General features: G+C 72.4%; 52 protein-coding genes and 2 tRNA genes (1 of these 54 running past the window's edge). 40 read left to right on the top strand and 14 right to left on the bottom strand.

Annotation, left to right across the window (positions count from 1 at the left end; genetic code table 11):
* From IEZ10_RS07365 to IEZ10_RS07320, 10 genes are all read left to right on the top strand, one after another.
* Positions 1-1,273, top strand: partial view of a TIGR03960 family B12-binding radical SAM protein gene (locus IEZ10_RS07365; RefSeq protein WP_189245662.1) — the 3' portion only. It extends 638 nt beyond the left edge of the window; the window shows 1,273 of its 1,911 coding nt (coding positions 639-1,911); its start codon lies beyond the left edge, outside the window; the stop codon is at positions 1,271-1,273.
* A 99-nt stretch (positions 1,274-1,372) separates the two neighbouring features.
* Positions 1,373-2,152 (top strand): TIGR03936 family radical SAM-associated protein, encoded by a 780-nt coding sequence (locus IEZ10_RS07360; protein WP_189245749.1) that lies wholly within the window; start codon positions 1,373-1,375, stop codon positions 2,150-2,152.
* Positions 2,153-2,249: 97 nt separating this feature from the next.
* Positions 2,250-5,213, top strand: coding sequence for a ribonuclease E/G (locus IEZ10_RS07355; RefSeq protein WP_189245661.1), 2,964 nt, complete (start codon positions 2,250-2,252; stop codon positions 5,211-5,213).
* Between the two features lie 269 nt (positions 5,214-5,482).
* Positions 5,483-5,785 (top strand): 50S ribosomal protein L21, encoded by a 303-nt coding sequence (rplU, locus tag IEZ10_RS07350; protein ID WP_189245660.1) that lies wholly within the window; start codon positions 5,483-5,485, stop codon positions 5,783-5,785.
* Between the two features lie 19 nt (positions 5,786-5,804).
* Positions 5,805-6,062 carry a 50S ribosomal protein L27 gene (gene rpmA, locus IEZ10_RS07345; RefSeq protein WP_189245659.1) on the top strand — a complete coding sequence of 86 codons (258 nt, stop codon included), beginning with the start codon at positions 5,805-5,807 and terminating at the stop codon, positions 6,060-6,062.
* A 102-nt stretch (positions 6,063-6,164) separates the two neighbouring features.
* Positions 6,165-7,517 (top strand): GTPase ObgE, encoded by a 1,353-nt coding sequence (obgE, locus tag IEZ10_RS07340; RefSeq protein WP_189245658.1) that lies wholly within the window; start codon positions 6,165-6,167, stop codon positions 7,515-7,517.
* Positions 7,518-7,605: 88 nt separating this feature from the next.
* Entirely contained in the window at positions 7,606-8,730 is a 1,125-nt protein-coding gene (gene proB / locus IEZ10_RS07335; RefSeq protein ID WP_189245657.1) for a glutamate 5-kinase, read from the top strand.
* A gap of 24 nt (positions 8,731-8,754) precedes the next feature.
* Complete coding sequence (locus IEZ10_RS07330) at positions 8,755-10,044, top strand: glutamate-5-semialdehyde dehydrogenase (RefSeq protein ID WP_189245656.1); 1,290 nt, start codon at positions 8,755-8,757, stop codon at positions 10,042-10,044.
* Positions 10,045-10,203: 159 nt separating this feature from the next.
* Positions 10,204-10,785: a DoxX family protein gene (locus IEZ10_RS07325; RefSeq protein WP_189245655.1), complete on the top strand. Its 582-nt coding sequence runs from the start codon at positions 10,204-10,206 to the stop codon at positions 10,783-10,785.
* Between the two features lie 154 nt (positions 10,786-10,939).
* Entirely contained in the window at positions 10,940-12,643 is a 1,704-nt protein-coding gene (locus tag IEZ10_RS07320) for a serine/threonine-protein kinase (RefSeq protein WP_189245654.1), read from the top strand.
* A gap of 26 nt (positions 12,644-12,669) precedes the next feature.
* Here IEZ10_RS07320 and IEZ10_RS07315 read toward each other — a convergent pair whose 3' ends face one another.
* Positions 12,670-14,286 carry a multicopper oxidase family protein gene (locus tag IEZ10_RS07315; RefSeq protein ID WP_189245653.1) on the bottom strand — a complete coding sequence of 539 codons (1,617 nt, stop codon included), beginning with the start codon at positions 14,284-14,286 and terminating at the stop codon, positions 12,670-12,672.
* The gene (locus IEZ10_RS07310; protein WP_189245652.1) at positions 14,279-14,686 is read right to left on the bottom strand and encodes a hypothetical protein; all 408 of its coding nucleotides are present in this window, start codon (positions 14,684-14,686) and stop codon (positions 14,279-14,281) included. The genes IEZ10_RS07315 and IEZ10_RS07310 overlap by 8 nt, the downstream gene beginning before the upstream one ends.
* 108 nt (positions 14,687-14,794) lie before the next feature.
* Between IEZ10_RS07310 and IEZ10_RS07305 the strand changes: the two genes are divergently transcribed.
* Together IEZ10_RS07305 and IEZ10_RS07300 are read left to right on the top strand one after the other, a co-directional pair.
* Entirely contained in the window at positions 14,795-15,697 is a 903-nt protein-coding gene (locus IEZ10_RS07305) for a LysR family transcriptional regulator (protein WP_229811030.1), read from the top strand.
* Positions 15,698-15,851: 154 nt separating this feature from the next.
* A complete protein-coding gene (locus tag IEZ10_RS07300; protein WP_189245651.1) occupies positions 15,852-16,292 on the top strand; it encodes a YybH family protein in 441 nt (146 codons plus the stop codon).
* Between the two features lie 189 nt (positions 16,293-16,481).
* Here the strand turns inward: IEZ10_RS07300 and IEZ10_RS07295 are convergent, their stop codons facing one another.
* Entirely contained in the window at positions 16,482-17,507 is a 1,026-nt protein-coding gene (locus IEZ10_RS07295; protein WP_373287377.1) for a M48 family metallopeptidase, read from the bottom strand.
* Positions 17,508-17,580: 73 nt separating this feature from the next.
* Here IEZ10_RS07295 and nadD point away from each other — a divergent pair, with 73 nt between their 5' ends.
* From nadD to IEZ10_RS07275, 4 genes are all read left to right on the top strand, one after another.
* Entirely contained in the window at positions 17,581-18,201 is a 621-nt protein-coding gene (gene nadD / locus IEZ10_RS07290; protein ID WP_189245649.1) for a nicotinate-nucleotide adenylyltransferase, read from the top strand.
* 191 nt (positions 18,202-18,392) lie between these two features.
* On the top strand, positions 18,393-18,800 hold the full coding sequence (gene rsfS, locus IEZ10_RS07285) for a ribosome silencing factor (protein WP_189245648.1): 408 nt from the start codon (positions 18,393-18,395) through the stop codon (positions 18,798-18,800).
* Positions 18,797-19,429: a histidine phosphatase family protein gene (locus IEZ10_RS07280; RefSeq protein ID WP_189245647.1), complete on the top strand. Its 633-nt coding sequence runs from the start codon at positions 18,797-18,799 to the stop codon at positions 19,427-19,429. Before rsfS ends, IEZ10_RS07280 begins: the two co-directional genes overlap by 4 nt.
* A gap of 226 nt (positions 19,430-19,655) precedes the next feature.
* Positions 19,656-19,728, top strand: a tRNA-Ala gene (locus IEZ10_RS07275).
* A gap of 132 nt (positions 19,729-19,860) precedes the next feature.
* Here the strand turns inward: IEZ10_RS07275 and IEZ10_RS07270 are convergent.
* Entirely contained in the window at positions 19,861-20,655 is a 795-nt protein-coding gene (locus IEZ10_RS07270; protein ID WP_189245646.1) for a TVP38/TMEM64 family protein, read from the bottom strand.
* A gap of 168 nt (positions 20,656-20,823) precedes the next feature.
* Positions 20,824-21,351, bottom strand: a complete 528-nt coding sequence (locus IEZ10_RS07265; RefSeq protein WP_189245645.1) for a 2-thiouracil desulfurase family protein — start codon at positions 21,349-21,351, stop codon at positions 20,824-20,826.
* Positions 21,352-21,612: 261 nt separating this feature from the next.
* Between IEZ10_RS07265 and IEZ10_RS07260 the strand changes: the two genes are divergently transcribed.
* The 8 genes from IEZ10_RS07260 to IEZ10_RS07225 all read left to right on the top strand — a co-directional run bounded on the left by IEZ10_RS07260 (position 21,613) and on the right by IEZ10_RS07225 (position 28,765).
* The gene (locus IEZ10_RS07260) at positions 21,613-21,975 is read left to right on the top strand and encodes a hypothetical protein (protein WP_189245644.1); all 363 of its coding nucleotides are present in this window, start codon (positions 21,613-21,615) and stop codon (positions 21,973-21,975) included.
* Between the two features lie 101 nt (positions 21,976-22,076).
* On the top strand, positions 22,077-22,442 hold the full coding sequence (locus tag IEZ10_RS07255) for a hypothetical protein (RefSeq protein WP_189245747.1): 366 nt from the start codon (positions 22,077-22,079) through the stop codon (positions 22,440-22,442).
* A 60-nt stretch (positions 22,443-22,502) separates the two neighbouring features.
* The gene (locus tag IEZ10_RS07250) at positions 22,503-23,180 is read left to right on the top strand and encodes an SRPBCC family protein (protein WP_189245643.1); all 678 of its coding nucleotides are present in this window, start codon (positions 22,503-22,505) and stop codon (positions 23,178-23,180) included.
* Between the two features lie 232 nt (positions 23,181-23,412).
* On the top strand, positions 23,413-24,642 hold the full coding sequence (locus IEZ10_RS07245) for a CynX/NimT family MFS transporter (protein ID WP_189245642.1): 1,230 nt from the start codon (positions 23,413-23,415) through the stop codon (positions 24,640-24,642).
* A gap of 61 nt (positions 24,643-24,703) precedes the next feature.
* Positions 24,704-25,564, top strand: coding sequence for an alanyl-tRNA editing protein (locus tag IEZ10_RS07240; protein ID WP_229811029.1), 861 nt, complete (start codon positions 24,704-24,706; stop codon positions 25,562-25,564).
* Positions 25,565-25,802: 238 nt separating this feature from the next.
* Positions 25,803-27,233, top strand: coding sequence for an MFS transporter (locus IEZ10_RS07235; RefSeq protein ID WP_229811028.1), 1,431 nt, complete (start codon positions 25,803-25,805; stop codon positions 27,231-27,233).
* A gap of 19 nt (positions 27,234-27,252) precedes the next feature.
* Positions 27,253-27,325, top strand: a tRNA-Ala gene (locus IEZ10_RS07230).
* A gap of 213 nt (positions 27,326-27,538) precedes the next feature.
* Positions 27,539-28,765 (top strand): MFS transporter, encoded by a 1,227-nt coding sequence (locus IEZ10_RS07225; RefSeq protein WP_189245641.1) that lies wholly within the window; start codon positions 27,539-27,541, stop codon positions 28,763-28,765.
* On the opposite strand, the gene IEZ10_RS07220 is transcribed toward IEZ10_RS07225, so the two are convergent.
* Entirely contained in the window at positions 28,746-29,162 is a 417-nt protein-coding gene (locus tag IEZ10_RS07220; protein WP_229811027.1) for a putative quinol monooxygenase, read from the bottom strand. The genes IEZ10_RS07225 and IEZ10_RS07220 overlap by 20 nt on opposite strands.
* Positions 29,163-29,359: 197 nt before the next feature.
* Between IEZ10_RS07220 and IEZ10_RS07215 the strand changes: the two genes are divergently transcribed.
* From IEZ10_RS07215 to IEZ10_RS07185, 7 genes are all read left to right on the top strand, one after another.
* Positions 29,360-30,796, top strand: a complete 1,437-nt coding sequence (locus IEZ10_RS07215; protein WP_189245640.1) for an MFS transporter — start codon at positions 29,360-29,362, stop codon at positions 30,794-30,796.
* A 39-nt stretch (positions 30,797-30,835) separates the two neighbouring features.
* Positions 30,836-32,389, top strand: coding sequence for an FGGY family carbohydrate kinase (locus tag IEZ10_RS07210; RefSeq protein ID WP_189245639.1), 1,554 nt, complete (start codon positions 30,836-30,838; stop codon positions 32,387-32,389).
* Positions 32,386-34,059 carry a glycerol-3-phosphate dehydrogenase/oxidase gene (locus tag IEZ10_RS07205; RefSeq protein WP_189245638.1) on the top strand — a complete coding sequence of 558 codons (1,674 nt, stop codon included), beginning with the start codon at positions 32,386-32,388 and terminating at the stop codon, positions 34,057-34,059. Before IEZ10_RS07210 ends, IEZ10_RS07205 begins: the two co-directional genes overlap by 4 nt.
* Entirely contained in the window at positions 34,056-35,618 is a 1,563-nt protein-coding gene (locus tag IEZ10_RS07200) for an FAD-binding oxidoreductase (protein WP_189245637.1), read from the top strand. Before IEZ10_RS07205 ends, IEZ10_RS07200 begins: the two co-directional genes overlap by 4 nt.
* A gap of 16 nt (positions 35,619-35,634) precedes the next feature.
* Complete coding sequence (locus tag IEZ10_RS07195) at positions 35,635-36,246, top strand: glycerol-3-phosphate responsive antiterminator (RefSeq protein WP_189245636.1); 612 nt, start codon at positions 35,635-35,637, stop codon at positions 36,244-36,246.
* A 280-nt stretch (positions 36,247-36,526) separates the two neighbouring features.
* On the top strand, positions 36,527-37,483 hold the full coding sequence (locus IEZ10_RS07190; RefSeq protein ID WP_189245635.1) for a DMT family transporter: 957 nt from the start codon (positions 36,527-36,529) through the stop codon (positions 37,481-37,483).
* Positions 37,483-38,616 carry a zinc-binding dehydrogenase gene (locus tag IEZ10_RS07185; RefSeq protein ID WP_189245634.1) on the top strand — a complete coding sequence of 378 codons (1,134 nt, stop codon included), beginning with the start codon at positions 37,483-37,485 and terminating at the stop codon, positions 38,614-38,616. The genes IEZ10_RS07190 and IEZ10_RS07185 overlap by 1 nt, the downstream gene beginning before the upstream one ends.
* Before the next feature lie 7 nt (positions 38,617-38,623).
* Here the strand turns inward: IEZ10_RS07185 and IEZ10_RS07180 are convergent, their stop codons facing one another.
* Positions 38,624-39,217 carry a TetR/AcrR family transcriptional regulator gene (locus IEZ10_RS07180; RefSeq protein WP_189245633.1) on the bottom strand — a complete coding sequence of 198 codons (594 nt, stop codon included), beginning with the start codon at positions 39,215-39,217 and terminating at the stop codon, positions 38,624-38,626.
* Positions 39,218-39,287: 70 nt separating this feature from the next.
* On the opposite strand from IEZ10_RS07180, the gene IEZ10_RS07175 reads away from it, so the two are divergent.
* Positions 39,288-40,181, top strand: coding sequence for an NADP-dependent oxidoreductase (locus IEZ10_RS07175; RefSeq protein WP_189245632.1), 894 nt, complete (start codon positions 39,288-39,290; stop codon positions 40,179-40,181).
* A gap of 61 nt (positions 40,182-40,242) precedes the next feature.
* Here the strand turns inward: IEZ10_RS07175 and IEZ10_RS07170 are convergent, their stop codons facing one another.
* A complete protein-coding gene (locus IEZ10_RS07170) occupies positions 40,243-42,627 on the bottom strand; it encodes a family 20 glycosylhydrolase (RefSeq protein WP_189245631.1) in 2,385 nt (794 codons plus the stop codon).
* A 171-nt stretch (positions 42,628-42,798) separates the two neighbouring features.
* Here IEZ10_RS07170 and IEZ10_RS07165 point away from each other — a divergent pair, with 171 nt between their 5' ends.
* The 6 genes from IEZ10_RS07165 (at position 42,799) to IEZ10_RS07140 (ending at position 49,051) form a co-directional block, all read left to right on the top strand.
* Positions 42,799-43,986 (top strand): ROK family transcriptional regulator, encoded by a 1,188-nt coding sequence (locus IEZ10_RS07165; protein ID WP_189245630.1) that lies wholly within the window; start codon positions 42,799-42,801, stop codon positions 43,984-43,986.
* A gap of 86 nt (positions 43,987-44,072) precedes the next feature.
* Positions 44,073-45,563 (top strand): sulfatase family protein, encoded by a 1,491-nt coding sequence (locus IEZ10_RS07160; protein ID WP_189245629.1) that lies wholly within the window; start codon positions 44,073-44,075, stop codon positions 45,561-45,563.
* Positions 45,560-46,330, top strand: a complete 771-nt coding sequence (locus IEZ10_RS07155) for an ABC transporter permease (protein WP_229811026.1) — start codon at positions 45,560-45,562, stop codon at positions 46,328-46,330. Before IEZ10_RS07160 ends, IEZ10_RS07155 begins: the two co-directional genes overlap by 4 nt.
* Before the next feature lie 5 nt (positions 46,331-46,335).
* The gene (locus IEZ10_RS07150; protein ID WP_189245743.1) at positions 46,336-47,118 is read left to right on the top strand and encodes an ABC transporter ATP-binding protein; all 783 of its coding nucleotides are present in this window, start codon (positions 46,336-46,338) and stop codon (positions 47,116-47,118) included.
* Positions 47,118-48,107: an aliphatic sulfonate ABC transporter substrate-binding protein gene (locus tag IEZ10_RS07145; RefSeq protein ID WP_189245628.1), complete on the top strand. Its 990-nt coding sequence runs from the start codon at positions 47,118-47,120 to the stop codon at positions 48,105-48,107. Before IEZ10_RS07150 ends, IEZ10_RS07145 begins: the two co-directional genes overlap by 1 nt.
* A complete protein-coding gene (locus tag IEZ10_RS07140; protein WP_189245627.1) occupies positions 48,107-49,051 on the top strand; it encodes a formylglycine-generating enzyme family protein in 945 nt (314 codons plus the stop codon). Before IEZ10_RS07145 ends, IEZ10_RS07140 begins: the two co-directional genes overlap by 1 nt.
* Positions 49,052-49,234: 183 nt before the next feature.
* On the opposite strand, the gene IEZ10_RS07135 is transcribed toward IEZ10_RS07140, so the two are convergent.
* Positions 49,235-50,062: an SDR family NAD(P)-dependent oxidoreductase gene (locus IEZ10_RS07135; protein ID WP_189245626.1), complete on the bottom strand. Its 828-nt coding sequence runs from the start codon at positions 50,060-50,062 to the stop codon at positions 49,235-49,237.
* Positions 50,063-50,089: 27 nt separating this feature from the next.
* Entirely contained in the window at positions 50,090-50,716 is a 627-nt protein-coding gene (locus IEZ10_RS07130) for a TetR/AcrR family transcriptional regulator (protein ID WP_229811024.1), read from the bottom strand.
* Between the two features lie 278 nt (positions 50,717-50,994).
* Here IEZ10_RS07130 and IEZ10_RS07125 point away from each other — a divergent pair, with 278 nt between their 5' ends.
* The gene (locus IEZ10_RS07125; RefSeq protein WP_189245624.1) at positions 50,995-51,639 is read left to right on the top strand and encodes an SRPBCC family protein; all 645 of its coding nucleotides are present in this window, start codon (positions 50,995-50,997) and stop codon (positions 51,637-51,639) included.
* A gap of 52 nt (positions 51,640-51,691) precedes the next feature.
* Here IEZ10_RS07125 and IEZ10_RS07120 read toward each other — a convergent pair whose 3' ends face one another.
* The 4 genes from IEZ10_RS07120 to IEZ10_RS07105 all read right to left on the bottom strand — a co-directional run bounded on the left by IEZ10_RS07120 (position 51,692) and on the right by IEZ10_RS07105 (position 56,421).
* Positions 51,692-52,249 (bottom strand): YceI family protein, encoded by a 558-nt coding sequence (locus IEZ10_RS07120; RefSeq protein ID WP_189245623.1) that lies wholly within the window; start codon positions 52,247-52,249, stop codon positions 51,692-51,694.
* A 206-nt stretch (positions 52,250-52,455) separates the two neighbouring features.
* Positions 52,456-54,273 carry a hypothetical protein gene (locus IEZ10_RS07115; protein ID WP_189245622.1) on the bottom strand — a complete coding sequence of 606 codons (1,818 nt, stop codon included), beginning with the start codon at positions 54,271-54,273 and terminating at the stop codon, positions 52,456-52,458.
* Between the two features lie 286 nt (positions 54,274-54,559).
* A complete protein-coding gene (locus tag IEZ10_RS07110) occupies positions 54,560-55,039 on the bottom strand; it encodes a pyridoxamine 5'-phosphate oxidase family protein (RefSeq protein WP_189245621.1) in 480 nt (159 codons plus the stop codon).
* Positions 55,036-56,421 carry an MFS transporter gene (locus IEZ10_RS07105; protein ID WP_229811023.1) on the bottom strand — a complete coding sequence of 462 codons (1,386 nt, stop codon included), beginning with the start codon at positions 56,419-56,421 and terminating at the stop codon, positions 55,036-55,038. The genes IEZ10_RS07110 and IEZ10_RS07105 overlap by 4 nt, the downstream gene beginning before the upstream one ends.
* Positions 56,422-56,542: 121 nt before the next feature.
* On the opposite strand from IEZ10_RS07105, the gene IEZ10_RS07100 reads away from it, so the two are divergent.
* On the top strand, positions 56,543-56,941 hold the full coding sequence (locus IEZ10_RS07100; RefSeq protein ID WP_229811022.1) for a winged helix-turn-helix transcriptional regulator: 399 nt from the start codon (positions 56,543-56,545) through the stop codon (positions 56,939-56,941).
* The last annotated feature ends 111 nt before the right edge of the window (positions 56,942-57,052 follow it).

Here is a 57,052-nt window from a genome sequence, read left to right as displayed (position 1 = left end):
CGACGTCACCTACCACCCGGACGGCCGCATCCAGCGGGTCGCGCCGAACCGGTCGGGGGTGCCGTGGCGGGTGCAGAAGCACACGGTGATGGACCTCGATGAGTGGCCCTACCCGAAGAAGCCGCTGGTCCCGCTGGCCGAGACCGTGCACGAGCGGTTCAGCGTGGAGATCTTCCGCGGCTGCACGCGCGGCTGCCGGTTCTGCCAGGCGGGCATGATCACCCGTCCGGTGCGGGAGCGCTCGATCACCACGATCGGTGACATGGTCGAGGCCGGCGTCAGGGCGTCCGGGTTCAACGAGGTCGGGCTGCTGTCGCTGTCGTCGGCGGACCACTCGGAGATCGGCGGCCTGGCCAAGGGCCTGGCCGACCGCTACGAGGGCACCAACACCTCGCTGTCGCTGCCCTCGACCCGGGTCGACGCCTTCAACATCGACCTGGCCAACGAGTTCTCCCGCAACGGCCGCCGCTCCGGCCTGACGTTCGCCCCGGAGGGCGGCTCGGAGCGGATGCGCAAGGTGATCAACAAGATGGTCACCGAGGACGACCTGATCCGGACGGTGACCGCCGCCTACAGCCAGGGCTGGCGGCAGGTGAAGCTCTACTTCATGTGCGGCCTGCCCACGGAGGAGGACGCCGACGTCCTCGGCATCGCCGACCTGGCGAGGAAGGTCATCAAGGCGGGCCGGGAGGCCACCGGGTCGCGTGACGTGCGCTGCACGGTCTCCATCGGCGGTTTCGTTCCCAAGCCGCACACGCCGTTCCAGTGGGCCGCCCAGGCCGACCACGAGACGGTCGACCGCAGGCTCAAGGCCCTCAAGGACGCCCTGCGCGGCGACAAGGAGTACGGCCGGGCCATCGGCATGCGCTACCACGACGGCAAGCCGTCGATCGTGGAGGGCCTGCTCTCCCGCGGCGACCGCCGGGTCGGCGCGGTCATCCGCGCGGTCTGGGAGGACGGCGGCCGGTTCGACGGCTGGAGCGAGCACTTCTCCTACCAGCGCTGGATCGACTGCGCGGTCAAGGCCGGCATCGACATCGACTGGTACACCACGCGCGAGCGCGAGGAGAACGAGGTCCTGCCCTGGGACCACCTCGACGCCGGCCTCGACCGCGAGTGGCTCTGGCAGGACTGGCAGGACGCCGTCAACGACGTCGAGGTCGAGGACTGCCGCTGGACGCCCTGCTACGACTGCGGAGTGTGCCCCACCATGGGCACCGAGATCCAGATCGGGCCCACGGGGAAGAAGCTGCTGCCACTGACGGTTGTCTGAGATAGGCCGTGCGTGAGCGCGGCCGGCCCTCGACCCATCACGACCTGGAAGGACGACACCACCCTGAAACCCGTTCCCGACGGGCCTCCGCCCGCACCCGTGGCGCAGCGGCTGCGTGTCCGCTACGCCAAGCGCGGCCGCCTGCGCTTCACGAGTCACCGTGACGTCTCCCGGGCGGTGGAGCGCGCCGTCCGGCGCGCCGGCGTCCCGGTCGCGTTCAGTGCGGGCTTCTCGCCGCACCCCAGGATCTCCTACGTGGGCGCGGCTGCGGCCACCGGGGTGGCGAGCGAGGCCGAATACCTTGAGATCAGCGTGACGCGGGAGTGCGACCCCGAGTGGCTGCGCACCGCGCTCGACACCTCCCTGCCACCAGGCGTCGATGTGCTCGACGTCGTCGTGGCGGGCGCCGGAACCCTGGCCGACCGGCTGGAGTGCTCGGCGTGGGAGGTACGGCTGCCGCAGGCCGACCCCGTCCTGGTGAAGGAGGCGGCCGAGCGGTTCGTCGCCGCCGAGCGGGTCGAGGTGGAGCGCATGACCAAGAAGGGTCTGCGCCGCTTCGACGCGCGTGAGGCGGTGCTGGGGCTCGAGGTGACCGAGGGAACCGAGACAACAGCAGGTCAGGCGTCCGGTCGGCCATGTGTCATACTTCGCATGGTTGTACGGCACGCAACTCCTGCCGTTCGACCCGACGACGTTCTCACCGGACTGCGTCTTTTGGCAGGCTTCGCGCCGCCGGTGCCCCCCGAGGTGACCAGGCTGGCGCAGGGACCGCTGGACGCGCGTACCGGTGGGCCCGCCGACCCGTTCGACCTGGACCGCGACATGATGCGCGGCGGCGAAACGGAACCGGTGGGCCGGCACGTCGGCGGCGATCTATAGGACTTGGCGCCGGGCCGTGCGGCTCGGCGTACAGCGAGAGACGAGAGCTCCCGCGCGGCGCGGAGACGCGCCCGGGAGCTGACGGGAGAGCGCCCGCATGCTCGACAACGAGCCCGGCGCCGGGGTGAACGGCCCCGGCGAGGACAGAACAGAACAGACCCAGCCGACGCGTCGCAGGCGGTCCGCCAGCAGGCCGGCCGGCCCTCCGCCGGAGGAGCCGGAGTCCCCGCCCGCGGTGCTGAAGGCACCCGCGCCGGTGACGGCCCCGCCGGCCGTCGCCGAGCCGGCGGAGCCCGCGGCTGCCCCGGCTCCCGAGCCGGCGGCGACGCGGCCGGCCGGACCCGCCGAGACCGGGGACGCGCGGCCTGCCGCGGCCCAGGAGCCCGGAGCCGCGCCGGAGCCCGAGGCGGCGCCGGAACCGGTGAAGCCCAAGCGCGCGACCCGGCGCAAGACGGCCGTCGCCGAGGCCGGGACCGCGACGGCTGAGCCGGCCGCCGCGAAGCCCCGGCGCAGCCGTGCGAAGAAGGCGGCCGCCGAGCCGGTGGCGGAGCCGGGCGCCGAGACGCCCGGCGAGACGGTTTCCGGACCGGCGGCCGAGGCGTCCGCTGAGACGGCCGCACCGGTCGCGCCGGAGCCGGTGGCCGGGCCGTCCGGACAGGAGGCGCCGGAGAAGCCCGCGCCGGCCAAGCGCACCCGCACCCGCAGGAAGGCGGCGCAGCAGGAGGCCCCTCCGGCCGAGCCGGTCGCCGAGGTGAGCGCGCCCCAGGCCGCGGCCCCGGCGGGACCCGCGGAGGCTCAGGAGACCCCGGAGACCGTGGAGACCACGGCGGTCGCGGAGGCCCCGTACGGCGAAGAGACCCCGGAAGCCCCGGACGTCGCGGACCTGCTTCCGGAGCCGCCCGCCGACGAGGCGCTGGACGACGAGCCCGCAGGCGAGGACATCGTCGAGGAGCGTCCCGGCCTGTTCTCCGACCCCTTCGGGATGGCCGAGCGTGAGCGCCCGGAGGCCCCGGCGCTGACCTTCCAGGCGCCGGCCGCGGTCTTCCAGCCGCTCTTCCAGGCCCCCGACCCGCAGCGGGCCGTGGCGCCCGCCGTCCGTCCCGCGCCGGCGCAGCCGGAACCCGAGGCGGAGCAGGCAGAGGAGGAGCTCTCCCCGGAGGCCGCCGGCGACGAGGCCGAGGGCGACGAGGAGGCCGGTGGCCGCCGCCGTCGCCGCCGCAGGGGCGGGCGCGGCCGGGGCCGTGTCCGTGACCTGGAAGAAGGCGAGGAGGAGGAGCCGGAGCAGGCCGAGGAGGAGCCGGAGGCCCAGCCCCAGCCCGCCGAGCAGGCAGAGGAGGAGACGGGCGGCTCACGCCGTCGCCGTCGCCGCCGCCGCCGCGGCGAGGAGTCGGACGAGAGCAACGACAATCCGCCGAACACCGTGGTGCGCATCCGCGCGCCCCGCGCCGGACGCAGCCTGCTGGACGAGGTGCAGAGCGTGCGCGGCTCGACCCGCCTGGAGGCCAAGAAGCAGCGCCGCCGCGAGGGCCGTGAGCTCGGCCGCAGACGCCCGCCGATCATCACCGAGTCGGAGTTCCTGGCCCGCCGCGAGTCCGTCGAGCGCATGATGGTGGTCCGCCGCACCGGCGGCCGGACCCAGATCGCGGTGCTGGAGGACGGCATCCTCGTCGAGCACTACGTCAACCGCGAGGCCGGCCAGTCCTACGTGGGCAACGTCTACCTCGGCAAGGTGCAGAACGTCCTGCCGAGCATGGAGGCGGCGTTCGTCGACATCGGCAAGGGCCGCAACGCGGTGCTGTACGCCGGTGAGGTCAACTTCGACACCGTGGGGCTGGAGGGCCAGCCCAAGCGGATCGAGGTGGCGCTGAAGTCCGGCCAGTCGGTGCTGGTTCAGGTCACCAAGGACCCGATGGGCCACAAGGGGGCGCGGCTCACCTCGCAGGTCAGCCTGCCGGGCCGCTACCTGGTCTACGTGCCCGACGGCTCGATGACCGGGATCAGCCGCAAGCTGCCCGACAAGGAGCGCACCCGCCTCAAGAGCATCCTGAAGAAGGTGATGCCGGAGAACGCCGGTGTCATCGTCCGCACGGCCGCCGAGGGCGCCTCCGAGGAGGAGCTCGGCCGCGACGTGGCCAGGCTGTCGGCCCAGTGGGAGAACATCCAGCGCAAGGCCAAGTCGGCCAGCGCGCCGGAGCTGCTGTCCTCCGAGCCCGACCTGACCGTCAGGGTGGTCCGCGACGTCTTCAACGAGGACTTCGCCTCGCTGGTCGTGGCGGGCGACGAGGTGTGGGAGACGGTCGACGAGTACGTCCGCTATGTCGCCCCGCACCTGGCCGACCGGCTGAAGAGGTGGGACGGCGACGGCGACGTCTTCGCCGCCTACCGCATCGACGAGCAGATCGCCAAGGCGATGGAGCGCAAGGTCTGGCTGCCCAGCGGCGGTTCGCTGGTGATCGACCGGACCGAGGCCATGACGGTGGTCGACGTCAACACCGGCAAGTTCACCGGTCAGGGCGGCAACCTCGAGGAGACGGTGACCCGCAACAACCTGGAGGCGGCCGAGGAGATCGTCCGCCAGCTCAGGCTGCGGGACATCGGCGGCATCATCGTCATCGACTTCATCGACATGGTGCTGGAGAGCAACCGCGACCTGGTGCTGCGGCGGCTGCTGGAGTGCCTGGCCCGCGACCGGACGAAGCACCAGGTCGCCGAGGTCACCTCGCTGGGGCTGGTGCAGATGACCCGCAAGCGGGTCGGGCAGGGCCTGCTGGAGGCGTTCTCCACCGTCTGTGAGTGCTGCAACGGCCGGGGCCTGCACGTCTCGACCGAGCCGGTCGAGGGCAAGCCGGAGCCGCGCGGCACCCAGGGCAAGATGGCCATCGAGAAGGCCGTCGCGGAGAAGCTCGGCAAGGACGGCGGTCAGGCCGTCGCGGCCAACGACCAGTCCGGCCGTGATACGGTGACCGATGCGCTTGACGACGCTCCTGACGGAGACGCTCAGGCCATGCAGACTTCCGGCCGGGGGCGGCGACGCTCCCGGAAGGCCAGGTCGGCCGACTGACCGGGCCGCCTCGCGAATCCCGCCGTCCGGCGGCGCCGTACGGGCGCACTGGGCGGCGGGGGCGCCCGCGGGGCACGGTCGGCGGCCGGCGGTTCCGGCGTTCCGCCCGGTTCGACCAGGACACCGGTAATCCGGTAAGCTGGTGAATCGGTGCGCTCGTGGCGCGCCCTGTTCGCGCGTCTACCCGGTTCGTCGGTCGACATCAGTGACCATAGCCGGATGCGGGGCGCAGCATCCAGCGAGCAAGTAGTCAGAAGAAGGGTTCCGCGGTGTACGCGATCGTTCGTTGCGGCGGCAGGCAGCAGAAGGTCTCCGTCGGTGACGTCCTTGAGGTGGACAAGGTCGCCGGCGAGGTCGGTTCCATGGTCTCGCTGCCGACGGTGCTCGTCGTCAACGATGGCGACGTGACCACCGAGGCGGGCAAGTTCACCGTCGCCGCCGAGATTCTCGGCGAGACCAAGGGTCCGAAGATCCGGATCCTCAAGTACAAGAACAAGACCGGCTACAAGAAGCGCCAGGGTCACCGCCAGCGTTACACGCAGGTGAAGATCACCGGCATCGACCAGGCCTGAGTTTCGGGAGTTTTGCGAGATGGCACACAAGAAGGGCGCGTCGTCCACTCGGAACGGCCGTGACTCCAACGCGCAGCGGCTTGGCGTGAAGCGCTTCGGCGGCCAGCTGGTCAACGCCGGCGAGATCATCGTCCGGCAGCGTGGCACCCACTTCCACCCGGGCGACAACGTCGGCCGCGGCAGCGACGACACGCTGTTCGCGCTGGCCGCCGGCCACGTGCAGTTCGGTGTCAAGCGCGGTCGCCGCGCGGTGAGCATCGTCCCGGCCGCGGAGTAGGTCCGCACCGCCAGACGTCAACGACAGGGGTGGATCGCGTAGGCGATCCACCCCTGTTCGCTTTATAAGCGGTTTTCCTGAGATAGGGGTAGAAAGGCAGACATGCCGGACTTTGTGGACCAGGTGGTCCTGCACATCAAGGCCGGTGACGGGGGACATGGCTGCGCCTCTGTCCATCGGGAGAAGTTCAAGCCGCTCGGCGGCCCCGACGGCGGCAACGGCGGCCGCGGCGGCGACGTCATCCTGGAGGTCGACCCCAGCACCGCCACGCTGCTGGAGTACCACCACCGTCCGCACCGCAAGGCCGCCAACGGCAAGCAGGGCTCGGGCGGCAACCGCGACGGAGCCAACGGCGGGGACGTCATCCTGCCGGTGCCCGACGGCACCGTGGTCAAGGACGCCTCCACCGGTGAGGTCCTGGTCGACCTGGTCGGCGCCGGCACCCGCTACGTGATCGCCGAGGGCGGCCACGGTGGGCTGGGCAACGCCGCCCTGGCCTCCACCAAGCGCAAGGCCCCCGGCTTCGCGCTGCTCGGCGAGCCCGGGGACGCCCTCGACGTGATGCTGGAGCTGAAGAGCGTCGCCGACGTGGCGCTGGTCGGCTTCCCCAGCGCGGGCAAGTCCTCCCTGATCGCCGCGCTGTCGGCGGCCCGCCCGAAGATCGCCGACTACCCGTTCACCACGCTGGTGCCCAACCTCGGCGTCGTCAGCGCCGGTGACACGGTCTTCACCGTCGCCGACGTGCCCGGCCTCATCCCCGGCGCGTCGGAGGGCAGGGGCCTGGGCCACGAGTTCCTGCGGCACGTCGAGCGGTGCAACACGCTCGTGCACGTGATCGACTGCGCCACCATGGAGCCGGGCCGCGACCCGGTCAGCGACTACGAGGCGATCGAGGCCGAGCTCGCGGCGTACGGCAAGCTGGAGGACCGGCCGCGCCTGGCCGTGCTCAACAAGGCCGACGTGCCCGACGCCCGGGAGCTGGCCGACATCGTCCGGCCGATGCTGGAGGAGCGGGGGCTGCGGGTCTTCCAGATCTCGGCGGCCACGCACGAGGGCCTGCCGGAGCTGACCTACGCCATGGCCGAGATGGTCGCCGCCGCCCGGGCCGCCGCGCCCGTGCCCGAGCCGACCCGCCTGGTCATCCGGCCCCGCCAGATCGGCGACACCGGCTTCGCGGTGCGCCGGGTGGACGACAACACCTTCCAGGTCACCGGGGCCAAGCCGGAGCGGTGGATCCGCCAGACCGACTTCACCAACGACGAGGCCGTCGGCTACCTCGCCGACCGGCTGGAGCGGCTCGGCGTGGAGGAGGAGCTCACCAAGGCGGGCGCCAAGGCCGGCGCCGAGGTGATCATCGGGTCCATGGAGAACGGCTACATCTTCGACTGGCAGCCGACGCTCAACGCCGAGGCCGTGCACCAGGGGCCGCGGGGTACGGACAACCGGCTCGGATAGCCTGCTGTCCACGGCCCCCGGAGGTCCCCCGGCGCGCGGGCCGTGGTGGCAGAGCCCGGGGAGCCCTTTTCGAGGAAGGTACGTGTACGTGGACGGTGGGCGCGATCGGATCCGTACGGCCGCACGCCTGGTCGTGAAGGTGGGCTCGTCATCGCTCACCACTCCGCAGGGGACGATCGACGTCGACCGGGTGGACGCCCTGGTCGACGTGCTCGCCGCCCGCCGTGCGGCGGGCACGCAGCTCGTGCTGGTGTCCTCCGGCGCGATCGCGGCGGGCCTGGGACCGCTGGGCCTGCCCGCGCGGCCGCGCGACCTCGCCACCCAGCAGGCGGCGGCCTCCGTCGGGCAGGGGGTGCTGGTCGCCCGCTACACCTCCTCCTTCGCCCGGTACAGCCTGCGCGTCGGCCAGGTGCTGCTGACCGCCGACGACATGATGCGCCGCTCGCACCACGCCAACGCCCAGCGCACGCTGGGCCGCCTGCTGGAGCTGGGCATCGTCCCGGTGGTCAACGAGAACGACACCGTGGCCACCGACGAGATCCGCTTCGGTGACAACGACCGGCTCGCCGCGCTGGTCGCCCACCTGACCCGCGCCGACGCGCTGGTGCTGCTGTCGGACGTGGACGCCCTCTACGACGGCGACCCGCGCCGCCCGGGGGCCCGCAGGCTCACCGAGGTGCGCGGGCCCGCCGACCTCGTGGGCGTCGAGCTGGGCAGGGGCGGCGCGGTCGGCACCGGCGGCATGGTCACCAAGGTGCAGGCGGCCCGGATCGCCACCGGCGCGGGCGTGCCCGTCGTGCTGACCGCCGCCGCGCACGCCGCGCAGGCCCTCACCGGCGCCGACATCGGCACCTACTTCCACCCCGAGGGCCGCCACCCCGGCACCCGCCTGCTGTGGCTGGCGCACGCCACCACCGGCCGGGGCCGCCTCCACCTGGACCCCGGCGCGGTCGAGGCGGTGGTGGGCCGCCGCAAGTCGCTGCTGCCCGCCGGGGTCACCGCCGTCGAGGGCGAGTTCGCCGCGGGCGACCCGGTGGACCTGTGCGGGCCGCGCGGCCGGGTCGTCGCCCGCGGCCTGGTGAACTTCGACGCCGGGGAGATCCCCGGCCTGCTGGGCCGTTCCACCAGGGAGCTGGGCGCCGACCTCGGTCCGGAATATGAGCGTGAGCTGATTCATCGCGACGACATCGTCATACTGGAGACTCAGCACTAGTTTCCGGTTCGCATGGAGCGCGAGATGTCCGAGGAATTCCTGAAGGTGGCCCGGGCGGCCAAAGAGGCCGCCGCCGAGCTGGCCCCGCTGCCGCGGTCGCCCAAGGACGCCGCGCTCCGGGCGGTGGCCGACGCCCTGGTGGCCAGGGCGGCCGAGATCGTCGAGGCCAACGCGCTCGACGTGGAACGGGCGCGGGAGGGCGGCACCTCCGAGTACATGATCGACCGGCTCCGGCTCGACGAGGCCCGCGTCCGGGCCGTCGCCGAGGCGGTCCGCCAGGTCGCCGACCTGCCCGACCCGGTGGGCGAGGTGGTCCGGGGCGGCACGCTGCCCAACGGGCTGGAGCTGCGCCAGGTCCGGGTGCCCCTCGGGGTGGTCGGCATCATCTACGAGGGCCGCCCGAACGTGACCGTGGACGCCGCGGCGCTCTGCCTGAAGAGCGGCAACGCCGTGCTGCTGCGCGGCTCGTCCAGCGCGTACTCCTCCAACACCGCCCTGGTGAAGGTCATGCAGGAGGCGCTGGCCGGCACCGAGGTCCCGGCCGGGGCGGTGCAGCTGGTGCCCGGCCGGAGCCGTGACTCGGTCAAGGAGCTCATGCGGGCCCGGGGCCTGGTGGACGTGCTGATCCCGCGCGGCGGGGCCTCACTGATCAACTCGGTGGTCGAGGAGTCCACGGTCCCGGTGATCGAGACCGGCGTCGGCAACTGCCACGTCTACGTCGACGCCGACGCCGACCTCGACCTCGCCGTCGAGATCCTCCTCAACGCCAAGGTCCAGCGGCCCTCGGTGTGCAACGCCGCCGAGACGCTCCTGGTGCACGCCGCCGTCGCCGACGCGTTCGTGCCGCGCGCGCTGGCCGCGCTGGCCGCCGAGGGGGTGACGGTGCACGGGGACGAGCGGATCGCCGCCTACGGCGACGTGGTGCCGGCCGGTGAGACCGACTTCCGTGAGGAGTACCTCTCCCTCGACATCGCCGCGGCCGTGGTCGACTCGCTGGAGGACGCGGTCGCGCACATCAGGAAGTACGGCTCGGGCCACACCGACGCGATCGTGACCCGTTCGGTCACCGCCTCGCGCAGGTTCGTCGCGACGGTCGACTCCGCGGCGGTGGCGGTCAACGCCTCCACCCGGTTCACCGACGGCGGCGAGTTCGGGTTCGGCGCGGAGATCGGCATCTCCACCCAGAAGCTGCACGCGCGCGGCCCCATGGGCCTGCCCGAGCTGACCTCCACCAAGTGGATCTACACCGGGGAGGGCCACCTGCGCACCGCGTCCGGCACGGTCATCGCCCGGCCGGGGCCTCGCGCCGAGTAGCCGGGGCCGCCCGGCGCGGGCCCCGGTCTTCCCGTGACCGATCGTGACGGCGTGTCGCTTCCCGTGATCGGGACCGGGTGCCGTTTGACTTGATCGCATGAACGCTGTGACCGCGGCCCCGGTCGCCACCGTGCCGCCCACCGGCCGGCCCGCGCGGCCATGAGGCGCGCCCTTTACGACGTGGCGGCGCTGATCGCCCGGATCGTGGTGGGCGTGATCTTCGTCGCGCACGGGTGGCAGAAGGCCGCGGGCGGCGGGCCCGGCGCGGCCGCGGCGAAGTTCGCCGCGATGGGCGTGCCGCTGCCGGAGGCGTCGGCGTGGTACGCCGTGGTCGTCGAGCTGGCCGGCGGGATCCTGCTCATCCTGGGCCTGCTGACCCCGCTCGCCGGTCTCCTGCTCGCGATCGACATGCTGGGCGCCGTCCTGTTCGTCCACCGGGGCGCGCTGTTCGTCGGCGAGGGCGGTTTCGAGCTGGCCGGCGCCCTCGGTTCGGCCGCGCTGCTGGCGGCCGCCGGCGGCGCGGGCCGGGTCAGCCTGGACCACCTGCTCTTCGGCCGCCGGAGGGAGCGCCGACGGCGGGACGAGGCGGGCCTGCCGTACGTCCCGCCGCTCGCGGCCGGGCCGCAGCCGCCCGCTCCGGCGGACCGGCCGCCGGAGCAGCCGCCGGGGCAGTCCCCGCAGCAGCCGTCCGCGCAGGCGGGCGGGCCCGGTGACCCCCGGGGAGACGCCGCGGGCCGCTGATGTTTCCCCCAAGTACGGCGCGCCGCCGTAAATTCGTCCTCCCCGCCCGCTATGGTGTTGTCTCCTTTGGGCTGGAGGCAGGGGAGCGAGCGCGAGCGAGCGACCCGACAGGCACAGGCGGTCTCGGACCCATGTGGCCGACGCGGGAGGGCACGTGGGGCGACTCGGGCGGATCGGCCCCTACACGTTGATGGAGCGCCTCGGCCGGGGCGGCATGGGCGAGGTCTACCTCGCCGCCAACCGCCGCGGCGAGCTCGTCGCCCTCAAGATGCTCCACGAGGCCGTCGACGCCGACTCCGAGGCCCGCGCGCGGCTCGAACGCGAGGTCCGCGCCCTGCGCCGGGTCGAGAGCCCCTACGTCGCCAGGGTCCTCGACGCCGACCTCGCCTGCGAGCGGCCCTACCTGGTCATGCAGTACATCGAGGGCGACACCCTCCTGGAGCGGGTACGGCGCGACGGCCCGCTTCGGGGAGCGGGGCTCGTCACCCTGGCGCAGGGGCTGGCGGCCGCGCTGTCGGCCATCCACGCGGCCGGGGTCGTGCACCGCGACCTCAAGCCCACGAACGTGCTGCTCGGCCCCGGCGGCGAGCCCGTCCTGATCGACTTCGGCATCGCCCAGGTCCTCGACGCCACCCGGCTCACCCTCACCGGCACCTTCCTGGGCACCCCCGGCTACGCCGCCCCGGAGCTGTTCGCCGACGAGCCGGTGCGGGAGCCCGTCGACGTGCACGGCTGGGCCGCCACGGTCGCGTTCGCCGCCACCGGGCGCCCCACCTTCGGCCGCGGCACGGTCGAGGCGCAGATGTACGCGATCCTGAACGGCCAGGCCGACCTCGCGGGGGTCCCCGCGGCGCTGCTGCCCCTGATCCGGGCGGCCCTGCACCGCGAGGCCGGGAAACGCCCCACCGCGGCCGTCCTCGCCACCCGCCTCGCCCGCCTGGCCCGCGCCACCGCCGGAACGGCGCCCGCGAAGAACACCGGGCGCGAGGGAGAGCGGAACGGGCGTGCCGGGGAGCGGGCCGCGGCCGCCGCGGCACGGAAACCGGAGACCCGGGCCGCCACCGTCACGGCGGAGGAGCCCCCGAAGGCCGGAAGGGCGGCGAAGGCGGCGGAGGCCGCCCGCGGGCTCCGGCCGGGGCCCGCGCCGGACCGGACCGTCCGGGGGACGCGCCCCGGAGACGACGAGCGGACCCCGGTCCCGGGTGAGACGCAGCCGTCCCGGAGCGGGAACCCTCCCACGGCGGACGGGCCCGCGCCCGCCCGCCGGGTCGTCAGGCGGCGGCGGACCACCCCGGCCGCGGAGCCCGCCCCGGCCAGGACGGGCCCGCTGCCCGCGGGAAGCGCGGCACTGCTCCTGCTGGCCGTGCTCGCCGTACCGTGCGTGGTGTCCACGGTGATCTGGCCGCTGGCCACCTTCGCCGTCACCGCGGTCTTCACCGGGCTGGCCCGCGCGATCTGGATGGGGCACTGGCTGGTCCGGCGGTGCAGGTCGGCCAGGACGCGCGGCGTACTGCGCGCGGTGACCTTCCCGCCGACCCTCGCGGTGTCGCTGGTGACCGTGCTGGCCTGGCCCGGGCTGCCGGCCGCGGGGCTCGCCGGGGTCACGCTGTGGGCGATCCTGGGCGGGGAACTGCCGCCCGAGTGGTGGCTGCGGCCCGGCCCCGTCGCCGTCGCCGGTGTCGTGTTCGGCGTCGTCTGCGGCTGGGGCGCCGGCCGCGAGATCGATCGGGTCAGCTCGCGGATCCCCGAGCTGCGCGACCTGCGCAGGCAGGGGCTGCGCGCCCTGACCGTGCTGGGCGGGTTCGTCGCCCTCTGCGCGACGGCCGTGCGGGCGGTCGCCCTCACGTTCGGCCTCTGACCGGCCGCCGGGGGCGGCACGCTCCCCTAGACGATCTCAAGGTTGGCCATCATGCCCATGTCCTCGTGTTCGGCGTTGTGGCAGTGGAAGAGGTAACGGCCGCGGTAGCCGTCGAAACGGGTGATGATCTCGGCTGACTCACCCGGCCGCAGGGAGACGGTGTCCTTGAGGCCCGCGTCGTGCGGCAGCGGCGGGCGGCCGCCGCGCGAGAGCACCCGGAAACCGACCAGATGCAGGTGGACGGGGTGGTGGACGTCGGCGACCAGCCGCCACACCTCGACATCTCCGAGACGGGTGATGACGTCGGAGCGGGCGGGGTCGAACGGCAGCCCGCCGATCAGCCAGCCGTGGCCGCCGCCCATCCGCCCGGCGCGGAAGGAGAGGTCGCGCACCCTGACGGCGTCCGACCGGCGCCAGGCCGGCAGGTCGGTGGAGAGGGTGCGGGGGACGCGGCTGTCGTCGGCGGCGCGGCGCGCGACGCGGAAGGCCATCACGTCGCGGGTACGGCCCGAGCCGAGCCGGTTGAGGAGCCTGACGCGGCCGCCGACCGGGATGCCGGAGAAGTCGATGATCACGTCGTGGCGTTCGGCGGGCGCCGTCGGCAGCAGCCGGTGGGTGACCGGCGCGGCGAGCAGTCCCTGGTCGGCGCCGATCTGGACGAGGTCGAGGCGGCGTCCGTCGTCGGTGACCGCTTCGAGCTCGTAGTGCCGGGCGTTGGAGGCGTTCAGGATACGCAGCCGGTGGCGGGCCGCGTCGACCTCGTGCACGGGCCACGGGGCGCCGTTGACCAGGATCACGTCACCGAGGACGCCGCCGAGGTAGGGGTCGTGCACGCCCGGCCGCTCCCGCAGGGCGGGGTCGAGGGCGGGATAGGCGAGGCCGCCGTCGGCGGCGAACGCGCGGTCGGCGATCATGAGGGGCAGTTCGCGCGGCCCCGCGGGCAGGCCGAGGGCGTCCTCGGCGTCGTCGCGGACGATGTGCAGCCCGGCCAGGCCGCGCCAGATCGCGGGGGCGGTGAAGTCCATCCGGTGGTCGTGGTACCACAGCAGCGTCGGCCGCTGGTCCAGCGGGAAGGTGTAGTCCCGCGTCAGCTCGGTCACCACGGCCCGCGGATCGTGCATGCCCCGCATGCCGTGCCCGGAGCCGTGCCCCGTGTGCATGGGGCGCTCCTGCCGGCCTCGGGGCAGGACGAGGTCGGTCGGGTACCCGTCGGAGGCCGCCGGGGTTCGTCCGCCGTGCAGGTGCACGACGGTCGGCACGGGCAGTTCGTTGTGGTGCGTCACGGTGACCGGCCGGCCGCGGCGCGACTCGATCGTCGGTCCGGGGAAGGTGCCCTCGTACGTCCACAGCGGCGTTCTGACGCCGGGCAGGATCTCCGCGCTCGCCTCGCGCTGGGTGATCTCGTAGCGGTCGGTCCCGTCCGAGGCGCCGACCGGATCGAGCACGGGGGGAATCGGCAGCGGTACCCGGAACGGCGGCGGTAGCGCTACGGCGCTGCGCAGCCGGGCGCCGGTGACCGACGGCCGGCGGGCCAGCGCGGCCGAGGCCGTCAGCCCGGCGGCCGCCGTCAGCCCGAGCGCCCCGCCGATGCCCAGCATCCGCCGCCTGGTCGGGCCGCGGACCTCGTCGCGGTGCTCACGCATCACGGGCCTCCCGCCGCGGGAGGGGCCGGCGCCAGCCGGCGATGAACTGCACGGTGAGCGCGGCGACGGTCATCACGCCCAGCGGGATGTGCAGCCACAACGCGCCGTCCAAGCCGGCGAAGTACTGCACCGTCTCGGCCGCCGCCACCGCCGTCGTGGACAGGAAAGGCCACGCCTGGCGCAGCCGTACCCACACCACGATCGCCGTGATCATCTGCAGGTATCCGATGGAGGTGACCACGTCGGCGCCGGCCGCGTGCCAGCGCAGGCCGTCGAAGTCGCCGGTCAGATACACCCCGGCGAACACCGGCTGGCCGGCGATCGCCATCATGTGCGCGCTGACGGCGGCTCGGAACGCCCACTCTGGGGGTTTCGGCCGATGCGCGGCCCCGGTGAGCATGTCGCACTTCTCCTCGTTCTGACCTTGGTTGGTGAACGACCCGACACTATGAGCTGGTGGTTATCTCGTCTAAGATCAATATTGCTATGGTGTTATGTGCTGGGAGGCATGATGGAGCTGGGCCCGCTCAGGCAGTTCCTGGTGGTGGCACGGCTGGAACACCTCAGCCGGGCGGCCGAGGAGCTGCGCATCGCCCAGCCGTCGCTGAGCCGGACCATCGCCCGGCTGGAGAGCGAGCTGGGCACCCCGCTGTTCGACCGGAGTGGCCGGCTCCGGCTGAACGACGCGGGCAAGGTCTTCCGCGGCCACGTCGAACGGGCCCTGGGCGAACTCGAGGCCGGACGACGCGCCGTCGCCGAGGCCACCGGCGAGGGCATGGGCACCGTGAGGCTGGCGTCGGAGACCTTCCTCACCCTCACCGGTCCGCTGGCGGCCTACAAGCGGGCCCATCCCTCCGTCGAGGTCGAGCTCCACTGGTCACCGGCCGAGGACATGGCCCGCCGCCTGCGGGCCCAGGACGTCGACCTGTGTGTCGCCTCACAGCCGATCCACATCGAAGGCCTGGAGTCGGTGCGGCTGTTCGAGGAGGTGGTGGGGGTGGGCGCGCCACTCGGTCACCCGCTGGCGGGCCGTACGTCCGTGCGCGTCGACGAACTCGTCGGCCAGCCCTTCGTCGCCGCCCGCAAGGGGCACTGGCAGCGGCGGCTGCTCGACCGGCTCTTCGCCGCGCTGGACCGCACGCCGAAGATCGTCTGCGAGGTCGACGAGGTCGGCGCCATCGCGGAGCTGATCGGCGCGGGACTCGGCATCGGCCTCGTCCCCGCCTTCGCCCGCCGCAACGCCACGCATGTCCCCGGCGTCTGGATCGCCGTCGACAGCCCCGACTGCCGCCGCACGGTCACCCTGCACTGGGGCGCCGGCGGCCACCTGTCCACCGCCGCCCGCCTGATGCGCGCCACGATCACCGGCTGGGACTGGACCACCGGCCGACCGCGGGACGAACGCGGATGACGGGCCCACGGGCGGCTTCACTGTCCCGGACGGCGGTCGTTGACCGTACGCTCCAGAACCGTCAGGTCGCCGCGCCCCCTGACATTCCGGGGCGCCGTGTCGTCGTACCGGTGAGAGGCCGAGACGCCAGACCGAAGGGAAGGGACGGACAGCGATGACCACGCAACGCGAGGTGGACGAAGCCGAGATCAGGCGGCAGGTCGACGGGATCATCGAAGGAATGCGGGCCAAAGATCTGGAGGTCCTGCGGCGGCTTTACACAACGGACGTCGTGTCCTTCGACGTCGAGCCGCCGCTGCAGCACGTCGGGGTGGACGCGAAACTGAAGAACTGGGCGAAGGTGTTCGCGTTCTTCCAGGATGTGAATTATGAGGTTCGCGACCTGACGTTCACCATGGGCGACGACGTGGCGTTCGGGCACGGCTTCGGCCGGCTCAGCGGCACGCTGAAGAACGGGACGGCGACGAGCGGTATGTGGGTCCGGGCCACCTTCTGCTTCCGGAAGATCGACGGCCGTTGGCTGATCGCGCACGACCAGGTCTCCGTGCCGTTCGACATGGCGAGCGGCAAAGGGGTGACCGACCTCGAACCCTGACGGGTCGCGGAGGGTGTGGCGGCGGTCACGGCTCGTCGTACCCGCCGGCCGGCCGCTTCCCCGGAATGCGACGGGACGCCGCCCCCGGGAACCGGGGTCCCGGCCGGTGCGGCGGTTCGTCTGTGCGGTGTTCTCCGACGGCGCCCCTGAAAGGCCCGGGAACGCTTCTCCCGGGCCTCCGGGTCACCGTCAGTTGCCGTCGCGGCGGGCGAAGCGGTTGAAGATGCGCTCCCCGGCGTTGACCGCGCCCTCGGCGACGTCACGCAGCACGCCGATGAAGGGGTCCTGCGACTGCGACCAGGACTCGCGGTAGGAGCGGGCGGCGGCCTTGATCTCCTCGGTGATCCGCGCGTCGGCGTCGTCGGCCCGGCGGGGGTAGTCACCGCCGAGCATCCGCTCGTAGTCGCCGCTGCGGTGCCACCTGTCGAGCTCGGCGACCCGCGAGACCGCGAACGGGTGGGTGGTGCCCAGCAGGTTGAGGACCTTCAGCAGGCCGTCGCGGACGTCGCCGGCCGTGTCGTACTCGCGCGCCTGGTCGAGGAACGCCTCGATGTTCATCTCGTGCAGGCGCGAGCCGCCGGCGAGCTTCATCAGCGCGCGCAGCGCGGCCTCCGGGTCCTGGCCGCAGAGCAGGCCGCCGCGGTCGGCCGACAGCTCCGACTTGCGGTGCCACTCCTCCAGCCCCGCGACGATGGCGCGCAGGCCGATGTAACCGAGCGGGATCCACGCCACGCGGCTGGCCAGGCGGGTCAGGATGTCGAGCATGGTGCGGTAGACGGCGTGGCCCGACAGGATGTGCGCGGTCTCGTGGCCGATGACGAAGCGCAGCTCCTCGGCGTCCATCAGGTCGAGCAGGCCGGTGGTGACGACGATGAACGGGTCGTCGAAGCCGATCGCCTTGGCCTGCACCGCCGGGCTCTGCTGGACGTAGATCTCCGGGATGCGGTGGAGATCGAGGGTGTAGGCGGCGTCACGGCCTATGTCGTGCAGCACGCGGAACTGCGTCTCGCTGGTGCGCACGGTCGAGGCGAGCTGGATCAGGCGCAGACGGCGTTCGCTGACCAGGCCGGACATCTGCTTGAGCACCGTGTCGAAGCCGCTGAGCGAGCGCAGGGCGACCAGCGCGGACCGGTCAGCGGGATGTTCGTAGGCGCGAGAGCTTATGCCTGGCAGCTGCACGCGGTTGCGATCCGGGGTGGTGGTCATGCCCGGCATGCTACGTCGGACCCGCCTGGTGTGCGCGGGACCGGGGGAAAGCCGGTCGCGGGCCGCGCGCTAGGGTCCTTCCATGATGAACGCGTCTGGCCGCGGGGGAAAGCGGCGCCTGGGCGTCATGGGCGGCACCTTCGATCCCATCCACCACGGTCACCTGGTGGCCGCCAGTGAGGTCGCCCACCACTTCGACCTCGACGAGGTGGTCTTCGTGCCCACCGGGCGCCCCTGGCAGAAGGCCGACAAGACGGTCTCCGCGCCGGAGGACCGCTACCTGATGACGGTCATCGCGACGGCCTCCAACCCGCGCTTCTCGGTGAGCCGGGTGGACATCGACCGGCCGGGGCCGACCTTCACCATCGACACGCTGCGGGAGATCTCCACCGAGCGGGGCCCGGACACCGAGCTGTTCTTCATCACCGGCGCCGACGCGCTGGCGCAGATCCTGAGCTGGCGCGACGTCGACGAGCTGTTCACCATCGCCCACTTCGTGGGCGCCACCCGGCCCGGCCACGTGCTGCGCGACCCCGGCCTCCCCGAGGGCCGGGTCAGCCTGGTGGAGATCCCGGCGCTGGCCATCTCGTCGTCGGAGTGCCGCGACCGGGTGGCCGCGGGCGAGCCCATCTGGTATCTCGTGCCCGACGGCATCGTGCAGTACATCAACAAGCGCGGCCTGTACCGCGACCCCGAGGCCTGACCCGGCCGCGGGCCGTACGGCGTCGGCCCGCGCGGGGACTTCGTGACCGGAACGGAATCGGGCGGTGCCCGCCGGGCGTTGTAATGGGGTGGCAACATGACAGGCGCTGTGATCGCGGCAGTTCTTCGGGGGCTCCCGATGGGGCACCCTGGTAGGTGACAGCGCCGACTACAGGAGGACTAACCGACACCGTGACCGCAACCGACAGATCCGTCCAGCTCGTCAGAATCGCCGCAGAGGCCGCCGCCGACAAGCTGGCCGACGACATTCTCGCCTACGACGTGAGCGACCAGCTCGTCATCACTGACGCCTTCCTGCTCTGCTCCGCCTCCAACGACCGCCAGGTCCGCGCCATCGTCGACGAGATCGAGGAGAGGCTGCGGCTCCAGGCCGACGCCAAGCCCGTCCGCCGGGAGGGCGAGCGCGAGGGCCGCTGGGTCCTCCTCGACTACATCGACATCGTCGTGCACGTCCAGCACGAGGAGGACCGCACCTTCTACGCCCTTGAGCGCCTGTGGAAGGACTGCCCCTCCATCTCCCTGCCGGACAGCGTGGCCCAGGCCGCCGCCCAGCGCGCCCGCCGGGCGGTATCTGAGTGAGCCGCCGTGTCGTCTGCCTGAGGCACGGCCAGACCCTCTGGAACGTCGAGAAGCGCTTCCAGGGGCACACCGACATCCCGCTGGACGAGACGGGCCTGGCCCAGGCGGCCCGCGCCGCGTCGTTGCTCGCCGCCCTCAGGCCCACCATGATCGTCTCGTCCGACCTGCGGAGGGCGTACGACACCGCCGCGGCGCTCGGCCGCCTCACCCGTCTCGACGTGGCGGTGGACAAGGACCTCCGCGAGCGGGGCGGCGGCGAGTGGGAGGGGCTGACCCGCGCGGAGATCGCCGCCGGCTGGCCCCGGGAGTTCGCCGACTGGGAGGCGCCCGGCGGTGAGCCCGTCACCCACGTCGCCGAGCGGGTGTCGTCGGCGGTCCGCCGCTGGGCGGACCGGCTGGCGCCGGACGGGCTGCTGGTGGTCGCCTCCCACGGGGCGGCGATCCGTCTCGGCGTCGCCCGGCTCATGGGCCTGCCGGAGGAGCTGTGGCCGACCCTGGGCGGCCTGGGCAACTGCTCGTGGTCGGTCCTGGAGGAGGGACGCAAGGGCTGGCGCCTGATGGAGCACAACGCCGGCACCCTTCCCGAGCCGGTGCAGAGCGACGACAGCCCCGAGGCGACGCAGTCCTGACGTCGCGCGGGCTCGCGGCCACCCGCGGCCCCGCCGACGGCGACCGTCCCCGACGTCGCGCGGGTTCGTGGCCCCGCCGCCGTCATCGGCGACGACCGCTTCGAGGCCGCGTGGACTCGCGCCCGGCCGCGCCGGGTGCGGGCCGCACCGCGGCCGATTAGGCGATCGCGCCGCTTCCCTATATGCTTCCCAAGCGCCGCGACGAGAACACTCGGAGCGGTGACCAGGGGCTATGGCGCAGCTGGTAGCGCGCCTCCATGGCATGGAGGAGGTCTGGGGTTCGAATCCCCATAGCTCCACCGCGGGGCCGTTCCCGGAACGGCCCGGGGGTGACCGACGAGATCCCGCCTGATCAAGACGATCAGGCGGGATCTCGTCGTTTTTCCGGCCGGATCACAAAGGCGCGGCCGGATCACAAGGACGCGGCCGGATCATGAGGACGCGGCCGGGGAGGAACGCGCGGCGCGCCGCCGTACGGCCGCCCGCCACAGGGGGACGGCGCCCAGCAGGACGGCACACCCGGCGCCGGCGATCCACGTCACGGGTGAGGCGGGCGCGGAGGCCGACGCTCCGGCGACCACGTAGACGGCGTTCCCCGGCACCGTGCCCAGCAGCGTCGCCGCGATGAACGGCCCCGGCCGCACCCCGGAGAGGGCGGCGCCGAGGTTGACCGCGGCGAACGGCACCCCCGGCAGCAGGCGCAGCGCCAGCACGCCGCCGAACCCGTGACGGGTGAGCCGCCGGTCGAGCGCGGTCAGGACCCGGCCCCGCAGCAGCGGCCGCAGGGCGTCCCGGCCGAGCAGCCGGGCGGCGGCGAAGGCGGTCACCGCGCCCACGGTGGTGCCCGCCACGGCGAGGGGCAGGCCGTAGGCGATGCCGAACAGGGCGCCGGCGGCGGCGCTCAACGCCGGCTTGGGGACGAAGGCGAACGTGCCCAGCGCGTAGACGGCCACGAAGGCCGGTCCCGCCCAGACCCCGGACGCGAGGCCGCCCGCGCCGGAGGTGAGCGACCGCTGGGGCTCCCAGAGCAGTACCGCCCCGGCGGCCGCTCCCAGGAGCAGGACGAGCAGCGCAAGGCGTGCCCACGGTGACAGCAGGAGGCGGGCCGCGCCCCGGGACGGGACGGGGGGCGCCGCCGGGGCGGAAGACGTCGGAGGGGCGGGGGCCGACGGCTGGATCGCAGTGGCGTCGGGGGCGGCGTCGGGGGTCGCACGGGAGGCGGTCACGGGGCGGCTTCCTGCGGATGGTTTCGGGAACGGCCCCACCGTACGCCGTGCGGCGGTGCCCGATCGCACATCGGGTCGGCGGATACGACCACCCCGGGACCGGCGTCGCCGGGCTCTTCCGGGAGGGCGCGGGCCCGCGCGGCCGCATCGGCCTCAGGAACCGGCCGATCAGACGGGGTCCCGCCGCTCTCCGGGAGCGGCGGCCCGCTCCAGTTCGCGCAGCCGCAGACCGGCCTCGGCGATGCGGTCCTCGCCGAAGACCGCGATGCCGTGCCGCAGCAGCAGCGCGGTGGTGACGCCGTCGCCGGGCACGCGCCCGCCGCCGAAGGCGCCGTCGTGGACGACGAGGCTGCCGCAGGAGGGGCTCGCCTCCTTCAGGATCGCCAGCCTGACACCGGACGCGCGGGCGGCCTCCAGCGCCGCGTGCGCGCCCGCCAGGAACGCCCCGGTGACGTCGGCTCCGGCGGCGGTCAGCACCCGGGCGGCGCCGTCCAGCACGGCCGCGCCCCCGGCGCCGCCCTCGATCTCGGCGGCGGGCCGCGGAACGGGCAGGCCGCCCGACACCTCGGGGCAGAAGGGGATGAGCCGCCCCTCCTTCCGCCAGGCGGCCAGCAGCGCGTCGTCGCTCGTCTTGGCGGCGCCGTCGTAGCGGACCCGGCGGCCCATCAGGCAGGCGCTGACCAGGATTCTCTCCACCCGCCCAAGCTTAGGCCCCGCCGCGCGGGCCGGTTCGCGCCCGCTGCGGCCGGTACGGGCGAAGGCCCGCGAACCGGAACCCGGAAGGCCGCGGGACGGCGCCCCGGGCGCACGAGCCGGGACCCGCGGAGGGGACCGCCGGCCGCGGACCGGGTGGAGGTGCCCCGGGCGCGCGAGCCGGGACCCGGACGCCGCGGCGCGGGGGGCGGGGCGTCCGGGCAGTACGCTGATGCCCATGTCCGCAGCCCCTGTGATGTCCCGGTGATCGGCCCGTTCGCGGCGGCGCTGATCGCGCTGTCGTTGCTGATCGTCGTGGCGGGCGCCGTCACCGCCGCCCGCGGCCGCGCGATGGGGACCGTACTGCTCGGCGCGCTGGCGGTGCTGGAGGTCGCCCTGCTCGTCCAGGCGGGGCTGGCGATCGCCGAGCTGACGGGCGGCCAGGGGATCAAGGAGACGGCCACCTTCGTCGGTTATCTCGTCGGAGTCCTGATCATCCCGCCCGCGGCGGCGTTCCTCGGGCTCGCCGAGCGCTCACGCTGGGGGGCGGTCGTGGTCGCGGTGGGCGGCTTCGCCGTCTGCGTCATGGTCGGCCGGCTGCTGCAGCTCTGGCAGGGCGCGGCGTGAGCGGCGCGGCGGCCGGCGGCGCGCCGGAGGGGGAGGAGCCGGTGACCGGGCGCGGCGGGCACGACCGGGACGGCGGCCGCCGAGGCGGGGGCGAGCCTGCGATCGGCAGCGGGCCGGGGCGCGCCCTGGTCGCGGCGTACGGGCTGTTCACGCTGGCCGCGGGCGCGCGCGCCGCCGTGCAGATCGCGACGCGGTTCTCCGAGGCCCCGCTGGCGTACGCGCTGTCGGCCTTCGCCGCCGCCGTCTACCTGGTGCTCACCGTGGCGCTGGCCAGGGGGAACCGCCGGCTGGCGCTGACCGCCTGCTGCGTGGAGCTGGCCGGGGTGCTCGTGGTCGGGACGCTCAGCATGGCGGACCCGGCGGCGTTCCCGAGCGCCACGGTCTGGTCCGGCTACGGCAGCGGCTACGTGTTCATCCCGCTGGTTCTGCCGTTCGTGGGGCTTTACTGGCTTTTGAGGCGTCGTTAGTTAGAGCCGTACCGCATCGGGCAGCTCTGCACCCCGTACACCGAAAAGGGAGGCAGGACTGTGAGCACGATCGAACAGTCGATCGACGTGAACGTGCCGATCCGTACGGCATACAACCAGTGGACCCAGTTCGAGAGCTTTCCCGAGTTCATGGAAGGCGTCGAGTCGATCAAGCAGCTGACGGACACCCGTACGGCGTGGGTCGTCGAGATCGCCGGGGTCCGTCGCGAGTTCGAGGCCGAGATCACCGAGCAGCACCCGGACGAGCGGGTGGCCTGGAAGTCGGTGGACCGCCCCCACCAGGCCGGTGTGGTGACCTTCCACCACCTGGGTCCCGAGAGCGCCCGGGTCACGCTCCAGATGGAGTACGACCCGGAGGGCTTCGTCGAGAAGATGGGCGACTGGCTGCAGATCGTCCGCACGCGCGTCCGCGGTGACCTGGAGCGTTTCAAGACGTTCATCGAGGCGCGCGGCGGCGAGACCGGCGCGTGGCGCGGTGACGTGCCGGGCCCGCAGGACAGGGAGGCGGGCGTCGGCGGCGTCCCCGGCGGCGTGACCGGCGCCGGCGGGGTGACCGACGTCGGCGGCGGCATCGGCGGGCCGGTCCCGCCGGGCACCGTCGGCGGGCAGAACTTCCCCCCGAGCCCCTCGCTGCCCCCGCCCGGCAGCGGCCCGGTGCCGCCGGCCGGCCGTCGGCTCGGCGAGGAGCCGCCGCCCGCCACCGGTCCGGTCATCTGACGCGACCGGCGCGGAGGCCGATCTCCTGGGGCGCGGTACGGCGGATCCTCCGCCGTACGCGCCGGGGAACGGGAAACCGGGCCACGTCCTGTAAAGGGGCGCGGTGGCCCGGTTTTCATGTTGTCATGGGTTTTCCGGGGCAGGAACAAATCGCCATTTGACCCCTGTTACAGTTGAGTCAGCCAATCATCCTACGATTCGACGAGTCAACTGACGGAGGTCTGGAACCCGTATGAGCGTGCTCACCCAGGAGACGCGCAGCCGCACCGGTGGATCGTCAGGATCTTTGGCCTGGTTGCTCGTGGCGGGGATCATCCTCGCCGCCCTGAACCTGCGCACCGCCGTCACCAGCGTGGGGCCGGTTCTCGACCAGATCTCCTCCGGCCTCGGCATGTCCGGGGTCGGGGTCGGCCTCCTCACCACCCTCCCGGTGCTGATCTTCGCCACGGTCGGCGCGGTGACGCCGACGCTGGCGAGGAAGACCGGCGAGCACCGGCTGCTGCTGGCCGCCCTGGTCGTGCTCGGCGTGGGCCTGCTGGTCCGCGCGGTGGTGGGCTCGGCGGGGATCTTCCTGGTCAGCAGCGCCCTGGCGCTGTCGGGCGGCGCGGTGGGCAACGTGCTCATCCCCACCCTGATCAAGCGCCACTTCCCCGGCCGGGCCGGGACCATGACAACCGTCTACACCACCGCGCTCGCGGTCGGCACGATGCTCGCCGCCGCCGCGACCGTGCCGATCGAGCGGGCCGCCGACGGCAACTGGCACGTTGCGCTGGGTGTGTGGGCGGCGCTGGCCGCAGTCGCCGTCATTCCGTGGCTTGCGCTTCTGCGCAGTGAGCCGGAGCGGGACGCGGGCAGCAAGGACCTCGGCACCGGAACCCTGGTGCGCAGCAGGCTCGCCTGGGCCGTCGCCGCGTACTTCGGCACCCAGAGCATGGTGGCCTACATCATGTTCGGATTCCTGGCGAAGATCCTCATCGACGGCGGCTACACCACCGGGCAGGCCGGGCTGCTGCTGGGCGTCTTCACCGCCATCAGCATCCCGGTCTCGATGGCCGTACCCGCGGTGGCCACCAGGTTCGCCGACCAGCGGCCGGTGGTGGCGGCCTTCGTGGTCTTCTACCTGGTCGGCTTCCTCGGCCTCTGGCTCGCCCCGCCCTCCCTGGCCTGGCTGTCCACGCTGCTCATCGCCATCGGCATGGGGTCCTTCCCGCTCGCGCTGACCATGCTCGCGCTGCGCACCCGCACCCCCGAGGCCACCGCCGCGCTGTCCGGCTTCGGGCAGAGCGTCGGCTACCTCATCGCGGGCGCCGGGCCGCTGCTGGTCGGCGTGATGCACGAGGCCACCGGCGGCTGGGCGACCAGCTACCTGCTGCTGATCGCGGTGGTCCTGGTGCAGCTGGTGGCCGGCTGGTACGCGGGCCGCGACCGCTACCTGGAGGACGAGCGGGCACTGCCCCGCTGACCTCCGCCGCGCGTGCGGGTACGGTCCGCGTCCCGACGGGGGCGACGCGGACCGTACCCGCATGCTGCATGATGTGGGGATGAACATCGGCGGATCGACGTTGGTCAGCTATCCGGCGGGCGAGGTCAGGGGGCGCTCGGCGGTCGTGGCGACCTTCCCGGTGGGCGGGCGCCACGGCACGGTCGTGGCCGAGACCCCGTTCCACCCCCTCGACCACACCTGGCCCGACCAGCCCGCGGACACCGGAACGATCGGCGGCCTGCCCGTCGCCGACTGCGTGACCGGGGCCGTGATGGAAGGCGAGGAGACCGTCCACCTCGGCCCGGACATCCCGGTGCGCCGCGGCACGCCCGGCTGGAGCTGGCTGGTCGTCCACGTGACCGACGCCCCGGTGACGGACACCGAGGTCGAGCTGGCGGTGGAGGCCGAAGCCCGCCGCGCCCTGTCGGCCGGGCACACCGCCTGCCACCTCGCCGCGCTCGCGCTCAACGCGGCGCTGGCCGGGCGGTGGCGCAAGGAGGTCCCCGCCGACGGGCTGGGACACCCCGACTTCGACCAGACGGCCATCACCTCCTCGCGGATCGTGCCGGGCGGCAGCGTGGACGTCTACCGCCTGGGCAAGTCGCTGCGCCGTAGGGGGTTCTCGGCCGAAGGGCTGTCCGCGGAGCTGCCGGAGATCGCCGAGCGGGCGAACGCCCTGCTCAAGGAGTGGGTGGCGGCCGACGCCCCGGTCTGGATCGACAGCCCGGGCCCCGAGCTGACCGCCCGCCGGACCTGGCACTGCGGCCTGCCCGGGGCGGAGGTCTCCATCCCCTGCGGGGGCACGCACCTGTCGCGCACCTCCGAACTCGGCGCGGTCGCCGTCGCCCTGGACCTGTCTGAGGACGGCGCCGAGCTGACCATGCGCACCACCGCGGGCTGACGCGGGGACGCGGCCCTTCGGCCGCGACCGGTCAGGGCGTACGGTCCGGCGGCAGTGACCGGTCAGGGCGTACGGTCCGGCGGCAGTGACCGGACGCGCGGGCACGCGCCCCGTGACCGGAGCCACCGGGATGTCACGGCTTCTGTCACGATTTCCCCGGTACCGCACGGACGCCCATTGGGCGCGTCCCGGTTACGATCTACCATTCCTTTGCGAAGGGCCGGGGAACGGGGGGACCGTGGCAGGGGCAGTCGTCGTCGAGCCGGGTGTCGAACGGCGGAGCGGGCGGCTGTGGCCGACCCTGCTCGCCCTGTCGATCGCCGGAATGGTGGTCTCGGTACAGCAGACCGTGGTGATCCCGCTGCTGCCCCGCCTGATGGTCTCCTTCGGGGTGCCGGTGGCCGAGGTCACCTGGGTCTTCACCGCCTCGCTGCTGGCCGGTGCGGTCGCCACGCCCCTTCTGTCCCGCATGGGGGACATGTACGGCAAGAAGCGGATGATCCTCCTCACCGTCGGCCTGCTCGCCCTCGGATCGGTCGTCTGCGCCCTGTCCGGCACCCTCGCCACGCTGATCGCCGGCCGCGCCCTGCAGGGCGCGTCGGCGGCGGTGATCCCGCTGGCCATCGGCATGATCAGGGACAGCTTCCCGAGGACCCGGGTGATGACGGCCATCGGCGTGGTCAGCGCCACCATGGGCGTCGGCGGCAACATGGGCATGATCGTCACCGGGGTCATCGCCGACCGCACCACCAGCCACCACCCGGTCTTCTGGATCACCGCGGCCCTGGCGGCGGCCGCGCTCGTGCTCATCGCGCTGACCGCCCACGACGGCGGGGCCAGGGCCGGAGGCCGTCCCGACGTCATCGGCGCGGTCCTGCTGTCCTGCTGGCTCGTCTGCCTGCTGCTGGGCATCTCCAAGGGCAACGACTGGGGATGGGGCTCAGGGCGCGTCATCGGCCTGTTCGCGGGCGCCGCGGCGCTGTGCGCGGTGTGGGCGTTCAGCCAGCTCCGGATGCGGGCCCCCATGGTGCGGCTCCACCTGCTCGCCGGGCGCCACTCCCTGCAGGCCAACCTCGCCTCGCTGCTGCTGGGCTTCGCGATGTTCGGGTTCTTCACCCTGGTCTCCAGCTTCGTCCAGACGCCGCCCGCGGCCGGGTACGGCTTCGGCGGGTCGGTCCTCGACGTCGGCGTCTACGCTCTGCCCAGCACGGTGACCATGCTGGGCGCCTCCTTCATGGCCGGCCGCCTGTCCGCGCGGCTCGGGGCGGCCCGCTGCCTGGCCCTCGGCGCGACCCTCACCGCGGCCGGGTTCGGCTGGTTCACCCTCTCCAACGCCTCCGTGCTCGACCTGGTCTGCTCCAACGCGCTGCAGGGACTGGGCTTCGGGATCGCCTACGCGGCGCTGGGGACGCTGGCCGTACAGCACGTCCCGATGAGCGAGAGCGGCATCGCCAGCGGCATCAACTCCCTGGTCCGCGCCATCGGCGGCAGCGTCTCCGGGGCGGTCACGGCGGCGATCCTGACCTCGGTCACCATCGCCGGGACGGCGGTGCCGTCCCGGGACGCCTACGTCCTGTGCTTCGCCGTCATCACGGTGAGCACCGTGATCTCCGCGGGGGTCGCCCTCGTCTCCAGCCGGATGGCACGCGGGGTGTCCGAAGTGGGCTAAGATTTCATCTGCACCGCAAGGGGCTATGGCGCAGCTGGTAGCGCGCCTCCATGGCATGGAGGAGGTCTGGGGTTCGAATCCCCATAGCTCCACCGCGGGGCCGTTCATGAGGCGGCCCGAAGGTGGTTGACGAGATCCCGTCCGATCGGCTCGATCGGGCGGGATCTCGTCGTTTTCCCGGGTCGGCCGTGGCCGCCGGCGGGCCTGTCCGATCGGGTGCGCCGGTCGCGGAGCAGGGCGCCGCCGGCGCGTGGCGGTGAAAATGCGTTGCCGCGGATCCCTGCGAAACGTATGGTTTTGCGCTCGTGATCACAGTGGTGGAGAGGGCCCTTCCTGCCCGGCTGGGGACAGGGTTCCGGTGGCTGCTGGCCTCGAGCTGGCTGACGAATCTCGGTGACGGGGTCGCGGCCGCCGCGGGCCCGCTGCTGATCGCGACGTTGACCCGCGACCCGCTGATGATCTCGCTGTCGGCCCTGGTGAGCTGGGCGCCGCCGCTGCTGTTCAGCCTGTACGCGGGGGTGCTGTCGGATCGGCACGACCGGCGCAGGATCGTGCTCGTCGCGAACGCGGTACGGGTCATGGTGCTGGCGGCGCTCGTCGCGCTCATGGTGACCGGCACCGTGACCGTGGTGACGGCGCTGGTGGCGCTCACGCTCCGGTCCATCGCCGAGGTGTTCGCCGACAGCGCGACGGCCACGCTGACGCCCATGATGGTCGGCAAGGACGATCTCGTCATCGCCAACGCCCGCCTGGGTACGGGATTCATCACGCTCAATCAGCTCGCCGGGCCGCCGATCGGCGCGGCACTGTTCGGCCTGGGCTTCACCTGGCCGTTCGCGGCCCAGCTGCTCCTGGTGATGGCGGGGATCGTCCTGGTCTCCCGGATCGCGTTGCCGCCGCACGGCCGGCAGGCCGGCGACCCCGGGGCCGGCACCGTACGGGAGCTCGTCGCCGGGTTCACCTGGACCATCCGGCACGCCGCGGTCCGCACGCTGGCGCTCACCATCCTGATCTTCAACTTCACGTTCGGCGCGGCCTGGTCGGTTCTCGTCCTCTACACCCAGGAGCAGCTCGGCCTCGGCGCCATGGGGTTCGGCCTGATGACCACCATCGGCGGGATCGGCGGCCTGGTCGGTACCGGCCTGTACGGGGCCATCACCCGCAGGGTGAGCCTCGGCGCCCTGATGCGGGTCGGGCTCATCATCGAGACGCTCACCCACCTGGGCCTGGCCCTGACCCATTCGCCGTGGGTCGCCGGGGCCATCTTCCTGGTCTTCGGCGCGCACGCGTTCATCTGGGGCACGACCTCGGTCACCGTCCGCCAGCGCGCGGTCCCGAGCGAACTCCAGGGCCGGGTGGGCAGCGTCAACACCCTCTGCGTCTATGCCGGCCTGGTGGTCGGCTCGTTGATCGGCGGCCTCCTGGCCACCCGCTTCGGCGTCGCGGCGCCGTTCTGGTTCGCCTTCGCCGGTTCCGCGGTGTTCGTCGTGCTGCTGTGGCGGCAGCTCATGCTCATCGCCCACGACGACTGAGACGCGACCGGTGAGGTCGCCTGCTCAACCGTCGTGAGCCGTCGGGGAGGGCGGCCCAGGGAGCGACGGGCGGGGCGGCCCCAGGGGTCGTCGGGCGGGGCGGCTCAGGGGTCGAGGGGCTCGTAGGCGACGACCTCCCGGGAGGCGAGGCGGGCAGGCAGTCGCCGACGACGTGCTTCTGGAAGTGCTCGGAGGCGCGGTGCGCCTCGAAGGCCGCGGCGTCGACGTACCGCTCGTAGATCATGAATCGCCGGGGGTCGTCGACGGAGACATGAGCCTGGTAGGCGAGGTTGCCCGGTTCCCGGCGGGACAGTGGGGTGATGAGCCGGATGATGTCGGCGACGGCGTTCTCCTCGCCGTCGCGGGCGGTCCATACGGCTTGCACGACATAGGGCATAGTGGGCGACTTTAGGATGAATGCCCCTGATTGTCACGTCTGTGCCACACCTCTTGACATAGCGGATGACCTGGGCATAACGTCCCGTAAACGGCAGGCACAGACGAAGACATCCCTGTCAGTGGTCTTCGTCTGTGCTTTTTGTCGTTCCTAGACCGCTGGCAAGGGATCCAAACCCCCCTGAAAGGCGGCTGGGCATGAACGACAGCCTCGCGAACCCGAGAACGGTGGTCATCCGCAACGCGGGAGACGCGGCCGATCTCATCGACACCCTCAAGAGCCTGAGCGGCAGGGCGAACTGGATCTGGTTCCTCGCCCTGGCGGGGCTGTTCCTGGACGCCTACTCCAACGCGGCGCTGGGGGCGGGACTGTCCCCCATGGTCAAGCAGTTGGACCTGTCACCCACGCAGGTCGGCGTGCTCACCGCGATGGCCCCGGCGATCGCGATCATCTCCAATCCCTTCGGCGGCTGGCTCGCCGCGCGGATCGGCCGGATCAAACCGCTGATGATCACGAAGGTCGTCTTCGCGCTCGGCGCCCTGCTGACCGCGGCCGGCTCGGATTTCCAGACGGTCTTCGCCGGGCGGGCCCTGGTGGGCATCGCCTACGGCATCGACTTCGCCGTGGCCATGGCGCTGCTCGCCGAGTACACCCCCGCCTCCCTCAAGGGCAGGCTCAACTTCTGGCAGGGCGTCTGGTACACCGCGACGACCATCAACCTCCTGCTCACCCTGGTGTTCTACAAGTTCGACGTCGGCGCCGACATCTGGCGCTGGTCCGTCGGCTCCTCGGCCGCCTTCGCGCTCGTCCTGCTGGTGCTGCAGCTCTCCTTCCTGGTGGAGAGCCCCACCTGGCTGGCGTCCAAGGGCAGGCTGCGGGAGTCCGTGGCGAGCCTGCGCCGGATGTACGGGTTCGCCGTGCAGGAGGGCCCGCAGGAGACCGGTCAGGCCGCCGCCGCCGCGCGCCAGGTCGGGTTCCGGGACGCGGGCGTGCTCTTCCGCAAGCCCTACCTGCCGCGGACCATGCTGTCGACCGTCATCTCCCTCACCCAGGCCATGCAGTACTTCGCCGTGGGCTGGTACCTGCCGGTGATCAGCCTTGAGCTGTTCGGCAAGGAGTTCGAGAAGGCGACCATGGGGTCCATGGCGTTCAACGCGGTCGGCATCGTCGGCGGCTGCCTGTCGGCCTACTTCGGCCGCCGGCTGGGCCTGCGGATCAGCTCGATGGCCGGGTACGCCGTGGTGTTCGTCGCCCTGCTCGTCATGGGCGCGACGTTCAAGGAACTGCCCGTCGGACTGGCCGCCCTGCTGCCGGTGCTGTTCATCTTCTTCCACTCCGCCGGCCCCGGCCCCAACGGCAAGTCGATCGCGGCGCTGTCGTACCGCAGTGACATCCGCACCCTGGGCACCGGCGTGACCGGCATGCTCGGCAGCCTCGGATCGGTCGCGGGCCTTTACCTGTTCCCGCAGCTCCAGGCGGGCATCGGGGTGGGCAACAGCCTGATGGTCCTGGCGGTGGTGCCTCTGATCGGCCTGCTCGCCTGCATGGCGATCAAGTGGGACCCGACCCGCGCCGTGGTGAACCTGGAGGAGGAGACGATCAGCCTCCAGGAGCGCAAGCCGGTGCCGGCCTGAACGGTGTCCGACAGGGACACGACGAAAGGACCTTCACGGATGAGCAGGGAGCGCCGCCGAGGCGTACTCAGCATCGATGAGGGCACCACGGGCACCCGTGCCGCCGTCGTCCTCGACGACGGCGGCGCGGCGCCGCCCGCGTACCTGCCCATCTCGGTCCACTCGCCCGACCATCTGCGGGTCGAGCAGGACGGGACGGAGATCTGGGCGAACACCGTCCGGGTCTGCCGGGAGGCGCTGGACTGGGCGGCCGCGCACGACGTGGAGATCGTGGGGGTGTCGGTCGCCACCCAGCGCGCCACCGTGCTGCTGTGGGACACGGTGACCGGCTCGCCGTTGAGCCGGGCCGTGGTGTGGCAGGACCGCCGGTACGCCACGCGGCTGCGGGAGTGGGAACCGGAGTGGGACGCGCACCTCGCCGAGCGCACCGGCCGGCCGGTCGGCTCCCGGGCGCCGCTGCTGTGGGCGGCCGAGGAGATCACCCGGAACGCGGCCGCCGCACGGGCCCACGACGAGGGCCGGCTCGTCTTCGGCTCGGTCGACACCTGGCTGGTGTGGAAGCTCACCGGCGGGGCGCGTCACGTCATGTCCGCCACCAACGCCGTGGCCACCGGCGCCTACGACCTGCGGACGGGTGACTGGTACGAGCCGTGGGTGGACTTCCTCGGCTGCCCGCGCGACGTGCTGCCGCGGATCGTCGACGAGGACGGCGACCTCGGCTTCACCGACCCGTCGGTCCTCGGCGTACGGCTGCCCATCCTGTCCGTCATGGGCGACCAGCACGCGGCGATGATCGCGCTCGGCGCCCACCGGCCCGGCCAGGCCATGTGCGTCCACGGGACCGGCACGTTCCTCGACGCCGTCGCGGGTGACCGGCCGCCCGCCCACCGCCGCCGGGTCCCGGGTGTGCTCACCCTGGTCGGCTGGCGCTCCCAGGGCGCGTCCCTGTTCAGCCTGGAGGGGTACGCCTCGACGACCGGCTCCGCGATGCGCTGGCTGTGCGAGGAGATCGGCCTGTTCGAGTCGCCGGCCCGGCTGGCCGAACTCGCCCGCGAGCACACCGGGCCGACCCGGGTGAAGTTCCTGCCCGCGCTGGCGGGACTGCGGACCCCCGTCTGGTCGCCGGAGACCACGGGCGTCCTCACCGGGCTCAGCCTTTCGACGACCCGGGCGGAACTGGCGCGCGGCATCCTCGACGGCTTCGCGCACTCGGTGTGCGACCTGCTGGAAGGCGTGGAGGCGGTCATGGGCCTGCCGGTCACCGACCTGTTCTGCGGCGGCGGGCTCGCCACCAGCGACGTGCTGATGTCCAGGCAGGCCGACCTGATCGGCCGGCCCGTACGGCGCGCCCGCGGCAACGAGACCGCCAGCCTCCGCGGCACCGCCTACCTCGGCGGCGTGCGGGCCGGGCTGTGGCCGAGCCTCTCGGCGGCCACCGTCGGGCTCCGGACGGCCCCCGTCTTCGAACCCACCCTGGCGGACGCCGAGCGTCAGGAAGCCCGCGCCGAGTGGCGCGACCTGCTGGCCCGTCACACCACCGCCGCCGGCCACGGCGGCCCCGAACCCGATTCACAGGAGGAATCAGCGTCGTGATCAGGCTTCCTGAACGTAAGGCGAGGTCGGAGACGAGAAGCGCCATCCGCCGAACCCCGCTGAAGATCGACCGCCAGGGGCAGATCGAACGGCTCGCCTCCCGGCCCGTGGACGTGCTCGTCGTCGGCGGCGGCGTGACCGGCTGCTACACCGCGCTGGACGCCGCCGCCCGCGGCCTGACCGTGGCGCTCGTGGAACGGGACGACTTCGCGTCGGGCACGTCCTCCAAGTCGTCGAAGATGGTGCACGGCGGCCTGCGCTACATCGAGCAGGGCAACCTGCCGCTGGTCCGGCGCTCGCTGCTGGAGCGGCAGCGGTTCCGCCGCAACGCGCCGCACCTGGTGCAGCGGCTGCCGTTCGTCTTCCCCGTGCTCGCCCAGGACGGCGTCTTCGACGCGCGCATCGCCAAGGCGTTCGAGGGCCTGCTGTGGACCTACGACCTCGCCGGGGGATGGCGCATCGGCAGGCTGCACCAGCGGCTCAGCGTGCCCGAGGTCCTCGCCCGCGCCCCGCGGCTGCGCGCCGACCAGCTCAAGAGCGGACTGCTCTACTACGACAGCCGCACCGACGACGCGCGCCTGACCCTGACCATCGCGCGGACCGCCGCGCACTTCGGGGCGACCGTGCTCAACGGCGCCGTCTGCCGCGGCCTCATCCGCGAGGGCGGCAGGGTGCGCGGCGCGACCGTCGAGGTCGACGGCCGCGACATCGACGTGCGGGCGGGCGTCGTGATCAACGCCACCGGGGTCTGGTCGGACACGCTCGACGCCCTGTCGGACCCGGGCCACCGGCCCCGGATCCGGCCCGCCAAGGGCGTGCACATCGTGGTGCCGTGGACCCGGCTGCCCATCGACGGCACCGTGACCGTGCCCATCCCGGGCCGGGCCCGCCGGGCGACCTGCACCCGGTGGGGGGACGTGGTCGTGGTCGGGACGACCGACACCGACTACGAGGGCTCCCTGGACGAGGTGCTGTGCACCCGGGAGGAGATGCAGTACCTCCTCGACGGGGCCAACACCGCCTTCGACGCCGCCCTCACCCCCGAGGACGTGGTCGGCTCGATCGCCGGGCTCCGCCCCCTGGTCGGCGGCAAGGAGGGGGCCACCCTCGACATGAGCCGCGACCACCGCATCACGACGGACGCCCACGGGCTCGTCACCGTCACCGGAGGGAAGCTCACCACCAGCCGCCACATGGGCGAGCTCGTGGTCGACGAGGCGCTGAAGGTGCTCGGCCGCCGGCTCCGCTGCCGTACGGAGCGCCTTCCCCTGCTGGGCGGCGCCGGCTACGACGCGGAGGCCACCTCCGCCACCGGGGGGCTCGGCGCCCACCTGGGCGGGCGGTACGGCACCGAGGCCCGCTTCGTCACCGACCTCTTCAACGAGGATCCCTCCCTCGCCGAACCGATCATCGAGGGCACCGCTCACCTGCGGGCCGAGGTGGTCTACGCGGCCCGCTGCGAGCTGGCGCGGAACGTCGACGACGTGCTGTCCCGCCGTACCCGGATGCGGGTGTTCGCCCGGGACCTGTCGGTGAAGGCCGCCCCGGAGGTCGGCCGGCTGCTCCAGCGGGAACTCGGGTTGTCCGACGACGAGGTCGCCCGGCAGATCGACGACTACATCTCCGGCATCGACCGCGAGAAGACCGTACTGATGGAGGCACATTCATGATCAGCAGGCAGACCATCACGCACCCGTTCAACCGGGGCGACTACGTCGTCGGCGCGCCCACCCCGCCGCGCTGGGCCGCCGACTGCCCGCCCGGCACGGGGAAGGCCAGCCTGCAGACCGCCGTGGTCGAGGTTCCCGACGCGGTCGTCGCCGAGTTGCGCGAGGTCGCCGCCGCCGTGCACACCGACCGGGACGAGGTGATCCTGCGCACCCGTGACTGGTGGGCGGGCACCTCCATCGGGGAGACCGACGGCGCCCCCGCCACCCCGGACGCCGTGATCGTCGAGGCGGCCGACGAGGAGCAGGTGGCCGCCGTGGTCCGCGTCTGCCACGCGCACGGCATCCCCCTGACGGTCTCGGCCGGCCGCAGCAACGTCCTCGGCGCCGCCCTGCCGGTGTTCGGCGGGGTCGTGCTGGACGTCTGCCGGCTCAACCAGATCATCTCCTTCGACGCCGAGTCGATGATCGTCGAGGTGCAGGCGGGCATGTTCGGTGACCTGTTCGAGAAGGAGCTGCAGGAGGAGCACGGCGTCACCACCGGGCACTGGCCGTCCGCCTTCGCCATCTCCACGGTCGGCGGCTGGGCGGCCTGCCGCGGCGCCGGCCAGCTGTCCACCCGGTACGGGAAGATCGAGGACATGGTCGTCGGGCTGGACGTGGTCCTCCCCGACGGGAGCACCGCCAGCTACGGCACCTACCCCCGGGCCGCCGTCGGCCCGGACCTGCGCCAGCTGTTCATCGGCTCCGAGGGCACCCTGGGCGTGATCACCCGGCTGCGGCTGCGGACCCACCGGCTGCCCTCCTACGCGAAGGGCCTCGCCTACGGGTTCGACACGTTCGCCGCGGGCCTGGACGCCTGCCGGGAGATCCTCCAGCGGGGCGCGACCCCCGCGGTGCTGCGCCTGTACGACGCGCACGAGAGCGGCACCCACTTCGGCGAGCCGGGCACCAACCTGCTGCTCATCGCCGACGAGGGCGACCCGGAGCTGGTGGACGCGACCATGGCCGTGACCGAGGAGGTCTGCGGTGAGCGGGCGTCGGTGACGCTCGACGGCGAAGCGGTCCTCGCCCGCTGGCTGGACGAGCGGATGCTCGTCGGCAAGTCCGGCGACGGCTTCGCCAAGGGTCCCGGCTTCGTCGCCGACACCTGCGAGATCGCCGGGTCGTGGTCGTCGCTGCCGGCGATCTACGACGAGGTGGTGGCGGCCATCGAGGCGGTCCCGGGGACGCTGCGCGCCTCCGCGCACCAGTCGCACGCCTACACCGACGGGGCCTGCCTGTACTTCTCGCTCCGCGGTGACGTGGAGCGGGAGCGCCGCCGCGAGTGGTACCGGGCCGCCTGGGACGCCGCCAACGAGGTGCTCATCCGGCACGGCGCCGCGATCAGCCACCACCACGGTGTCGGGCTGCTGCGCTCGCCGTACGTCGAGCGTTCGCTGGGCGGCGGCTTCGCCACCCTGGTGGCGGTCAAGCAGGCCCTCGACCCGACGGGGATCATGAACCCCGGGAAGCTCGGACTGCCCAGCCGTTTCGGGGCCGGCACGTCCGACCAGGACTAGCGCATAAGGTGGACCGGTGAACCCTCGTCCGAAGCGCCCCATCGACCGGCGCCTGCTGGCCGCCCTGGCGGAACACCCCGTCATGGCCTCGCTGGTCGGTGCGGAGATGGCGGACCGGTTCACCACCACCTCGACCCCGCTCGGCATCCTCGCCTCGGTCCCGCTCGGCGACCTGGCGGCGACGGTCCAGCGGACCGTCGCCGCCGGCAAGGTCGTGTTCGTCAACATGGACTCGACCCCCGGGCTGGGTCACGACCCCGGCGCCCTGACCTACCTCAAGGGGATCGGGGCGATCGGGATCTGCTCCACCCGCGCGGCGATCATCGAGCGGGCGGGCGGCCTGGGACTGCTGGCCATGCAGAAGGTGTTCGTGACCGACCGGTCCAACCTGCGCCGCAGCCTCCAGTCCGTCGCCCGCTCCCAGCCGGACCTGGTCCAGCTCATGCCCGCGGTCGTGCTGCGCTACATGGGGCGGCAGGCCAGGGACCTCGGGGTGCCGTATCTGGCCGCCGGGTTCGTCCAGGACGCGACGGACGTGGCCGAGGCGCTCCACCACGGCGCCGCCGGAGTCTGCACCTCGGACGAGGGCCTGTGGGAGCTGCGCCGGTCCGCCCTGCGCGTCTCCTGAGGCACCTGCCCGCACACCGGTCCGTCCGCCCGTCCTGACGCGTGCGCGGGGCGGGCCCGCGTGTCCCCGGCCGCCGCGTGATCCCGATCGCCGGCGGCCACCCCCGCTGAGCGGTCTCCGCTGAACGGTCTCCGCACGGAAGGACGACTCGTTGACGCCGACAACGCCGGACCCGCCCGGTCCGCCCCCCGGGCCGCCGCCGGCGGCCTCCGGCGCTCCGCCCGGCGGGGCGGACGGGGCGGCGCCCGGACCGGCCCCGCGGAGGGGCGGCCCGCGCCTGATGGCGTTCGCGCCCCCCGTGTTCGTCGTGCTCTGGAGCAGCGCGTTCATCGCGGGCATCCCCGGACTCCAGGCCGCTCCGCCGTTGCTCCTGATGTTCGCGCGCTTCGCCCTGGCCGGGGTGCTGCTCACCGGGTACGCCCTGGTCACGCGCGCCCCCTGGCCGCGCGGCCGGGCCGTGGCGCACATCGCCGTCACCGGTCTGCTGATCCAGGCCGTCCAGTTCGGCGCCTTCTACACCGCGCTCGGCATGGGCTTCCCGGCCGCCGTCGTCTCCCTCGTCCAGGGGCTCAGCCCCGTCGTCGTCGTGCTGGCCGGCCGGTTCCTCGGCGAGACGGTCACCCGGCGGCAGGCGCTCGGCTTCGCCCTCGGCGCCGCCGGTGTGGTCCTCGCCGTCGCCGACCGGGTGAGCCTCTCGATCTGGGGTGTGCTGCTGTGCCTGCTCGGGCTGCTCGGGTTGAGCACCGGCACCCTCTACCAGAAGCGTTTCGTCCCCCGGATGGACGTCCGCACCGGGACCGCCGTGCAGCTTCTCGTCAGCGCCCCGGCGGTCGGGCTGGCCTGCCTGGCCGTCGAGACGCCGCGGGTGTCGGACTGGACGGCGTTCGGCGCGTCCGTGGCCTGGATGGTGCTGGTCAACTCCATCGCGGCGTTCATCCTGCTCAACACGATGCTGCTCCGCTGGTCCGCCGGCCGGGTGAGCACGTTGTTCTTCCTGACCCCGTCGGTGACGGCGGTGCTGGCCTGGCTGCTCGTCGGTCAGTCGCTGCATCCGCTCGCCGTCGCGGGGCTCGTCCTCGGCGGCGCCGGTGTCCTGCTCGCCAACCGCCGGGCCGCCCCGGAACAGGCGGCGGACGGCGGCGGCCCGGGCTCGTCTCCGGAGGGTCCCCCCGCGCGTCCGTCCGCCGGTGAAACCGACACCGAAGAGAACCTGGAATCGTCCGGAAAGGTGCTGTGATGAGAATCCGCGGAGCCGTCCTGGAGGAGGTCGGCCGGTCCCGCCCGTATGCCGCGTCCCGGCCGCTGTCCGTCTCCGAGCTCGAACTGGACCCGCCCGGCGACGGCGAGCTCCTCGTCAGGATCGAGGCGGCGGGCGTGTGCCACTCCGACCTGTCGGTCGTCGACGGCAACCGGGTGCGTCCCGTCCCCATGCTCCTGGGGCACGAGGCGGCCGGCCTGGTGGAGCGGGTCGGCGCCGGCGCCGGCGTCGACGACGTCGAGGTCGGGCAGCGGGTCGTCATGACCTTCCTGCCCCGCTGCGGCGCGTGCGAGGGATGCGCCACCGACGGGGTGACGCCCTGCGTCGCCGGAAGCGCGGCGAACAACGCGGGAACGCTGCTGGGCGGCGGTGTCCGCCTGCGCCGGGACGGCGCCGAGGTCCTGCACCACCTCGGGGTGTCCGCCTTCGCCACCCATGCCGTCGTCGACCGGCACTCGGTCGTCCCGGTGGGCGAGGACGTGCCCCCCGAGGTCGCCGCGATCCTCGGCTGCGCCGTCCTCACCGGCGGTGGCGCGGTCGTCAACGCCGGCAGGCCGTCCCCCGGCCAGACGGTGATGGTCGTCGGGCTCGGCGGCGTCGGCATGGCCGCGCTGATCACCGCCCTCGCCCTGGACGGCGTCACGGTCATCGGCGTCGACGGCAATCCGGACAAGCTCGCCACCGCTCGGGAGCTGGGCGCCCACGCGACGTACGGCCCCGCCGAGGTCGCCGAGCTCGGGATCAGGGCGCCCGTCGTCATCGAGGCGGCCGGGAACGCCCGGGCCTTCGAGGCCGCGGTCGCCGCGACCGCTCCGGGCGGCCGCACCGTCACCGTCGGGCTCCCGGCGCCCGACGCCCGGTCGTCGATCTCGCCGCTCGGGCTCGTGGCGGAGGGCCGGACCATCATCGGGAGCTATCTCGGCTCGGCGGTCCCCGCCCGTGACATCCCCGTCTTCGCGCGGATGTGGCGCGAGGGCAGGCTCCCGGTCGAGGCGCTGGTGTCGGCGAGGATCCGGCTCTCGGAGGTGAACGAGGCGATGGACCAGCTCGCCGACGGGACCGCCATCCGGCAGGTCATCGTGTTCGACGACCCCTCCGGACGGCGCGTCTGATCCGCCGTCAGCCGGCCGCCCGCGCCCGGCAGCCGCTGACCTCCCAGGCCGCCTCGATCATCCGGAAGATCTCGTCCACCGCGGCCTCCGGATCGGCCGCCTCCCTGGCCAGCGAATAGGCGTCGATCGCGAACCTCGCGATCGCCCGGCAGGCCGTCGCGGTCGGTGGCAGGCCGAGGTCGGCGGCGATGGCCGTCGCCAGCGACTCCGCGTGGCGCAGCCTCATCGACTTCTCGTACTCCCGCAGGGCGGGTGATTCGTCGATCATTCCCCAGATCGGGGCGGCGCCGTCCGCCGTGCAGTGCCGTACCAGGGCGTGGATCTCGCGGCGCAGCGCGGGGATGAGCGGCTCGTGCGGCGCCCGGCCGGTGACCGCCCGCATGAGGCGTTGCTCGAAGTCCTCGTCCTGCTCGAAGACCAGGGCCTCTTTCGAGGCGAAGTGGGAGAAGAGCGTGGTGACGGCCACGTCGGCCTCGGCGGCCACGTCGCGGATGCCCACCGCGTCGTACCCGCGTTCCAGGAAGAGCCGCAGGGCGGCGTCGGCGATCTTCTGGCGGGTCGCGGCCTTCTTGCGCTCCCGGCGTCCGGGCGACACGGTCATGTCCTGACACTACCAGATGCAAATCCGTAACGGTTTTTAAACACTAACCGTTAGTGCTACGGTCGGTCGCATGAGGAAAGTGAGCTTCGCCGAGTTCGGCGGTCCGGACGTTCTCCGGCTCGTGGACGCCGAGGAGCCCCACGCGGGTCCCGGCCGGATACGCATCGCCGTGCGGGCGGCGGGCGTGAACCCCGTCGACTGGAGGATCCGCGAAGGCCAGATACTGAAGGCCCATCCGATCGAGCTGCCCTCCGGAGTCGGGCTGGACGCCTCCGGAGTGGTGGACGAGATCGGCGAGGGCGTCGAAGGGGTCGAGGTCGGCGACCACGTGTTCGGCGAGGGTTCGAGCACCTACGCCGAGTTCGCCGTGCTGTCGGCCTGGGCCCGTATGCCCGAGGGCCTGACGTTCGAGGAGGCGGCCGGGTACCCCTCCGTGGTGGAGACCGCGCTGCGCATCATCCGCGAGGTCGGTGTGCGGTCCGGGCAGACGCTGCTGGTCAGCGGCGCGTCCGGGGGAGTCGGGTCGGCGGTCCTCCAGATCGCCCGCGACCGCGGCATCACGGTGATCGGCACGGCCGGGGCCGCGAACCAGGACTACCTGCGCAGCCTGGGCGCCCTCGCCACGACGTACGGCGAGGGCTGGGTCGAGCGGGTGCGGCGGCTCGGCCGTGTCGACGCGGCTCTCGACCTGGCCGGCTCGGGCGTGATCCCCGAGCTCGTCGAGCTGACCGGGGATCCGCAGAAGGTGGTCTCCATCGCCGATCTCGGCGCACCGGAGTTCGGTGTCCGCTTCTCCGGCGTGGCCGGGAGCGTGCCGGAAGCGCTCGCCGAGGCCGTCGGCCTCATCTCGCGGGGGAGGCTCCACATCCCGGTCGAGAAGTCGTACCCGCTCGCCGAGGCCGCGGCGGCGCACATCGACAGCCAGGCCGGTCACACGCGCGGGCGCCGGGTCATGGTCGTCTGAGCCGTCTCCCGCGAGATCGGGTGGGCCCCGATCCACGTGATCGGAGCCCACCCGGCCGGGGTCAGCCCACCGTCACGGTGAGCGTTCCCTCGACCGCGGCCCAGCCGGGTCTCTTGATCCGGAGGGTGCCGGTGTAGCGTCCCGCGCCGGGGAAGGCGCGGGTGGAGACCGCGGTGAAGGCCCCGTTGTTCCACATCTCGGGGATGCTGCCCGGCCGGTCGGTGGTCAGGGTGACCGTCTCCTGGACGCCGTCGCTCCAGGAGATCGTGGCGGGCAGGTCACCGGCGGCGTATCCGGGCGCGGTGACGGTCCACCGCGCCTGGCCGGGTGAGCCCGAGGTGCCCAGAACCGCGATCCGCCAGGGGACGTCGGCCGTGGGGAAGAAGTTGACCTTCGCGACCGTCAGCCGGCCGCCCGCGACCGACAGCCGCTCCTTGAAGTCCTGGTAGTCGCGCTGGTCCTGGGGGGTCCATCCGACCTCCGCGGTGGCGATCACCCGGGGGTAGTTCCAGTACTCGGCCTGGCGGATGCCGCGGATCCACTCACCCCACAGGGCCGACTCCACGCCGTGCACGCTGGACTCGGCCACGCCGGGCAGGAACGCGCCGGGGTCCCAGCCGTAGTGCCGGTCGAGCCCGCACACCCCGCCGCAGGCCCAGGTGCCGCCCTGCGGCTGGCGCGGGTCCTGCCGCTGGGGCACGTAGGCGTTGGAGGCGGGGGAGAGCACGACCTCGGCGCCGCGCTCGGCGACGGCCCTGGACACCTGCGCCTTGTCGCCGTTCCAGTACTGGACGATCGCCTTGTCCTTGGGGAGCGCGGTGGAGGAGTACTCGTTCCAGCCCATCACGGTCTTGCCGAGGCCGGCGACGTCCTGGGTGAAGGCGTCGACCATCTTGGTGTAGTCGGCGTGACCGGTGGAGTGGGCCTCGTCGCCGCCGATGTGCAGGTACGGTCCCGGGGTGAGCCGGGCGAGCTGCGTCAGCACCTGCTCGGCGAACTCGTAGGTGGCGGGCGAGGCGGAGTCCAGCGAGGAGTAGCCGACCGCGCCGGTGCCGTTGGCCGGCACGGTGGTCTGGCCGGCCGCCGGGCGGGGAAGCGCCCCCGCGGTGTTCAGCTGCGGGATGGCGTGCAACGCCGCGTTGGTGTGGCCGGGCAGGTCGATCTCGGGCACGACGACCATGCCGTTCTCACCCGCGTACCGGACGATCTCGGTGTAGTCGGCCTTGGTGTAGAAACCGGTGTGGCCCAGCTCGGTGCCCATCAGGTTGCCGTTGGCGTCCCGGGTCATCGCGGTGGCGCCGCTGACCCGGGTGAGCAGCCCGTAGTCGATGCCCGCGGGGTTGTCGGCGGGGGTGTCCATGGCGATGCGCCAGCCCTGGTCGTCGGTCAGGTGCAGGTGCAGCCGGTTGATCTTGTACTGCGCGGCCGTGTCGATGTAGCGCTTGACGTCGGCGACGGGATAGAAGCTGCGCGCCACGTCGAGCATGACGCCCCGGTAGGCGAAGCGGGGGTAGTCGGTGATCGTCACGGCGGGCACCGACGGCGTTCCGCCGGCCGGGACCCACTGCGGCAGGAGCTGGCGCAGCGTCTGCACCGCGTTGAGCGCGCCGTTGGCGGTGGCGGCCTCGATGGTGACGGAGCCGGAGGTCACCTTGAGGGTGTAGCCCTCCTCCTCGTGCCCGGCGGGTCCCTTGCCCGGACCGACGGAGACGAAGATCGGCGAGGGACCGTCACCGTGGGCGGCGACGCGGACCCGGTATCCGGTCGCGGTGCGCAGCAGCCGGGCCAGGTGGTCGGCCGGGGCCTGCGCGCCGGCGCCCGAGGTCACGATGCGCGTGTTGCCGTGCAGGACGAACGGCTGCCCGCCGTCCTCGGTCAGGGAGACGGGTTTGGGCAGCAGGCCGAGCGTCGGCTTGGGCGCCTGGGGAAGGTTCCAGATCTCGAACTCCGAGATCGAGTAGCCGTAGCCGGCCCACCGCTTGCGGCCCTGCATGCGGACGTAGGAGACCGGCCGGTCCGCGCCGACGTCGATGACGTCGACGCGCGGGCAGGTGTCGCGCTGGAGGGAGGCGACGTCGGTCCAGGTGAGACCGTCGGCCGAGGTCTGCAGCACGAAGTCGCGGGCGCAGGCGTTGGGCCACCTGAGCGTGACGTGATCGACCTTCGACGGCTCGGCGAGCTTGACCTGCACCCAGTTGTCGTCGGCGTACTTGGACGACCAGCGGGTGGCGGCGTCTCCGTCGATCACGTGGGCGGCCGCGAAGTCCGGCCGGTCCAGCTCCACGCTGGAGGCTTCGGCGGTGCCGGACAGTGCCAGGTTGACGGGGGCGGGTGCGGCCGTCGCCGTGGACGGCGCCGGTGCGGCGAGGGGGAGGGCGGCGGCCAGGAGGGCGGCGAGGGAGAGCCGTTTGATCGGGGGGATCAAGCGACGGGGGGCGTCGGGCATGAGTCTCCTCAGGAACGATGACGGGCCGGTGGTGCCGGGGGCCCGGTCGGTAACGCCAGAGTCTTCGCCTCGACCCCTATTTAGTCAATAGTTCGGAATATAACCTTCCGAGGGGCGTCGCCTTTATTCCGAAAAGTTGACAAAAATTGACCTGACTGTCACCATGCGGGCATGAGCAGGCCCGCCGACGCGCTGCAGCGCCTCCGACGAGTTCACGAGGAGGCGGTGCTCGACAACCTCCGGACGAGTGGCGCGCTGAGCCGGGCCGAGCTGATGACGCGCACCGGCCTGTCCCGGACCACCCTGTTCGCGATCATCTCAGACATGATCGAGCAGGGGGCGATCGTCGAGACCCGCGGCCCCGAGAACGGCCCGCGGGGCCGGGGCCGCCCGGCGGCGCAGGTCAAACTCAACCCCGAGGCCGGCCAGCTCATCGGGCTGGAGCTCGCCCGGCAGCAGGTCCGCGTCGCCGTGGCCAACGTCTCCCACCAGATCGTCGCCACCGACGCGATGGACCTGCCGCGGGACGGCGACCTCGACGCGCAGGCCGAGATCGCCGTCTCCCTGGTCAGGCGGGTGGTGCGGGAGCGCGGCGTGCGCCTGAGCGCGCTGGAGGCGATCGGGCTGGGGATCGTCGGCGTCGTGGACGATCCGGACGTGCCCCTGGGCCTGGTGCCCGCCCGGTACTCCCCCATCACCGCGCGCCTGGAGCGGGAGTTCGGGGTCCGGGTGGCGGTCGACAACAACGCGAGGCTCGCGGCGCTGGCGGAACGCACCTGGGGCGCGGCGAGGTCCGTCGACAACGTGGTCTACGTGCGGTGGTCGATCGGCGTCGGCGGGGGATACATCCTCGGCGGCCGGCTGGTGCGCGGCGCGCACGGCGCGGCCGGGGAGCTCGGCCATGTCTCCCTGGACCCGGACGGGCCGCCCTGCCACTGCGGAAGCCGCGGCTGCCTCGAGGGCCGCATCGGCGGCCCGGCGCTCCTGGACGCCTGCGCCGCCCGCGGCGTGGCGTTACCCGGCCTCGCCGAGCTGGTCACCGCGGCCCAGGACCGCGTGCCCGAGGTCTGCCAGGTGATCTCCGCCGCCGCGGGCGACCTCGGGAGGGTCCTGGCCGACACGGTGGTGCAGCTCGACCCGGAGCGGGTGGTCCTGGGCGGCGAGCTGTCCGCCCTCGGCAGCCTGGTGCTGGACCCGGTCCGCGGCGCCGTCGCGTCCCTGTCGCTGCCGAACTCGCCGCGCAGGATCGACGTGGTCCCGGGCGACCTGGGGCCGAGCGCCTCGGCCCTGGGTGCGATCGCGCTGATGCTGCACGAGGAGCCGGTCATCGCCGAGCACCTGCGTCCGACGGTCGGCTGACAAAAAGATCTCACCCTCACCTCTTGTGGTTCATCCTTCCGCCAATTAACGTCAAGCCTCAGGAAAAATTTGACCGGAGGGTGAGTTTGAGTACCCCACGCAACGTCCTGTTCCTCATGACCGACCAGCACCGGACCGACACCCTGGGCTGCTACGGCAACCCGTCGGTGCGCACCCCGGCGCTGGACGGCCTGGCCGCGGAGGGTGCTCGGTTCGACCGCTTCTACACTCCGACCGCGATCTGCACCCCCGCCCGGGCGTCCCTGTTCACCGGCCTGCACCCGTTCAGGCACGGCCTGCTGGTCAACCCCGAGCGCAACGGCGGCGCCCGCGACGAGGTGGCCGACGAGCACCCGGTCCTGCCGGGGCCGCTGCTGGAAGCCGGATACAACATGGGCCACGTGGGCAAGTGGCACATCGGGAGGAACCGCGGCCCGGAGTTCTACGCCATGGACGGCGAGCACCTGCCGGGCGCGCTGAACCCCTTCCACCACCCGTCCTACGAGCGGTGGCTGAAGGAGAACGGCCACCCGCCCTTCGCGGTGCGCGAGGCGGTCTTCGGCAAGGCCCCCAACGACTCCGGCCGCGGACACCTGATCGCCGGCCGGCTCCAGCAGCCGGTCGAGGCCACGGTCGAGACCTTCCTCGCCGACCGGACCATCGAGCTCCTGGAACGCTACGCCCGCGACTTCCGCGACGGCGGGAAGCCGTTCATGCTCTCCTGCCACTGGTACGGCCCGCACCTGCCCTACCTGATCCCCGACCACTACTACGACATGTACGACCCGTCGCTGGTCCCGCTGCCCGCCTCGATGGCCGAGACCTTCCACGGCAAGCCCGAGGTGCAGCGCCGTTACGCCGAGTACTGGTCGGCCGACCACTTCGACGCCGACGCCTGGCGCAAGCTGATCGCGGTGTACTGGGGCTACGTCACGATGATCGACGACCAGATCGGCCGGCTGCTGACCCGCCTGCGCGAGCTGGACCTGTGGGACGAGACCACGGTGGTGTTCACCGCCGACCACGGCGAGTTCACCGGCTCCCACCGCCTCAACGACAAGGGGCCGGCGATGTACGAGGACATCTACCGCATCCCCGGCATCGTGCGCGTGCCCGGCGCGGCTCCCCGCGTCGTCGACGACTTCGTCACGCTCATCGACCTCAACCCGACGATCCTCGAACTGGCCGGGCTCCCGCCGCGGTCTCCGTGCGACGGCGAGAGCCTGCTGCCGCTGATCAGAGGTGAGGCGGCCGACGGCCGCGACCAGGTCGTCACCGAATTCCACGGCCACCACTTCCCCTACTCCCAGCGCATGATCAGGGACCGGCGGCACAAGTTCGTCTTCAACCCCGAGAGCGTGCACGAGCTCTACGACCTGCAGAGCGACCCGCACGAGCTCAACAACGTCTACACCGTCCCGGCCTACGCGGAAGTGCGCCGGGACCTCACCCTCCGGCTCTACCGGGAGCTCCAGCGCCGGGGCGACCCCGCCTACACCTGGATGAGCTACATGGCCGACATCGGCGGCGACCGCGCCGCCGACGTGGACGGCGTCGCGGACGAGGTCGCGCCGTGAGCCGGTCCGCGAAGAGGCCCGCGAAGGGGTCGGCCCTGCTGCTCACCGCCGGCTCGGGCGTGCTCGGCCTGCTGGTCTGGACGCTGCTCGCCAACAGCGGCATCCAGGGTTTCCCCGGCCCGCTGTCGGTCGTCGAGCGCTTCGGCACGCTGGTCGGCGACGGGACGCTCCCTCTCGACCTGCTCGCCAGCCTCCGCAGGGTGCTGATCGGCTTCGTGCTCGGCGTGGTGCTCGCCGTACCCGTCGGTTTCCTCATGGGGTGGTATCCGGCGATCCGCGGCCTGATCGAGCCGTGGCTGCAGTTCTTCCGCATGGTCCCGCCGCTGGCGATCATCCCGCTGGCCATCGTCCTGCTGGGCATCGGCGAGACGCCGAAGATCTTCGTCATCTTCCTGGCCTCGTTCCTGTCCTCGGTCGTCTCGACCTTCCAGGGCGTGGTCTCGGTCGACAACACGCTGATCAACGCGGCCCGGGTGCTCGGCGCGAAGGACCGCACCGTCTTCACCGGCGTGGTCATCCCGGCCTCCACCCCCTTCATCCTGGTCGGCATGCGGATCGGCCTCGGCGCCTCGTGGGCCACGGTCGTCGCCGCCGAGCTCATCGCCGCCCAGGAAGGTCTCGGCTACCGGATGCAGCAGGCACAGCTGTACTACGACCTTTCCACGATCTTCGTCCAACTGATCGTCATCGGCCTCGTCGGCCTGCTCATGGACCGCGCCCTGCTGCTGGCCGAGCGACGCCTGACCGGCTGGCAGGAACGGAGGTGAGCACGGTGACTCCCAAGATCGAGTTTCGCGGGCTCTCGCATCGCTTCGAGCTCGGCGCCGGCGACTTCGCCGCGCTCGACGACGTCGACCTGTCGATCGCCGAGGGTGAGTTCGTCACCGTGGTCGGCCCGTCGGGATGCGGCAAGAGCACGCTGATGAACGCGGCCGCCGGCCTGCTGACCCCGACCGGGGGCGAGGTCCTGGTGGACGGCGCCGCCGTGCACGGCCCCAGCCCGCAGCGCGGGGTGATCTTCCAGCAGTACGCGCTCTTCCCCTGGATGAGCGTCCGCAAGAACGTCGAGTTCGGATTGAAGATCGCCGGAGTCGGCCAGGCCGAGCGGCGGGCCAAGGCCCAGCACTTCATCGATCTGGTCGGCCTCACCGACTTCGCCGACGCGCTGCCCAGGACGCTGTCCGGCGGGATGAAGCAGCGCTGCGCCATCGCCCGCGCCTACGCCGTCGACCCCACCGTCCTGCTGATGGACGAACCCTTCGGCGCCCTCGACGCGCTGACCAGGGTCCAGCTCCAGGACCGGCTCCTGGACACCTGGAGCCGGGATCGGCGGACGGTCATGTTCATCACCCACGACGTGGACGAGGCGGTCTACCTGGCCAACCGGGTGATCGTCATGGCCGCCCGGCCGGGCCGCGTCCACCAGGTCATCGACGTCGGCCTGCCCTACCCCCGCTCGGAGGAGATCAGGCTGTCACCCGAGTTCGCCGAACTGCGCCGGCAGGTCTGGCACGCCGTCTACCACCAGCCCACCACGCTCGAAGGATCCCCCTGATGAAGTTCCCCCTCCGGGTGGCCGCCGCCGCTCTGGCCCTCCTGCTGCCCCTGACCGGCTGCTCCTCCGGTGACGACGACGGCTCCAAGGCGGTGCGGTTCGGCTACATCGCCGACTTCTCCGGCGCGGCCGTCCTGGCCGTCGCCGACAAGCAGGGCCTGTGGGCCAAGCACGGCCTCAAGCCGGACCTGAAGGTGTTCACCAACGGCCCGCTGCAGGTCCAGGCGCTCGGCTCGGGCGACCTCGACTTCGGCTACATCGGCTCCGGCGCGGCCTGGCTGCCGGCCAGCGGCAAGGCGAAGATCATCGCCCCGAACATGCTCGGCATCGCCGACAGGGTGATCACCCACGCCGGTTCGGGCATCAACGGGATCGCCGACCTGAAGGGCAAGAAGATCGGGGTCCCCGAGGGCACCTCCGGCGACATGATCCTGCAGCTGGCCCTGAAGAAGGCCGGGCTGACCATCAAGGACGTGCAGAAGGTCACCATGGACCCGAGCACCGTGGTCACGGCGTTCTCCGCCAAGCAGGTCGACGCGGCGGCCATCTGGTACCCGCTGATCGACAACATCAAGAAGAACGTCCCCGACCTGGTCGAGCTGACCAAGAGCGAGGACTTCTACCCCCAGGTCAGCTTCCCCAGCTCGTTCGTCGCCCGCAACGAGATCGTCAAGGACGACGCCGCGACGACCACCAAGGTCATCAAGGTGATCCAGGAGGCCGACGACTGGATCGCCGCGCACACCGCCGAGGCCGAGCAGCTCACCGCGACCTTCCTGAAGGCGCCGGCCGAGCAGTTCAAGGGCGCGTCCGCGGTCACCAAGATCCTTCCGACCTCCGAGCTGACCAAGCTCGCGGGCGACGGAACGGTGGGCGGCTGGTACAAGAACCTGGCCGACGTCTTCGTCGACATGGGCAAGATCACGGAGTCGCCCGACCCCGGCACCTACTTCACCGCCGACCTCTACCGGAACGCGGCGAGCGGCTGATGACGGACGCCTGCTGCGCGCCGGGCCGGGGTCCCGCCCGGGAACGCTCCATCCCCGCCCCCGTCCCCGCGCGACGCGCGAACGCCGGCGGCGGCATGGCGGCCATCCCGGGCGGCCCCTTCCTCATGGGCGGCGAGGACCCCGACGGCTGGGCGGCGGACGGCGAGGGGCCGGTGCGGGAGGTGACGTTGTCGCCGTTCCTCATCGACCCGGTGTGCGTGACCAACGCCAAGTTCGCCACCTTCGTCAAGACCACCGGCTACCGGACCGACGCCGAACGGTACGGCTGGTCGTTCGTCTTCCAGCACTTCGCCGACCCGCGCCACGTCATCGACGGCACCGTCCCGGGCGCCCCCTGGTGGGTGGCGGTGGCGGGTGCCGACTGGCGTCGCCCGGAAGGCCCCGGATCGGACGTCACGTCGCGGCAGAACCACCCGGTCGTCCACGTCTCCTGGAACGACGCGGCCGCCTACGCGGCCTGGGCGGGCAAGCGGCTGCCGACCGAGGCCGAGTGGGAGATGGCGGCGCGCGGCGGGCTCGTCCAGGCCCGTTACCCCTGGGGCGACGAGCTGACGCCGCGAGGGCGGCACCGGTGCAACATCTGGCAGGGCACGTTCCCGCGCTCGAACACCGGTGCCGACGGCTACGTCGGCACCGCGCCGGTCAAGTCCTTCGCGCCGAACGGGTACGGCCTCTACAACACCTCGGGCAACGTCTGGGAGTGGTGCCTGGACCGGTGGAGCACCGACTGGCACGTCGCGGAGTCCGCGCTCACCCGGGTGGACCCGCAGGGCCCGCCGGCCGGCGAGGCACGTGTGATCCGCGGCGGCTCCTACATGTGCCACGACTCCTACTGCAACCGCTACCGGGTGGCCGCTCGGACCGGCAACACGCCGGACTCCTCCACCGGGCACAGCGGCTTCCGCTGCGCGCTCTCCCTCTGACCCGTCCCGCGGCCCCTCACCGGGCGCCGGAGCCGGAGCCGGGGCCGGGAAGCGGCCGGAGCGCGGCCGTACGCCGGAGCGAGCCGCACCGGTTCGCGAAGGTCCCGCGAAGGTCCCGCGAAGGTCCCGCGAAGGTCCCGCGAAGGTCCCGCGAAGACCGGTACGGCTCGGGCCGGCGTCCGCTTAGGCGGTGTCGCCGCCGTCGGCGAGCAGGGTGCTGCCGGTCATGAAGGCCGACAGGTCCGAGGCGCAGAACAGCGCGACGCGCGCAATGTCGTCCGGGGTGCCGACCCGGCCGATCGGGCTGTTCAGCATGAGGTCGGTCGGCGGAAGATCGGCGAGGTTCACGCCCGCGGCCGCGGCCATCGCCAGGTTGCCCTCGGTGGGGACGAAGCTCGGTGCGACCCCCAGTACGCGGATGCCCATCGGCGCGAGTTCGAGGGCCAGCTCGCGGGTCAGGCCGCGAGCGGCGTGCTTGGAGCCGACGTAGGCGGCCAGGCCCGGCGCGCTGCCCCGGAACCCGGCGGTCGAGACGATGTTCACGATGACGCCGCCCCTGCCGCCGTCCGGGCCGGCGGCCGACATGCGCCGGGCCGCCTCCCGCGCGCCGACGAACACGCCGCGCGCGTTCACGGCGAACACCTGGTCCCACGTCTCCTCGGTCATCTCCAGAAGCGGGACGGCCGGGAAGATGCCGGCGTTGTTCACCCAGATCTCCAGGCCGCCGAGCTCGGCGACCGCGCGGTCGGCCGCGGCGGCCACGGCCGCGGCGTCGGTGACGTCCATGGCGGCGCCGATCGCGCGCACCCCGTGGCGCTCGGCGAGCTCCTTCGCGGCGGACACGGCCGGCTCCTCGTCGAGGTCGCCGATCAGCAGGTCGGCGCCGGCCTCGGCCAGGCGGGCGGCGATGGCCTTGCCCAGGCCGCGGCCGCCGCCGGTGACGACGGCACGCCTTCCCTTCAGGGAGATGAGCTGGGCCAGGGACCTGTCCGACACATCGGCAGTGGTCATGAACGGTCTCTCCTTCGGTTTCGAGGATCAGGGCGGGGCTCGGTGGCCGCTCTCGTTGACGCGGTAGTGCGCGTTCAGCAGCGGCCAGGCCATCTCGGCCATCTCGGCCGAGGGCCGGGGGCACGCGTCTTCGAGCCACTCGACGGCCACGCCGACGAGCGCGCCCGCGGTGAAAGCGGCCATCACGTCATGCGGGACGCGCTCGGGCCACCTGCCGGCGTCCGCGCACACCAGGCGATCGTGGATGACCGCGGCGACACGGCGACGCAGGTGCCCGATGACGCGCGCGCTGCCGTGCGAGCCCAGCAGCGCGCGATACAACCCCGCGTGGCCGAGCAGGCTGTCGAAGAACGCCGTCAGCGACCCGATCGCCTCCCGCACCAGCTCCGCCGAGTCGAGCGCGGGGCCCGGCACGGAGTCGATCAGGTCGTCGATCATCGCGGTGCAGGCGTCCTCGGCCAGTTCGTGCACGTCCCGGTAGTGGTGGTAGAAGGCCGAACGGCTCACCCCGGCGCCCTCGGCCACGTCCGAGACGCTGATCCGGGACAGGTCCCGCTCCTCGGCCAGCTCGATCAGCGCATGGGCCAGGGCGGAGCGGGTGCGGCGTACACGCCGGTCACCCGATGCGGTGGTACTGACTCTGGGGCCGGCCACGCCCGCCATCCTCACCAAAAACGACAGATGTAAGATTTCTTGCACCTGTAGCATATCGGCAGAAACCTCGGCGCCGGACAGGGGGTCGAGGGCGAGGACGGCGGCCGCCGCTGAGGGCGCGCATCACGCCCAGTGCCTTCGAGTGGCTCGCGGAACAGCGATGGCTCCGCCGGGGGTCCGGTGCCTCGCCGGGTCACGTTTTCGGAGCCGAGGGTTCTAAATCACGAGGACATGCGATAAAAGATCGTTTGTCCTTATCATCTCTTTTTGAGGTACATGTGAAGAAGCTCCTTCGACTTCTTGCCACCCCGCTGTTCGCCACGGCCCTCGTTCTCACCACCTTCTCCGGTCCCGCCCGCGCCGACGCTCCCGAGAGCGATGCCGAACTCGCCGCCGAGTGGCAGGCCGCGTGGGACACCTACAGGTTCTACGACTCCGCGCCTCCCCGTCCGGGGTCGGGCCGGAGCTGGGAAAAGGCCCGCATCTCCATCGAGATCGACGCCCCGGTGGAGCGCGTGTTCGCCGCGTATTCGGATATCAACCATCACATCGGCATGCATTCGTTCCTGAAGCGTGTTGTCACCCACGACGACCGGTCTCAGGCCGGCACGCGCACCATCGATTTCACGGCCATCGAGGAGATCCCGTACGAGGGCACGATCGTCACCAGCAAGACGCACGCGCAACAGCGCATTGACCTCACCGGTCTCAGGTACGAGACGGACACCTGGTCGCTGCCCGGCGTCGTCACGCACCAGAAAATCCTCTTCAAGGAGCGGGACCACGGGAAGACCGAGGTCATCGAGCATCTCACCTTCGACGCGGACACCTCGCTGATCGATTTCGTCGTCACGAACGGCGTCGCCTCCCACGAGCAGACACAGGCCGCCCTCAAACAGGCGATCGAGAGCGGCGAGCTCTGATCCGCCGCCGGGCGGAGCCCTCGCTCTTCGGACGCGCCTCGCCCGGCCGGGATCACCGCTCCGGTGTGAGGCCGACGTCGAACCGCACCTCGACCTCGTCGCTGAGTTTGAGCGTGCCGAAGAACGCCGAGTAGGGCCGGATCCCCCATCGGGTCTGCGCGATGACCGCCGAACCGCGCACGCGGCCCCCGGCCAGCACGCCCTGAATCGTGACGGGCCGGGTGACGCCGACGATGGTGAGATCACCCTGGACGCGGAACGACTCCGCGGTCCCGCTGATCCGCGTCGACCGGAACGTGATCGTCGGGTGGCGCTCGGCGTGAAGGATCTTCTCCTGGAGGATCTTTTCGATCTCCCGGCGGTCGGAGTCACTGAGCGGCTTGACGCCACCGACCCCTTCCCGGACCTCGAACGACTCGACGTCGGCCTCGACGGTCACCGAGGAGCCGGCCGGGTCGGCGGGGTCGACCGTGGCGTCGCCGCGCCAGCGGGTGACCTCGATGGTGAGGTCATGACCGACCTTCGCACCCAGTCCGGTGCGGGTCGTGTTCACAAGGAGCCGGCCGGATTCGGGCCCCAAGGAGTGACGGCCGGCGGTGATGCTCACCATTCCAGGCTAGCTCGCACCCGGAGGGCCGTGGTGGCCCGGTGAGGGGACCCGGCCCCTCACCGGGCGCCGGGGCCGGAGCCGGGGCCGGGCCGGAGCTGGGACCGGGGCCGGGAAGCGGCCGGAGCGCGGCCGTCCGCCGGAGCGAGCCGTACCGGTTCGCGAAGGTCCCGCAAAGGTCCCGCGACGACCGGTACGGCTCGGCCAGGTCAGCTCTGGCAGGTCACCGGATAGGCGGCCTGGGCGACCGGCCTGTTGTGGTTCAGCACCTCAAGGCCAACGGTTCCGCTGGTCTTCGAGTTGCGGCTCCAGTAGGCCGACTGCACCTGCACGACTCCGCTGCCCTCCACGGTGAGCGTTCTGGACGTCTGCGGCTCCCCGTCGATCACCCAGCGGTAGGTGATCTGCGTTCCGGGAGCCGCCGCGAACCCGCCGTGGGCGGTCACGTACGGCGCGGTGACGCAGTCACCGTAGTAGGCGACCGGCGTGAGCTCATTGATGCGCACGGCTCCCGGGGAGGGGTCCGGCGGAACGCACGTCCAACTGTAGGCCCCCTCCTTGACCGGCTTGTTGTGGTTCAGCACCTCCAGGCGCACGATGCCGGTTCCGCTGGTCCTGGCGGAGCTGTACCAGAAGTCGCCGATCGACTGTATGACGCCGGGCCTGAGGCGCTCGCTCCTGGTCGGACCGGGCTTGCCGTCGACGACGAAGCGATACCTGATCTCGGTCTCCCGGTCCGTCGTGACCAGCGCGCTCGTTCCGGCGCTGAAGGAACCGTCGCAGTCGCCCCTGAAGAGGGGGGTCAGCAGATAGCGGACGGTCAGGTCGGCCCTCTCGGGTTCCGCGGCGCAGGCGACGGTGAACCGGTGCTCGGCGGGTCCGGCCGGGCCGCCCTCCACCATGAGGCCGATCGTATGGTCGCCGCCGGCGCCGGGGCCGAGGCTCCAGGTGGCGGAGACGTCCTGGGACCGGGGCCGGTCACCGGCCGGGAAGTCGAGGACCTGGCGCTGCCAGGCGGTGCCGTCGAGAATCCACCAGTAGGTGACCTGCCTCGCGGGTCCCGCCGGAAGGGTGACGCGTCCAGCGGCCTGGTAGGCGAGGGGCTCGGTGCAGTCGCCCTCGTAGTCGCCCGGGGTGACGCCGACGATCCGTGGCTCCGGCTTCCCCGCCGGCGGCCCGGTGGGGGTCGGCGTGGGGGTCGGCGTGGGGGTGGCCGACGGTGAAGGTGACTGCGGGGTGGTCCTGCAGGTCACCGCGTAGGCGGCGCGCGCCGAGTCGTGGCCGTTGGGGCTGAGAATGTGGACGGCCTTCCAGCCGCTGGTGGAGTTGCCCACCCCGAGCGGCAGGCTGACCTGCCGGCTGCGGGGTCCGCCGGCGGCGAAGTGCATCGACTCCGGCAGGGACTCGCCGGTGACGCTGTCGATCCACTGGTAGCCGACCCTGGCCGGGGTGCGCGACACCTGGATGGTGGCCGTGAAGGTCACGGTCGCGGGGCAGGCGCCGCTGTGGACCGGCGGGCGGGCGTCGAGGGCGGCCGCGACGGTCAGCGGCTCGCCGGGCCGGGCGGGCAGCGGATTGGCGACATCCCACACCTTGGCGGGACCCGCGCAGGTGACGCGGAATCGGGCCTTGGCGGACAGGCTCTTCTTACCGAGGATCTCGACGGCCTGCCAGCCGGAGGTGGTGCGGTCGTAGGTCTGGCGATCCCGCACGACCGCTTTGCGTGCGCCGTTGACGCGCAGGCTCTTGACGGCGCCCGCGCCGCCGTCGCTGCGCACCCACCGGTAGCGGACGGTGCCCCGGCCCTTGGCCGTCACCACGGCCGAGAAGCCGACCGTGGTGGGACAGCCGCCCGACCGCTTGGCGGGACTCGCCCCGACCCGGGCCACGGCCGCCTTGACGGCGGGCACGGCCTTGGCGGGCGCGACGGCGGGCACGGCCTTGGCGGGCGCGGCCCGGACGACAGGAGCGGCGAGCGCGGTAGGTGCGGCCAGCAGCCCACCGAGCACCAGGGTGCCAAGCAGCAACGCTGTCCTTTTCATGGGGATCCCTTTCTTCACATGCGAAGAGACCATGGTCGTGATCACCGCTTGTGATTCGCTTGGACCGCTTGTGATTCACTTGGGCCGCTTGGGAATCATCCGGTCCCTGCTGGGACTCGCCGCACGCGAGTGGTGTGCCCCCTGGGCCTGCGGAGGCGGATTCCTGGGTTCTTGCGCCGCCTCGACCCGATCCGCCTGATCGGGCGGGACCTCGTCGTTCTCCGGGCCGGCGTGGCCGTCGGCCCCATGGCCCCCGGGGTCCGGCGTCCCCTCAAGTGAGCACGGGGGGCTTCCGCCAGATCCTGCCGCGCAGGTCCATCCCGCGGATGACCTGGATCCGGTACGGCTCCAGCCGCAGGACGTGCAGCTTCGGGTCGGACGGCGAGCGCCAGAAGTTCCCGGGGTCGTACCCGGCCCCCCTCGGGCTGGTCCTGCGGTACAGGTCCCACACGTGCCGCCTGGCCTCCAGGTCGTCGACCCAGCCGGCGACCGCGTCGACGGCGACGGAGTCGTTGCCGGGCGACCAGTAGGAGAAGCTCGTATTCGGGTTCCCCGCCAGATGGGCTGCCTTGACGGGCGTCCTGTAGGTGGCCAGCCAGCCCAGGGGCTCACCGTCGGCGTTCTCCCAGACGGGGATGAGCACGCGGGTGCGCGGCCGGCCGGCGGCGTCGACGGTGACCATGGTGGAGTAGACGATCGAGCCGACGAAGGCGTTGAACTCCTGCTCGATGTCGGCGAAGACGGTGGTCATCGGGTGCGTCCCTTCCTGAGCCCGAAGGCGCTGACCGCCGCGGCCAGGACCGCCGCGACGAGCGGCACGACGAGGGCCGGCCGGTAGCCGCCGGCGAGGTTCTGCGAGGTGGAGATGACGGCGGTGGTGGCGGCCAGGCCGAGCGCGGCGCCGAACTGGAAGGAGGTGTAGAGGAGCCCGCCCGCGAGCCCCTGCTCGCTCTCGTCGACGCCGTCGGTGGCGACGATCGTCAGCGGGCCGTAGGCGAGGGCGAACGCCACCCCGAGGATGATCATCGTGGGGAACATGGCGGCGTAGGTCCAGTCCATGCCGACGGGCAGGAACAGCGCGTACGACAGGGTGGCCAGGAGCAGGCCGTACAGGATGACCCTGGCGTTGCCGAAGCGATTGACCAGCCTGGGGGTCAAAGTCGGCGCGAGGATCGCGTCGGCGCCGATCGCGAGCATGGCCAGGCTCGTCTCCAGCGAGGTCCAGCCGCGTAGTTCCTGCAGGTAGAGCACCGCGACGAACTGGAAGCCGAAGAACCCGGCCGAGAAGAGCAGCCCCATCACGTTGGCGCGCAGCAGCGGCCCCGAGCGGAGGATGCCGAGCCGTACCAGGGGATGGGGTGACCTGCGCTCGATCACCACGAAGGCGGCGAACAGCGCCAGCGCCGCGGCGATCGTCGCCGCCGTCACGCCGGGACCCACGTGGGTGGCGCGCTCGATGCCGCCGACCAGCAGCATGATGGCACCGGTGACCGTGACCGCGCCCGCCAGGTCCACCCGCCGCCCCGCGGGCCGCCGCCGCTCGGGCCTCGGAATCAGCGGCACCGCCGCCACCAGGATGACCAGCGAGAGGAGGGCGGGCGTGAACAGCACCCACCGCCAGTCGGCCTCGGCGAGCAGGCCGCCGAGCACCAGCCCCAGCGAGAACCCGCCGGCCGCGGTGCCCGAGTAGACCAGAAGCGCCTGGTTGCGTTGCCTGCCCTCCTCGAAGCCGGTCGTGATGATCGACAGGCCGGCGGGCGTCATGACCGCCGCCGCGACCCCCGCGAGGAACCGCGCCGCGATGAGCGTCCATCCCTCGCTCGCCAGGCCGCCGAGCGCGGACACCACCATGAAGACCGCGAGCCAGGACAGGAACATGGAGCGTCGCCCGAACAGGTCCGCGGCCCTGCCGCCCAGCAGCATGAACCCTCCGTAGCCGAGCACGTAGGCGCTCATCACCCACTGCAGCTCGCCGGTGGACAGGCCGAGGTCGGCCCTGATCGCGGGCAGGGCGACGTTGAGCATGGCGACGTTGACGCCCTCAAGGAAGATCGCGCCGCACAGGACGAGGAGCATGCCCCACGCGCGCGGCGTCATCCGCCCGAGCGGAGGTGATTGGACGATTGCAGACATGGCGAATCCCTGGGTGAGGAAAAGTGAGTCGGTTCCTTCTTGTAACCGAAAGCATCATGCGTGACCATGGGGAAGCATGGAAGACGGCACTTCAAAGGCACCGGGTTACTGCTGCGGAACCATGGACGACGACGTGTGGCAGTGGGACACGCGGGCTGACTGCGAGGTCCGGCAGATCCTCGACAGGATCGCCGACAAGTGGTCGCTGCTCGTCATCGCTCTCCTGGAACGCAGGACCATGCGCTTCACCGAGCTCCGCCGCGAGATCGACGGTGTGAGCCAGCGCATGCTGACGGTGACGCTGCGCCATCTGGAGCGCGACGGCCTCGTGGAGCGCACCGTCCATCCCGTGGTGCCGCCGCGCGTCGACTACGCGCTCACCCCGCTCGGCGCGACGCTGCACGAGGTGATCAAGTCGCTGGTCGTCTGGACCGAGGAGCACCAGAACCACATCGCCGTGGCGCGCTCCGCCTACGACGCCAGGATCGCCGCCGAGGAACGGCTGCTCGGCGCCCCCTAGACCGCTCGTGCCGCAGGCGGCCGCCGGACGGGGGAGGGGAGGCCGGCGGCGTTTGCCGGTTGCCGGGGAGGGAAGCCGTCCGCTGGGTCGATCGGCGGGATCGACGTGGTG

The organism is Streptosporangium pseudovulgare, assembly GCF_014648055.1.
Classification (GTDB): Bacteria; Actinomycetota; Actinomycetes; order Streptosporangiales; family Streptosporangiaceae; genus Streptosporangium; species Streptosporangium pseudovulgare.
The sequence above is the reverse complement of the archived record's forward strand: the minus strand, read 5'-3'. Positions and strand labels throughout refer to the sequence as shown.

What these genes read in the sequence shown, in the direction of transcription:
- IEZ10_RS07355 (WP_189245661.1), top strand. Translation starts at nt 2,250, where the DNA reads ATGCTCGACAACGAGCCCGGCGCCGGGGTGAACGGCCCCGGCGAGGAC.
- rpmA (WP_189245659.1), top strand. Translation starts at nt 5,805, where the DNA reads ATGGCACACAAGAAGGGCGCGTCGTCCACTCGGAACGGCCGTGACTCC.
- obgE (WP_189245658.1), top strand. Translation starts at nt 6,165, where the DNA reads ATGCCGGACTTTGTGGACCAGGTGGTCCTGCACATCAAGGCCGGTGAC.
- IEZ10_RS07330 (WP_189245656.1), top strand. Translation starts at nt 8,755, where the DNA reads ATGTCCGAGGAATTCCTGAAGGTGGCCCGGGCGGCCAAAGAGGCCGCC.
- IEZ10_RS07325 (WP_189245655.1), top strand. Translation starts at nt 10,204, where the DNA reads ATGAGGCGCGCCCTTTACGACGTGGCGGCGCTGATCGCCCGGATCGTG.
- IEZ10_RS07315 (WP_189245653.1), bottom strand. Translation starts at nt 14,286, where the DNA reads ATGCGTGAGCACCGCGACGAGGTCCGCGGCCCGACCAGGCGGCGGATG.
- IEZ10_RS07310 (WP_189245652.1), bottom strand. Translation starts at nt 14,686, where the DNA reads ATGCTCACCGGGGCCGCGCATCGGCCGAAACCCCCAGAGTGGGCGTTC.
- IEZ10_RS07305 (WP_229811030.1), top strand. Translation starts at nt 14,795, where the DNA reads ATGATGGAGCTGGGCCCGCTCAGGCAGTTCCTGGTGGTGGCACGGCTG.
- IEZ10_RS07300 (WP_189245651.1), top strand. Translation starts at nt 15,852, where the DNA reads ATGACCACGCAACGCGAGGTGGACGAAGCCGAGATCAGGCGGCAGGTC.
- IEZ10_RS07295 (WP_373287377.1), bottom strand. Translation starts at nt 17,507, where the DNA reads ATGCCGGGCATGACCACCACCCCGGATCGCAACCGCGTGCAGCTGCCA.
- nadD (WP_189245649.1), top strand. Translation starts at nt 17,581, where the DNA reads ATGATGAACGCGTCTGGCCGCGGGGGAAAGCGGCGCCTGGGCGTCATG.
- IEZ10_RS07245 (WP_189245642.1), top strand. Translation starts at nt 23,413, where the DNA reads ATGAGCGTGCTCACCCAGGAGACGCGCAGCCGCACCGGTGGATCGTCA.
- IEZ10_RS07240 (WP_229811029.1), top strand. Translation starts at nt 24,704, where the DNA reads ATGCTGCATGATGTGGGGATGAACATCGGCGGATCGACGTTGGTCAGC.
- IEZ10_RS07220 (WP_229811027.1), bottom strand. Translation starts at nt 29,162, where the DNA reads ATGCCCTATGTCGTGCAAGCCGTATGGACCGCCCGCGACGGCGAGGAG.
- IEZ10_RS07215 (WP_189245640.1), top strand. Translation starts at nt 29,360, where the DNA reads ATGAACGACAGCCTCGCGAACCCGAGAACGGTGGTCATCCGCAACGCG.
- IEZ10_RS07210 (WP_189245639.1), top strand. Translation starts at nt 30,836, where the DNA reads ATGAGCAGGGAGCGCCGCCGAGGCGTACTCAGCATCGATGAGGGCACC.
- IEZ10_RS07200 (WP_189245637.1), top strand. Translation starts at nt 34,056, where the DNA reads ATGATCAGCAGGCAGACCATCACGCACCCGTTCAACCGGGGCGACTAC.
- IEZ10_RS07190 (WP_189245635.1), top strand. Translation starts at nt 36,527, where the DNA reads ATGGCGTTCGCGCCCCCCGTGTTCGTCGTGCTCTGGAGCAGCGCGTTC.
- IEZ10_RS07185 (WP_189245634.1), top strand. Translation starts at nt 37,483, where the DNA reads ATGAGAATCCGCGGAGCCGTCCTGGAGGAGGTCGGCCGGTCCCGCCCG.
- IEZ10_RS07180 (WP_189245633.1), bottom strand. Translation starts at nt 39,217, where the DNA reads ATGACCGTGTCGCCCGGACGCCGGGAGCGCAAGAAGGCCGCGACCCGC.
- IEZ10_RS07175 (WP_189245632.1), top strand. Translation starts at nt 39,288, where the DNA reads ATGAGGAAAGTGAGCTTCGCCGAGTTCGGCGGTCCGGACGTTCTCCGG.
- IEZ10_RS07170 (WP_189245631.1), bottom strand. Translation starts at nt 42,627, where the DNA reads ATGCCCGACGCCCCCCGTCGCTTGATCCCCCCGATCAAACGGCTCTCC.
- IEZ10_RS07165 (WP_189245630.1), top strand. Translation starts at nt 42,799, where the DNA reads ATGAGCAGGCCCGCCGACGCGCTGCAGCGCCTCCGACGAGTTCACGAG.
- IEZ10_RS07145 (WP_189245628.1), top strand. Translation starts at nt 47,118, where the DNA reads ATGAAGTTCCCCCTCCGGGTGGCCGCCGCCGCTCTGGCCCTCCTGCTG.
- IEZ10_RS07140 (WP_189245627.1), top strand. Translation starts at nt 48,107, where the DNA reads ATGACGGACGCCTGCTGCGCGCCGGGCCGGGGTCCCGCCCGGGAACGC.
- IEZ10_RS07135 (WP_189245626.1), bottom strand. Translation starts at nt 50,062, where the DNA reads ATGACCACTGCCGATGTGTCGGACAGGTCCCTGGCCCAGCTCATCTCC.
- IEZ10_RS07120 (WP_189245623.1), bottom strand. Translation starts at nt 52,249, where the DNA reads ATGGTGAGCATCACCGCCGGCCGTCACTCCTTGGGGCCCGAATCCGGC.
- IEZ10_RS07110 (WP_189245621.1), bottom strand. Translation starts at nt 55,039, where the DNA reads ATGACCACCGTCTTCGCCGACATCGAGCAGGAGTTCAACGCCTTCGTC.
- IEZ10_RS07105 (WP_229811023.1), bottom strand. Translation starts at nt 56,421, where the DNA reads ATGTCTGCAATCGTCCAATCACCTCCGCTCGGGCGGATGACGCCGCGC.
- IEZ10_RS07100 (WP_229811022.1), top strand. Translation starts at nt 56,543, where the DNA reads ATGGACGACGACGTGTGGCAGTGGGACACGCGGGCTGACTGCGAGGTC.